Here is a 56,104-nt window from a genome sequence, read left to right as displayed (position 1 = left end):
CGCGACCTGATCCCGGAGGTCAAGCGGGTCAAGTACACCAAGCGCTATCCCTTTGCCTGGTTCGGGATTCTGGCCAAGGCTCCGTTCAGCTCCGACGAGCTGATCTACTGCCGCTCGGACCTGGGCTTTGCCCTGATCAGCCAGCGCACCCCGGAGGTGCAGCGGATGTACTTCCAGTGCTCGCCGGATGAGAATGTGGACGACTGGGACGAGCAGCGGATCTGGGACCACCTGGATGCCATCGTCGCCGGCCCCGACGGCCTCAAGCTCAAGCGTGGCGAGATCTTCGAGAAGGTGATCCTGCCCTTCCGCTCCTTCGTCCAGGAGCCGATGCAGTACGGCAAGCTCTACCTGGCCGGCGACGCCTCGCACACCGTCCCGCCCACCGGCGCCAAGGGCCTCAACCTGGCCTTCGGCGACGTCGCCCTGCTGGCCCCCGCGCTGGTGGAGTGGGCTCGCACCGGCTCCACCGCGCAGCTGGACACCTACTCCGAGCGGGCGCTGAAGCGGGTCTGGAAGTCCCAGAACTTCTCCTACTGGATGACCCAGATGCTGCACACCCAGGCCGACGCCGAACCCTTCGACAACAAGCGCCAGCTGGGCGAGCTGGAATCGGTGATCTCCTCGCCCAAGACCATGAGCTACCTGGCCGAGTGCTACACCGGCTGGCCCTACGACCTGCCTGAACTGATGGAGGACTGACCATGACCCAGCAGCAGAAGCCCACGACGGGCGAGTTCACCAAGACCGACGGCTGGCTGGACTGGTACGAGGGTCCCAGCACGCCCGCCTTCCGGCTGCCGGACGGTGCCGTGGATGCCCACTGCCACGTCTTCGGGCCGGGGGAACAGTTCCCCTATGCGCCCCAGCGCAAGTACACCCCCTGCGATGCCTCGGCCGACCAACTCTTCGCCCTGCGCGACCAGCTGGGCTTCAGTCGCAATGTGATCGTCCAGGCCACCTGCCACGGTGCCGACAACCGCGCCATGGTGGACGCCGTGCGGCGCAGCGAGGGCCGGGCCCGGGGCGTCGCGACGGTGAAGCCCGACGTCACCGCCGAGGAGCTGCAGGAATTGCACGATGCCGGGGTGCGCGGTGTGCGGTTCAACTTCGTCAAGCGCCTGGTCGACGCCGTGCCCACCGACGCGCTGGGCACCATCGTGGAGAAGATCGCCCCGCTGGGGTGGCATGTGGTGATCTACTTCGAGGCCGCCGACCTGCCGGATCTGTACGACTTCTTCAGCTCCATCCCCACCACCGTCGTCGTCGACCACATGGGCCGGCCCGACGTGACCAAGGATGTGGACGGGTCCGAATTCGCACTCTTCCTGAAGCTGCTGCGGGAGAACGGCAACATCTGGTCCAAGGTGAGCTGCCCCGAGCGGCTGTCGGTGACCGGCCCCAAGGCGCTGGACGGTGAGCGGCAGGCCTACACCGACGTCGTGCCCTTTGCCCGTCGGGTGGTGCAGGAATTCCCGGATCGCGTGCTGTGGGGCACCGACTGGCCGCACCCCAACCTGAAGGACCACATGCCCGACGACGGGTTGCTGGTGGACTTCATCCCCCACATCGCCCCCACCGAGGACCTGCAGCGCAGGCTCCTGGTGGACAACCCGATGCGGCTGTACTGGCCCGAGGAGGCGCTGGGAGACCAGTCCGCCGAGCTCGGCAAGCCCACCGCAGAGCACCGTCATGGCGTCGGCGATGACGTCGGCCAGGCCTGACCAACCGAAGGGAAAGACCATGAGCACCAACCCAGATCGTCCCTATCTGGACGTCCCGGGCACGATCATCTTTGACGCGGAGCAGGCCCGCAAGGGATACCACCTGAACCAGTTCTCCATGTCCCTGATGAAGCCGGAGAACCGGGAACGCTTCTTGGCCGACCAGCGGGCCTACCTGGACGAATGGCCGCTGAACGAGAAGCAGAAGCAGGCCGTGCTGGACATGGACCTGAACGCGATGATGGCCGAGGGCGGCAACATCTACTTCCTGAGCAAGATCGGCGCCACCCATGGGCTGAGCTTCCAGCAGATGGCCGGCTCCATGACCGGCATGTCCGAGGCGGCCTATCGGGACATGATGGCCAGCGGTGGCCGTCGCCCCGAAGGGGTCCGGCTGAAGGACCTGGACGGCTGGACCCCGCCGGCGCCCCGGGTCAAGGCGGAGACGCTGAATCCCGATGCCAAGGCCCGGATCACGTCGACCGTCTTCACCTCGCACGTGCCGGCGATCGGCGCGGCGATGGACCTGGGCAAGACCGAGGAGCCCTACTGGAAGAAGGTCTTCGACGGCTATGTCGCCTCCCGGGAGTGGATGAAGGACAACACTCCCGACGTGGTGATCCTGGTCTACAACGACCACGCGACCGCCTTCGACTCGTCGCTGATCCCCACCTTCGTGCTGGGCACCGGCGCGCACTACCCGGTGGCCGACGAGGGCTACGGCCCCCGTCCCGTGCCGGATGTGGAGGGCTACCCCGAGCTGGCCGCGCACCTGGCGCAGTCGATGATCCAGGACGACTTCGATCTCACCCTGGTCAACGAGATGGTGGTGGACCACGGGCTGACCGTGCCGCTCAGCCTGCTCTTCGGCGACGTGGAGAAGTGGCCCTGCAAGGTGATTCCGCTGGCGGTCAACGTGGTGCAGTACCCCGTCCCGTCCGGCCGTCGCTGCTACGAGCTGGGCAAGGCGCTGCGCCGTGCGCTGGACACCTGGCAGGGTGATGAGCTCAATGTGCAGATCTGGGGCACCGGCGGCATGAGCCACCAGTTGCAGGGCCCCCGCGCGGGCCTGATCAACCGGGAATGGGACAACGCCTTCCTGGACATGCTGATCGAGGATCCGATGGGCCTGACCGAATGGCCGCACCTGGACTACGTCGATGAGGCCGGCAGCGAGGGCATCGAGCTGGTGATGTGGCTGATCGCCCGCGGCGCGATGGACGACCAGTTCGGCGGCGAGCACCCGTCGGTGCGGCACCGCTTCTACCACGTGCCCGCCTCCAACACCGCCGTCGGGCACCTGGTGCTGGACAACCCGTCGGGCTCGGCCAGCTGAGTCAGGCTGCTGAGAACGATGCGTGATCCCCGGGCCGAAGCTGGCCCGGGGATTACTGCGTCTCGCCACCCAACACCCAGCCTCGACGGCCGGAATCACCGCAGCGGAGACGAGGAGCGCAACGGTATCCCGTTCATCGGGAAACGCTGCTGTCTCGCTGGTGATGGCAGGGGAGTCTTGTGCACACCCCACCGACCTCATTGAAGGAGACGCCATGACCAGCACCCCGATCCGTACCGACGTCCTGGTGATCGGCTCCGGGGCGGCCGGCATGGGGGCGGCGCTCAAGGCCGCGGAGCAGGGTCACTCCGTGCTCGTGGTGGAACAGGAACGCCATCTGGGTGGGACGACGGCCATCTGCGGTGGTTGGGGATGGGTACCCGGCAACAAGGGGGCCGAGCCGCAGGACAGCCGGGACCAGGCCAAGGCCTACATCAAGGCGCTGGCTGGCCACGGCTACCGAGAGGAGCCGGTGGATGCCTTCCTGGACAGCATTCCGGAGGCCCTGAACTTCTATGAGCGGCAGGGCGTCCGGATTGTCTACGGGGCCATGTCCCCCGACTACCAGATGGACGCACCGGGGGCGATGGAGAAGGGCCGGGCCGTCACCTTTGAGCGAGCCGACGCGCGCATGCTGGGCGAAGATCGGCTGCGGGTGCAGCCCTATCTGATGCCCTACACCGTCTTTGGCTACATGCCTGAGATTGGCACCGACATCGCCCGGATGGTCAAGGCCAACCAGAGCGTCGGCAACTTTGCTTATGCCGCCCGCAATGTGCTCACAGCCTGGGGCCAGACCCTGCTGGCCCGGCGGGCCTGGACGCGCACCAACGGCAATGCGCTGATGACCTGGATCTTCGCGGCGGCCAGGGAAGCAGGCATTCGGATGTGGACCGGTACCCGGGCGGAACGCTTGCTGACTGACGAGCGAGGAGTGGTGGTGGGGGCGGAGCTGTCCGGCGGGCACGCTGGCCGGGTGGGGGCCCGGCTGGGAGTGGTGCTGGCCTGCGGCGGTTTCGGTGGCAATGCGGAGCTGCGGCGGCGCTACTTCCAGCACGATCCGGACGGCGACGACCACGTCACCCCGACGATCGGGCACGATGGCAGCGCCCTGCGTCTGGCCGAACCCTTGGGCGGGTACATCGACGATTCACCGCACCAACCCGCGTCGTGGGGGCCCATCACCCCCTTCCACACCCTGGTGCGGCGCAAGCAGACCTACTTCCCCCATCTGCGGGCCTTCGGGCTGCCCGGACTGATCGCGGTGGACCGCACCGGGCGCCGTTTTGCAAACGAGTCACTGTCCTACCACGACTACGGCATCGAGATGATCAAGAATGACGCGGAGCGGGACCGCACCTATGTCTGGATCATTGCCGACGCCACGGCGATGCGGAAGTACGGCATCGGCTATGCCAAGCCGTGGCCCTTCCCTCCTGCGATCTTCCAGAAGGAGGGCTACTTGCGCCGCGCCACCACAGTGGAGGCCCTGGCAGGGCAGATCGACGTCGATCCGCAGAGCCTGCGCCGGACCATCGAGGAATTCAACCAGGGGGCCGCGCGGGGCGAAGACCCCGCCTTCGGGCGCGGCTCCTTGCAGTACCACAATTTCAAGGGTGACCTGGAGCACCGGCCGAACCCCAACCTGGCCCCGCTGACCAAGGCGCCGTGGTACGCCGTCCGGGTGATGATGGGCGATCTTGGCACCTATGCCGGTCTGGCGGTCAACTCCCGCAGCGAGGTGCTCGACGAGGGAGGCCGGCCGGTTCCCGGTCTGTACGCCGCGGGCAGCGCCGCGGTCAGCGTCTTCGGCGGCGGCTACCCCGGCTACGGGGCGCACGTCGGGCCGGCGCTGGTTTTCGGCTATCGGATTGGCCGCGACATTGCCGCGCACGCCGCGGAGCGCGGCAGGGGAGAATGGTCCGGGCAGCCAATGCCGACATGAGGAGGGCGGGCCATGGCGAACTCATCGTCGGGCGAATCGATGCTGGAACGGATCGTGCGCATCCTGGAGGCCTTCGACGGCAACACCCCGTCCCTGCCCGTGGCGGAGCTGGCGCGGCGCACCAGTCTGCCGTCCAGCACCACCTACCGACTGGTGGATGAACTGGTGGCCTCTGGTCTGCTGGACCGCGTGGGGCGCGAGGTGCAGGTGGGGCTGCGGCTGTGGGAGCTGACCACCCGGAGTTCGTCCGCTCTGGCCCTGCGTGAGGCGGCCCGGCCGCACCTGGATGACCTGCGACGGGTGCTGCGCGCGCACGCCCTGTTGGGGGTGCTGGACCGGCACGACGTGCTCTACGTGGACCGGGCGCTGGCCCGTAGTTCGGCGGTGAACCTGGCCACGGTGGCGGGGCGGCTGCCCGCGCACGCCAGCTCCGCCGGGTTGGTGTTGATGGCCCATCAACCGTCGGCCGTCCAGGAAGCCTGGCTGGGGTCGCGGTTCACCCGCTACACCCCGAAGACGCCCACCGACCCGACGCAGCTTCGTCGGGTGCTGGCCGCGGTGCGCCAGCAGGGGTATGCCGAGGCGGCGGGACTGCTGGTGGGGCCCTCCACCGGGCTGGCGGTTCCAGTGGAGGGCCCCGACGGGCAAGTGATCGCCGGGCTGGGGATCGTCGTGCCGGTGGGGGAGACCGACGCGGCCCGCACCGTTCCGGTGCTGCAGGCCGCGGCCCGGGGGATCACTGAGCGGATGCGGGCCGGCTGAAGGTCTGGTCTCAGACCAGGCCGACGAGTTCGGCGGCCATCGCGTCGGCATCCGGCTCGTGGCCGGTGATCAGACGGAATGCGTCGACGGCCTGACCCACCGCCATCCCGCTGCCCGGCAGCACCCGGCAGCCCGCGGCCTCGGCATCCAGGATCAACTGGGTGCGCAGCGGTCGGTAGACCACGTCGGAGACCCACAGGCCGGGGTGCAGGGCGGCGGTGTCGAAGGGGGTCCCCGGGAGCTTGGCGGAACCGACGGGCGTGCAGTTCACCACACCGCTGGCCCGCGCCAGCAGCTCGGCCACCTCGCCGGGAGCGGCGGCTCGCACATCACCCCCAGCGGTGGCGGCGGTGCGCTCGGCCAGCGCCTGCGCCCGAACCGGGTCCACATCCACGATCACCAGTTGCCGGGCGCCCAGCCCCACGAGGGCATGGGCGACGGCGGAGCCCGCTCCACCAGCCCCCATCTGTACCACCAGATCCATCGGGGCATCGGGCAGGCCGCGTCGGAAACCGGCGGCATAACCCGTCGCGTCGGTGTTGTGCCCGACGGCGCCCTCGGCGGTGAAGACGACGGTGTTCACCGCGCCGATCGCCTCGGCCTCCGGTGACAGGGCGTCCAGCTCGGCCATCACCACCTGCTTCACCGGGTAGGTGATGTTCAGCCCGTCATAGCCCGCCAGCTGGGCGGCACGCACCAGCTCACCCACCCGCTCCGGGGTGATGCCCCGCTCGTCCAGATCGAGCAGCCGGTAGACATAGTGGAAGCCCTGCCGCTCGCCCTCGGACTCATGCAGGTGGGGGGTCATCGACGGGCCGATCCCCAGCCCGATCAGGCCGGCGAGCTTGCTGGTGGTGGTCATGACCTTCCTCCGGTCTGGGATTGCTCAGTTGGGTCGTCGACACCGGCGGCATGCAGCGCGGCAAGCCAGCCGAAGGTGAGCCCGGCGCCCACCTGGGCCCCGGCTCCGGGGTACTCGGAGCCCATCGGGCTGGCGGCGTCATTGCCCGCCGCGTACAGCCCGGGGATTGGCTGGTCCTGCTCGTCGAGCACCTGGGCCCGGCCGTTGGTGCGAATACCGAAGGCCGTCGCCAGCGGCGTGGGCACCACCGCGATGGCGTAGAAGGGTGCCTTGGAGACCGGGCCGATGTTCGGGTTCGGTTCATGCTCCGGGTCCCCGGCCACCCGGCCGAAGAGCAGTTCGCCCTTGCCGAAGTCCTCGTCCTTCCCTGTGGCGGCAAAACCATTCCAGCGTTCGACGGTGGCCTCCAGCCCATCGGCATCCACACCGATGCTCTCCGCCAACTCCCGCAGCGTCCGACCGCGATGCAGGTAGCCCTGCCGGATGTAGCCCTCCAGCAGCTTCTGCGGCAGCCGCGGGGTGACCACCATGCCCAGCCCGTAGCGGGACAGGGCCCGGGAATCCACCACCAACCAGGCCGGGATGGTGGGCGCCGTCTGGTGCGACTCGTACATGGCCCGGACGAAGCGGTGGTAGGAGACGGACTCATCGACGAAGCGTTGCCCGGCGCTGTTGACCGCGATCAGGCCCGGCTTGGCCCGGTCCCAGATGTGCGGGAAGACGGCGGTGGACCCGTCCGCGCGGGTGCCGATCGAGCTGGGGAACCACAGGGCATTCTCGCCATTGTCCGTTCCCGACGAGGCACCGACGGCGGTGGCCAGCTGCAGGGTGTCGCCCGTGGCACCCTCGCAGGCACGGCTGAACTGCGGCGTGGGCTGCGGGAGGTACTGCGCGCGCAGCTCGGGGCTCTGGGCAAAGCCACCCGCGGCCAGCACGACGCCACGTTCGGCGTGGATGCGCAGAACCCGGCCCTGGTGCTCGACCACGGCCCCGGTGACCCGGCCCTGCTCGTCGCGGATCAGCTCGGTGGTGCGGGCATTGCGCCACACCTCACCGTCGCGCTGCAGGAACTCGTGGTACAAACGCGCCACCAGCCCATTGCCCATCACCAGCCGGGTGCCGCGTGGGTAACGGGTCAGGTCGGCCGCCCAGCGCACGCCCAGCCCCAGCGCCGTCGCGGCTCCTCGGGCGGTGCGGCCCGGCTTGCCGGTGAACATGCCCAGCAGCTTCGACACTTCCGGCCGGCGCACCATCAGCGTCCCGCCAAAGAGCGCGAATTCCGGGACGGGGCGGCGGACGTGGCGGAAGTTCACCGGGCCCAGCAGCCGCCCGTCGAAGGGTTCGGGTTCAAGCGCCCGGCCGGTCTGTCCCGTCTCGGGTAGTTCGGAGTGGTAGTCGACGACGGACGGGGACGGCAGGAAGCGCACGCCCAGGCCTGCAAGGTGCTCCAGCATCCGGGGGGCATTGTCCAGATAGGCCTGCCGCAGTTCCCGCGGAGACTTGTCGCCGATCAGGGTGTCCAGGTAGCGGGTGGCGCGTTCGGCATCGTCGGTATTGCCGGCCTCGCGCTGGAAGCGATTGTTCGGCACCCAGCAGGTCCCGGCCGAATAGGCGGTGGTGCCGCCGATCCAGTCGGTCTTCTCCAGTGTCAGCACCCGCAGCCCGGCGGCTGCGGCGGTCAGCGACGCGGACAGCCCGGCGGCGCCGGTGCCCAGCACCAGCAGGTCCACGGTGTGGTCCCAGGCCTGCACCTCGGCAGGGGACGTGGCTGTGATGGGGGTGGAGGTCATCGCGCCAGCACCTCCCGCGCGGCCTGCAGCAGGCGTCGGGCGAAGGGCCCGTCGCCGAGCTCCTCCCGCAGCGGATTGGGCACCTCGACGCTGATCGGCGCGGTGGCGGGGAAGGCGCTCAGGAAGGCCGTGAAGTCGACATCGCCGTCGCCGGGAACCAGCCGCTCGGCCCGGGACTCGTGCAGGCGTCCGGCCAGGTCCTCGGGGGCAGCGGCCCGGGCATCGCAGATCTGGACCAGGGGTGACAGGTCAGCGGCGGTTCGGGCATCGGCCACGGTGCCCTGAACGCGCTGGAAGTGCAGCGCATCGGGCAGCACCCAGCAGCCCGCGGCCCGGGCCAGATCTGTGGCCTGCGGCAGGGTGGAGACGGCCTGATACGAGATGGCCTCCAGGGTCGGGGTGATCCCGAAGGGGCGGGCATCGTCGGTGAAGGCCTGCAGGGTGTGCAGCAGCCGCGGCTGGTCGGTGTCACTGGCGGCGACGGTGAAGGTGCTGGCGCCCAGATTGGCCCCCGCTTCCAGGGCAGGCAGCCAGGTCTCCCGGGTGAGGGTGCCGTCCAGCACCAGGAATTCCACGTCGCGCACCCGCAGGCCGGTGGCTCGCAGTGCGTCCAGCGTGCGTCGGGCATCCGGCGACCCCGGGGTGAGATCGGTGAACTTCTCCGTGGCGGTGACCGGCACCACCCGGATCCCGACGAAGTCGTAGCCGGCGGCCGCGGCGGTCTCCACCAGGTCGGCGGGGTGCGCGCCGAGCAGGGAGAGCGGGGCCAGCCCGATCGGGCGGTTGTGGGCGGGTTCAGTCATGGTTCTTCTCCTGGGTGCGGGCGGCCAGCCGGTGCAGCAGCTGTCCGCGGTAGTCCGGGCCGGGGGCGGGGCTGCCGTCGTCCTCATAGGTGGTGGTGGCGCCGGCGAGCTCACGGCCCACCAGATAGCCAAAGGTCATGGCCGGGCCCAGGTTCACGCCGCCCGACGGGTAGTGGCCGCCCATCACGGACGCCATGTCATTGCCGGCGACGAAGAGCCCGTCGACGGTGCTGCCGTCGCGGCGCAGCACCCGGGCCGCGGCATCCACCGCGATCCCGGCGAAGGTGCCGAAGGATCCGGGCAGCACCTTGACCGCGTAGTAGGGGCCCCTGCCGAGCGGTGCCAGGGTCGGGTTGGGCGTGATCTCGGGGTCCCCGCCGTAGCGGTTGAAGGGGGTCTCGCCGCGGCCGAAGTCGGGGTCGATTCCCTGTCTGGCATTGGCATTGAAGGTCTCGACGGTTTCGACCAGTCCGGCCTCGTCGATGCCGCACTGGCGGGCCAGCTCGGGCAGGGTGGCGGCCTTCTTCAGGTATCCCAACGCGCGGTAGGGGAAGACGGGCAACGGCCGGGGCTTGGCGAAGCCAAGCATGTAGTGCCGCAGTACGTGGTGGTCGCAGATCAGCCAGGACTCCACCGGGTCGCCTTCCGGCACGGCGTCCACCATGCCCTGGACGTAGTCGAAGTAGCCGTTGGCCTCGTTCACGAAGCGCTTGCCATTGGCCAGGACGCCGATCACGCCCGGTTTGGCCCGGTCGGCAATGTGCGGGAAGACTCCCTGGTGCCCGCCCGGGAAGTCCACCAGCGAGACCGGGCACCACGCGGCGGGGCTGTACCCCGAGTCGTCCAGGTAGCCGCCCACCTGCTCCGCCAGCCGCAGCCCGGCGCCATCGCAGGTCTCGGGGGCCAAGGTCCAGTGTTCCCGGCCAGTCGGGGTGCGAGGGAAGGTGCGGCGACGCAGCTCCGGGTTGGCCGGGTAGCCGCCGGTGGCCAGCACCACACCTCGGGAGGCGGTGAGCGTCTCGCGCTTCCCATCATGCTCCACCACGACCCCGGTCACCCGTCCGTCGTGCTCGACGAGCTCGGTGGCGCCGGTGCCGGTGCGCACCTCGACGCCGAGGTCATCGGCGGCCTGCAGCAGCCGTCCGACCAGGGCGACGCCGTTGACCATCTGCATGTTACGGCGGTGCACCACCATGTCGAAGACATGGGTGGCGGTGCGGCGGGCCGCGTGCAGGAAACTGCTGGGCTTCTTCAGGGCGGTCAGGAATTTGCCCAGATCCGGGCCCGCCATGATGCCCATGCCGACGAAGCTGGTCATGTAGAACTGGTGTGCCAGCCGGGCCCGGACCTCTGGTTTGAGGGCGGTGCCGTAGAAGGGCGACGCGGCAACCGAACGGTGGCCGGTGCCGGCGCCGGGCAGCTTGCCGTAGATGTCGTTGATCTTGTTGCCGGGGGTGAACTTCAGCGGCGTGAGGTTGTGGAAGAAACCGACCATGTGACCGGTGTTCTCCAGGAAGGCCTCGACCCTCTCCTCGTCGTAGTCATCGCCCAGCACGCCGCGCAGGTAGGTGCGGAAGTCATCCCTCGGTTCGTCGACGCCGTCAGCCTTGGCCAGCGGGTTGCCGGGGGTCCACATCCAGCCGCCGGAGCGGGCGGTGGCACCGCCGCAGACCTCGGCCTTCTCCACCACCAGGACGGACAAGCCGTGGTGGGCGGCGGTGACGGCGGCGGCCAGGCCGCCTGCCCCGCTGCCGACCACGATCACGTCGTGGTTGCTCATGCTTCCTCCAGTTCCAGGGCGACGGGTGCGCCCGTGCGGTGTGATTCGTAGATGGCCAGCACGATCGCCAGCGAGGGCAGGGCTTGGCGGCCGGTCACCAGGGGCGCCCGACGCTCGCGGATCGCCGCGCAGACATCGGACACCAGTGCCGTGTGATATGGCACCAATGCCCCGTTGATGGCACTCAGATCTACCTCCGGTCCGCGGCCCAGCTCGAGGGCAGCACCCTCAGGCGTCTGGCCGTCCAGCCAGAGGTCATTGATCCCGGGAGTGCCCTCGGGGTACTCCACCACCGAGACGGTGCGCCCGGTGCTGCCGGTGATGCTGACCCGGGCGCCCAGTGACGGCTCGGTGGCGGTGCTGGCGCGCACCGTCGCCAGGGCGCCGGAGGCGAAGCGCAGCGTGGCGACGGCGGTGTCCTCGACCTCGATCTGGTCGCCGTGCTTCATGGTGGCGATGTACCCGTGCACCTCGCGCACATCCCCGAGGAACCACTGCAGCAGGTCCAGGTAATGGATGGCCTGAGTCATCAGCACCCCACCGCCATCGCTGCTCCAGCTTCCCCGCCAGGGAGTCGCCGAGTAGTAGTCGGTGGTGCGGTGCAACTGAACCTGACAGTCACCCAGCATGGGGATCCCGATCAGGCCCTCGTCGATGGCCCGGCGAATCCGCTGGGAGGCTGGCCAGAAGCGACGCTGATAGCAGGTGGCCAGCAGCACACCGGCGTCTTCGCAGGCCTCCACCATGCGGCGGGCCACCTCCAGCTCGATCGCCAGCGGCTTCTCGCAGATCACGTTGACCCCGGCCCGGGCTGCAGCGGTCACGATCTCGGCGTGGGTGGGGTGTGGGGTGGCGACGCTGACCACATCAACGCGGCCGGCATCCAGCACGTCTCCCAAGGCGCTGGTGGCGTTGGGGATGCCGTGCTGCTGGGCGAAGGCCCGGGCCCTCGCCCCGTCGACGTCGCACACGGCCACCAGCTCCACACCGGGCGTTGCGCGGTAGGCCGCGACGTGGTTTCCTGCCACGGCCCCACACCCGATCACGGCGGCGCGCAGGGCGGTCATCAGGCGGCCTTCTGGTGCTTGCCGAGGTGCTCGGTGGGCGTCCGGTAGGTCTCACGGGCGGTGAAGGCGCCGATGGCGGCGATCAGACAGACCACGGTGACGATCCAGGCTGCGGGCTGCCAGTGGGTCTTGTCATTGCCCACCAGGCTGGACGCCAGCGACGGTGCGAAGCCGCTGACCACCAGCGCAAACTGCAGGCCGACGGCCATGCCGGTGTAGCGCACCTTGGTGGAGAACATCTCGGTGAAGAAGGCCGGGTAGATGCCGTTCGGCATCGAGTAGAAGATGCCCACCATCACCACACCGGCCAGGAAGACAAGCGGGATGTTCCCGGTGGAGATGCTCATGAAGTAGAGCCAGATCATCGGGATGATGCCCAAGGCGCCAATGATGAAGATCGGTCGTCGACCCCAGCGGTCGGCGGCCAGGGCGGCGAAGGTCTGGCCGAAGAGCGCCACCACATTCGAGGCAATGGCGATCCACAGCATGGTGGTGCGGTTGATGCCTGCCACCTGCGAACCATAGGCCAAGCCGAAGACCTGCATCATCGTGTTGGTGGTGGTGAACAGGCCGCAGGCGGTCAGCCGCAGGATGTCGCGCCAGTGGTCGCGGAAGGCACCCAGCACGGGAAGGACGTGGTCCGTCTCCTCGCGGACGTCCTCCTCGAAGATCTCCGGCTCCTCCAGGGTGCGTCGCACGAAGAAGGCCACCACCAGGACCAGAACCGAGCTGAGGAAGGGAATTCGCCAGCCCCAGTGCAACAGCTGTTCGTCCGGCATCGCCGCGACCGGGATGAAGACCAAAGAGGCGAGGATGAAACCGAAGGCGATCCCGTTCATGGTCCAGGAGCCTAGGAACGCCCGACGGTGGGCGGGGGCATGCTCGATGGTGAGCGTCGAGGCACCTGCGGTCTCGCCGCCGGCGGAGAAGCCCTGCACCAGGCGGCAGAGCACCAGGATGGTCGGCGCCAGCCAGCCGTGCCCGGTGTGCTGCTCGAACCAGGCGTAGCTGGGGATGAAGCCGATGGCGATGGTGCCGAAACCCATCAGGAGCAGGCAGACCACCAACATGTTCTTGCGGCCGATCTTGTCCCCGAAGTGGCCCAGCACCAGCGCGCCGATCGGGCGGGCGATGTAGGCGACGCCGAAGGTGGCCAGCGAGGCGACCGTGGCCACGGCAGGGTTCCCGGCCGGGAAGAAGATCTTGCTGAAGACCAGGGAAGCGGCCGTCGCGTAGATGAAGAAGTCGTAGTACTCGAGTGTTCCGCCAAGGAAGCTCGCGACCGCGGCCTTGCGGGCCATCGGGGTGATGGTCGCCTCTGGGGCGGCCGGGTGGATTGCTGCGTGGGTCATGGGGACTCGTTCCTCGTTGAATGTCCTTTGGGTTGCTGACCCAGCCATTGTTCGATCGAGGATTACCCCAAGTCCAGCTCTAAATTTCTCTCTCAGTATGTCGCATTTCAACGTAATCTTCGTCGAAGAGCTCCTTGGCGAGCTCGGTGACGGTGCGGGCAGCGGGGCTCAGTCGGTCGGGGGCCCAGGCCAGGGCGCTGCCCAGCAGGATCACCTCTTCGATGGGGCGGTAGTCGACGCCGTAGGGCAGCAGCTCGCTCATGGCGCTGGGAAGCAAGGCCACGCCGACCCCCGCGGCGCACAGGGCCAGCACCACTTGGGTGTCGTTTGCCTCCTGCACCACCCGGGGGCGAAAACCCGCCTGCTGGCAGGCCTGCAGGGTGGCGTCGCGGACGGAGGAGCCGGAGTCCCAACGGGCCATGATGAAGGCCTCGTCGCGCAGTGCGCGTAGGGGGATGACGTCGGGGTGGGCCGTCAACAGGCGGTGGCCCTGGGGCATGACCACCCCCAACGGCTCCTCCATCACGGTCATCACCGTGATGCCGTCCTCGTTGACGGGGAGCCCGACGAAGGCGATGTCGGCCGCTCCCCGGCGCAGCTGTTGCAGGGCACCCACTGTCATGTAGCCGCCGGCCAGATGCAACTTGATGTCCGGATAGCGGTGACGAACTGCTTGGGCCAGGATCGGCAAGGTCCGGTGGTTGACCGCACCTGCAAAGGCCAGGGTGACCGAACCGTAAGTGCCCGGCACGGCCTGGCGTGCAGCAGCTCGCGAGTCCTCCATCTGGTTCAGGATCGCCCGGGCATGCGGCAGGAAGGCACGGCCACTGGCGGTGAGGGTGACCGTGCGGGTGGTGCGCTCGAAGAGTCGGACATCCAGCTCCTTCTCCAGCTTGCGGATCGTCTGACTCAGCGGTGAGGCTGACTGGTGCAGCCGATCGGCCGCCCGCCCGAAGTGCAGTTCCTCCGCGACGACCACGAAGGCTTCCAGTTCTCGCTGGTCCATTGGCCTACCGGGCGGCCGGTCGGTTCCAGCTCGCCTTGGCCGGGGCGAAGGGGCTGCGCATGTGGATCGCCCAGCTGGAATGCGGGTGTATTCGCAGCAACGCCGTCTCCAACCAGGAGCGTTGACGATCCGTGAGTGTGGGCAGGACGGCTGCCAGATCCGCGTCGTCGTGGGGATTGGGGCGCAACGCCTTCCACAGCAACTGCACCTCGGGCGCTCCGGTGGGGATCCCGTCGATGTCGATTATCGCCTTGTCCCATGGCATCTGCAGGCGCGGATCTCGCCGATACAGCCAGGCCTTCGGGGCTCCATCCTCCACATGCAGCTCGGCCACCCAGGCGCCGTTCTCGTGCCACAGGGCTCGCTGCAGGTCGGCGTCGTCAGGCACGTCGGCCAGCGGCAGAAGGGCCCCGTCCAGATCAGCCCAGACGGTCACCCCATCGGGCAGGGAGACGCACAGCGGCCGTAGGTCGCCAGCGGCGGTACTCAGGTCAAGATCCTGGCGATCGGACTCCTGGTGCAGGTGAAGATCCAACGCAGAACCGCCGCTCACCCACCAGCGGGCTTGGCATCCGGCAAGACGCTCCGCGGCCTGGCGCGGAGTCCATGGCCGCCACGGGGTATCGGCGGAGGGTGGCAGGTCGGCTCTCTGGTCCATGGCTGCATCTTGCCACTCGGCTGAAAGCGGGAATGGCGCGACCGCGTAGACGTGACGATTCCCGATCATCGGGAACTGGCCTGTCTCGTTGGGGTGGGAGCCACCTACCGTCGTCGCACTGGTTGGGGCACAGCAAAGGAGCGTCGGCATGGACTGGTTGGGTCTGCAGGGAAGAGTAGTGGTGATCACCGGTGGTGGCAGTGGGATCGGTCGGCAGGTCTGTCTGGAGCTGGCCTCGGTCGGGGCGGTGCCCGTCGCCGTCGACGCCAATGGCGAGGCCGCCACCCAGACCGCGGCATTGGTGGCCGCGGCGGGGGCGGCCGGGAGCGCGCACGCCGTGGACGTGACCGATGCCGACGCCTGTCGACGGGTCTTCGCCCAGGTGGTCGAAGACCACGGATCCTTGCACGGGCTGGTGAACGCGGCGGGAGTGATGCGCGCCGGAAGCCTGGCCGAGCTGGACACCGCCGACTGGGAACTCGTGATGCGGGTGAACGTGACCGGCTGCCTGATTGCTGCTCAGGCGGCCCTGCCGCACCTGGCCGAGGGGGCCGCGCTGGTTCACATCGCGTCGATCTCGGGCAGCAACCCGCAACCGACTTCGGGGGCCTACAGCACCTCCAAGGCGGCGGTGAAGATGCTCAGCCGAGACCTCGCCTTCGAGCTCGGCCCCCGAGGTGTGCGCTCCAACACGGTCAGCCCTGGGCTGGTCCGTACCCCGATGAGCGAAGCCTTCTACCAGGCTCCCGGGGTGTTGGAGAAGCGAGAGGCCTCGGTACCGCTGCGGCGAATCGCGGGCCCACAGGACATGGCCGACGCCGTGCTGTACCTGCTGTCGGCGCGCGCGTCCTATGTCACCGGGCAGGACATCATCGTGGATGGCGGCTTGGGACAGGCATTGATGTCCTTCCTGCCCAGGCCCGGCTACTGAGGAGCTCGACGGATGCGAAAGCACGACAAGGGCGTGACGGCCACCACGGCGGACGTCCTGGTGATCGGCGGCGGCGGATCTGGGCTGGCGGCAGCCATCGAGGCCGCTGAGCAGGGCGCCTCGGTGCTGGTGCTGGAGACAGGCGAGGAGTTGCGGGGCAGCACGGGACGCAGCGTCGGATCCATCGCGGCCAGTTGCACCCCGGACCAGCGCCAGCAGGGAATCCAGGACTCTCCGGAGGAGCATCTGCGCGACTATCGGAAACTGTCCGGTGCACTTGCCGAACAGGAGGATCCGGAACTGGTGGAACTGCTGATCCACAATGTCACCGCCACGCTGGCCTGGCTTCGCGGTATGGGGATGGAGTTCTACGGGCCGGTGGGGGAACCACCGCACAGCGTGCCGCGCCTGCACAACATTCTGCCGGGTTCCCGTGCCTACATTCATCACCTGGCACGACGGGCTCGCTCGGTGGGGGTGCAGGTGCTGCTGGGCACCCCCGTCGAAGCCCTGCTGAGCGACCACGGGCGAATCGTCGGGGTCCGGGCCAGCGGTCGTGAGTACCGGGCGGAGCGCGCCGTGGTCATTGCCTCCGGTGACTTCTCGGCCAGCGAGCAGATGAAGACGGAACGGATCAGCCCGCGAGTCGCTGGCTTCCAGCCCGTGAATCCGTTGGCCAATGGCGACGGCCAGCGGATGGCGGAGGCGGTGGGTGCGACCGTGCTGAATGCGGACCTGTTCGACGTGCCCAGCATGCGACTCTCGCCGCCCGCCTCCGAAGGGCTCTATGGACTGGTGCAGAAGGTTCCCCCGGTTCGTACCTTCACCGGGGTGGTGCGCTGGTCGTTGGCCAACCTGCCCAACCGCTTGGTGCGGTCCCTGATGATGGGCTTCGTCACCACCTTCCTCTCACCCCGGGAGTCGATGTTCACCGACGGCGCGATCCTGGTGGACCGTGCGGGACGGCTGCGCAGCGAGACGGAGGAGAACATCAACCTGAGCGTGGCTGCCCTGGGGGGACAGGGTGGCTTCCTGATCGGCGATGCCACCCTGTACCAGCGCTACGACGCTGCTCCCAACCACGTCGCCACCGCTCCCGGCGTCGCGCATGCCTACATGAGCGACTTCAAGCGGGCCCGGCGCGATGTGTACACCGAGGCCCCGACACTTGACGGCCTTGCCACCAGCCTGGGGCTGCCGCCGCAGGCCGTTGCCCAGGCCGTGGAGGAGGGCAACGAACGAAAGCGGGCCCGTGGGGGGCCCGAGCTGGGGCGGGGGCCGTGGTTTGCACTCGGCCCGCTCCATGCCTTCCTGATCCAGACCAATGGGGGGTTGGCAGTCAATCGTGACCTGGCCGTGCTCGATGCTTCCCATCAGGCCATCCCCGGGCTGTTCGCGGCCGGCAATGCCGGGCAGGGCGGGCTCGCCCTGTTCGGGCACGGACACCATCTTGGGTGGGCCTTCACCTCGGGTCGGCTCGCGGGCCGGTCCGCCGCCCACCAACCACGTCAGCACGAAGACCAATCGACCCAAGGAGAAGACCAATGAGCAAGACCTACCTTCTGCAGTACACCTACGGCGATGGCGACCGAATGGTGGTGCTGGAGGAACACAAGGCCTACATGCGTGAGCTGGTGGAGCGCCGTGTCAATGTGGTGGCCGGTGCCTACGGCCCCGACGAGACTCCCGGCGCCGTGTTCGTGCTCCGGGCGGGAAGCCCCGACGAGGTGGCGGCGCTGAGCGATGCCGACCCCTTCCACAGCGGGGGTTTCGTTGCCGAGCGGTGGATCACCGAGTTCATCCCGATGTCCGGGGAACTGGTGGAGCAGGTCAAGGGCTGAACGCGGGGGCGACAGGCGGGGCCGTCTTGGTTAGCGTCGCAGGTGAAGACCGCGACGAGGGGAGTCACCGTGAATGTCGGACTGATTGGCTATGGCGAGGTGGGCCGGATCCTGGCCGAGGACCTGCGCGAGCGGGGCGTTGCGGTGGCTGCCCACGACCTCAAGCACGAGGACCCGACGCTGCGGGAGCATGCCGAGCGGCTGGGCGTGGTCTGGGCCGCTACGCACGCCGCCGTGGCCGAGCGGGCCGACGTCGTGATCTGCGCCGTCACTGCCAGCCAGACTGGGGCCGCGGCTAGCGCCACCGCTCCCGGCCTGCGCCGCGGCTCCTTCTACCTGGACTTCAACTCCGCCTCGCCGGGCACCAAGAAGGAGGCCTCCTCAGCGGTGGGCGAGGCCGGCGGCCGGTACGTGGAGGGCGCCGTGATGACCTCGGTGCCGCCCTACCGCAGCGCGGTTCCGCTGCTGCTGGGCGGCCCGGATGCGCGGGATCTTGAACCGGTGCTGCATGGGCTGGGCCTGTCCGGTGCTCGTTTCCACGACGAGCGGCTCGGCGTCGCGTCGGCCACCAAGCTCTGCCGGTCGGTGATGATCAAGGGGCTGGAGGCGATGGTGGTGGAGAGCTTCACCGCCGCCCGGGCGCACGGCGTCGAGGACGCGGTGCTGGCTTCGCTGGCCGAGACCTTCCCCGGGATCGACTGGGAGGCGCAGGGGGCCTACTTCTTCCAGCGCACCATCGAGCACGGGCGTCGCCGTTCGGAGGAGATGTTCGAGGCTGCGCTCGCGGTGCGCGAGGCCGGCCTGGAGCCGCTCTCGGCCACCGCGACGGCGCATCGCCAGGCGTGGATGGCTGATCTGGGTGATGAAGGCGTCTTCGGCCAGCGCGGCTCCGAGGGCTTCGCCCGCAGTCAGGACTGGCGCACCGAGGCCGACCGGATCATCCAGCGGCAGCGGACGTCGTCGACGCTGCCCGAACCATCCTGAGCCGTCGGAAATCACACGCTACCCCTTCTGATGAGGGAGAACTGATCCGTGCCCGGTACCCACAGGGGGTGCCGGGCACGGTGCGCCTCGTCAGGCGAATTCGCCCGGGGTTCAACCAAGACGGTGAATCGACTTGAAGCTCAGGTAGGCGTGCAGGCCCTCGATGCCGTACTCGACGCCCAGGCCGGAATCGTGCCGGCCGCCGAAGGGCGCGTTGTGGTTGGACTGGAAGAAGTTCAGGCCCACCGATCCGGTGTCCATCCGCTCCGCCACCTCCTGCGCCTTCTGCTGGTCTGCGGAGAAGACCAAACCGCCCAGTCCGAAGCCCGTCGAGTTGGCAATCCGGATGGCCTCGTTCACGTTTTCGTAACGCAGGATGGTGATCACCGGGCCGAAGATCTCCTCGCGCGCCACCCGCATCTCGGGCGTGACGTCGGCCAGCACGGTCGGCTGGACGAAGAAGCCGGTGCCATCACGGGCCGCACCACCCGTCGTCACCCGGGCGCCTTCGTCACGGGCGGAGTTCAGGAAGCCCAGCACCACGTCGCGCTGGGAGCGAGTGGCCGACGGCCCCACCACGATGCCCGGCTCGAGGGGGTCGCCCTGAGCCCAGCCGGCCACGGTACTGGTCACCATCTCCACCACCTCGTCGTAGCGCTCGGCGGGAGCCAGGATCCGGGTGGAGATGTAACAGGTCTGGCCGCCATTGCGCATACAGGAGCGCAGCAGAACCGACGACATGTCCTCCAGATTGGCGTCCGGCAACACGATAGCCGAGGACTTGCCACCCAACTCCAGCGTGACCGGCCGCAGCAGTTCGCCGCAGGCGGCGGCAATCTTGCGGCCCACGCCGGTGGAGCCGGTGAAGGCCACCTTGGCGATGCCGGGGTGGCGCACGAGCGCGTCGCCCGTCGCCCCAGCGCCGGTGACCAGGTTGATCACCCCGGCGGGCACCCCGGCCGCCTCCGCCGCCTCGACGACGAAGCGGATCGACAGGGGAGTGGATTCGGCCGGCTTGATCACCATGGTGCAGCCCGCCAGCAGTGCTGGGGCCATCTTGATCACCATCAGGTTGATCGGGAAGTTCCACGGGGCGATCAGCGCGCACGGCCCAATCGGGTCCCGCCGCACCACGGTCTCCGCCGAGCCATTAGGGAAGGGGCGCACGTCTTCGCGCTCCAGCAGCTCGGCATAGCCGGCAAAGTGCCGCAGGATGCCGGCCGCGTTGGCCGCGGCGCCATTGGTCTCGGCCAGCGGGCTGCCGTTCTCCCGGGTATTGGTCCACGCCATCAGCTCGGCGCGCTGCTGCACCTCGTCGGCCATCCGACGGATGATCTCGGCCCGTTCCGACGGCGCCATCCGAGGCCACGGACCCTCCTGGAAGGCCCGCACCGCCGCACTGACGGCCAGGTCCACGTCCTCGCGGTCGGCCTCGGGCACCGAGGCCCAGATCTCCTCGGTGGTGGGATCCACCACGTCGATCCGCTCGGTGCCCTGCGCGCTCACCCAGTCGCCCTCGATGTACAGGTCGTCGACGTGGGCGTACGGCAGGTGCAGCGCCGCCCGGAGTTCCTTGGACGAGCTGGTCATCGCAGCACCGCCGTCTTCAGCATGGCGGTGGCGCGCTCCAGCTCGGCGGTGGCCATTTCAATGGCGGGCTGGGTCTTCAGCTCCGGAATGATCTCGCGCACCAGGCGGTCGGTGTACGGCGAGGGCGCCATGTCGAACCAGCCGCTGGCCAAGGCAATTCCCGTCGTGGTGAAACGCCACAGGCGGTCGGCATCACGCACCAGGGCATCCTCCAGACTGAGGGCGTCGGGCCGGGTGTCATGCCCGTCGATGATCTTGTTCACTTCGGCGATGAAGTCCGCCGAGTACCCCAGATCAGGCAGCACCTCCTCGGCGATCAGGCAGCTCTGACGCTCGTGCTCGAAGCGGATGTCGGCCTTGCGCCAGTCGCCGCGGAAGCCCTCGGAGATGATCCGGGTCTCGTCCACTCGACCCCAACCGGTGTCGTGCAGCAGCAGAGCCACCCGCACCATCAGCGCGTCGGCCTCGGGAAAGCAGTCGCACAGCCGCTCGGCGTAGGCCAGCGAGATGGGCAGGTGGATGTCATTGGCCCGCGATCGGGTCTCGGGCACCACTCGCTCCCAGATCGGATCTAGATCGGTGCCGCGCGGCGGGGTGGTGATGATCGGCGACGTGTCGGGGGCCACCGGGCTGGTGACCGGCAGCGGGGGCAAGGGCTGGGTGGGCATGGTTCTCCCTAGGGATGGCGTGCCTGAAACGACGTCAGGATGGAAGGACGGTGATGGTCTTGAGCGGAACGGACGGGTCGCCCGCCTGGTCGTAGGGCACATTGCCCCGCTTGAGCAGGGCATTCTTGGCGGCCATGAAGTCGACGGGGGAGTTCACACAGTCGGCCGCGATCAGCTGCTCACCGCGGTAGTAGAGCACCGTGAACCGGCCCCTCGCCTCGTCGTGGCGCACCAGGGTGCGCTCGGCTCCGGTGGAGAGTCCGGCGATCTGCAGTTTCAGCTCGCCCTGGTTGGACCAGAACCACGGGATGCTGACGTATTCCTCGCTGCGGCCGGTGATCGAGTAGGCGGCAACCTTGGCCTGCTCGACGGCATTGTTGACGCTCTCGAAGCGCACCCGGTCGCCCTCTGGCGCGCCGGGAACCGGGTTGGGAAGGTTGGCCACGTCACCGACGGCGACGGTGACGCCGTCGGAGGCCACCGAGTAGGCGTCCACCCGAATGCCGTTGTCACAGTCCAGACCGATCGACTCGGCCAGTTCTGTGTTGGGCAGAACGCCGACGCCCACCAGCACCAGGTCGGCCGGGATGACGCTGCCGTCGGCCAGCTTCACGCCACCGACGTGGTCGCCGCGGGCGGTCAGCTCGCTGACCTGGGCATTCAGCCGGATGTCGATGCCCTGGTCGCGGTGATGCTCCAGCAGGTACTGCGATGTCTCTTCGCCCACCGCGCGGCCCACCAGCCGCGGGCCGGCCTCCAGCAGGGTCACCTTGCGACCCATCGAGTGCAGGCTGGCGGCGGCCTCGATGCCGATGAAACCGCCACCGATCACCACCACGTCCTGCACATTGGGCACCCGGGCCTTCAACTCCAGCGCATCGTCCGCATTGCGCAGGTAGAGCACACCCGGCAAATCAATGCCGGGCAGCAGCAGCTTGCGGGCCCGGGCACCGACGGCCAACGCCAGACGGCTGAACGGGAACTCGGCACCAGACATGGAGTAGGCGACGCCGGAACCGTCGTCGGCCTTCTCGATCCGCAGGATGCGCTCGTTCTTCACCACGGTGATCTCGTTCTCGTCCCAGTAGCTCTCGGCGCGGTAGATCAGGGATTCCTTGGTGATCTTGCCCTGCAGGTACTCCTTGGACAGGGCGGGGCGCTGGTAGGGACGATGGTTCTCATCACCCAGCATGGTGATCGGTTCCTCGTAACCGAGCGCCCGCAGGCAGCAGGCCAACTGCACGCCCGCCTGCGAGGAACCGATGATCAGCAGTCCGTCGTTGGTCATCTCACACCTGCGTAGCCGGGGTGGTGACGTGCAGGTCCATGCCCTCGCACACCTTCAGCTGGCAGGACAGCCGCGAGTTGTCCTCGCGGTCCTCGGCGGTGCCGTAGAGCATCTCGTCCTCCATCTCCTCCATCTCGGGCAGGCTGGACAGGTCTGCCTCGTCGACATAGACATGGCAGGTGGCGCAGGAGAGCGAGCCGCCGCATTCGGCGACGATGCCGGGCACGCCATTGCGGACGGCGGTCTCCATCACGGAATCGCCAACATTGGCCTCGATGGTGCGGGTCTCGCCGGCGGCGTCGGTGTAGCTGACGGTGGGCATGGTGTACTCCTTCATTGCTGGTCGTTGGCGACGGCTGTTGGCCGGGCCGGTGCGGATCAGAGGAACTGACGACCTCCGTCGACGATCACAGTCTGCCCCGTGACGAAGTCCGAATCAGGACCTGCGAGGAAGAGCGCGGCGCCGACGATGTCGGAGGGCTGGATGGGACGTTTCAGGGAGCCGCGGTCAACCCCATAGCTGGCCGCATCCTCCATCAGCCCCAGGCTGGCCTCGGTGAGGGTGAAGCCCGGCGCGATGGTGTTCACGCCGATGCCCCGCGCCCCCAGTTCTTTGGCCATGACCCGGCTGAGCGCAATCACCCCACCCTTGGACGCCACATAGTGCGCCCACTGGGCGGAGCCGCTGAAGACGGTGGCCGAGGCCAGGTTCACGATCCGGGAACCCTCGCGCAGGTAGGGGCTGGCGCCCCGCACCACCAGCCACGGGCCCTTCAGGTTGACCGCCATCACCCGGTCCCACTCGGCGGGATCGAGGTCTTCCAGTGGCGCGCGAGTGATGCCCGCGTACAGCGCCGCATTGTTGATGATCGCGTCAATGTGGCCCTGCCCGAAGGCGGCGATCTGTGTCATCGTCGCCTCGATCGAGGCCGGGTCGGTGACGTCCATCCGGCCGTGCCACGCCTCGACGCCTTCGGCCTCAACCAGCCGGGCGGTCTCGGCGACGCCCGCCTCGTCCACGTCCACGACGGCTACCCGGTGGCCGCCCCGCCGGGCGAACCCGAGCGCGAATTCGCGCCCGAGCCCGCCCGCGGCGCCCGTCACGACGACGGTGCGCAGTTCCTGCTGGTTTGCCCCGGTCATGAGAGCACCTCCACCCGGCCGGTGTTGCCGTCAACCCGCACCTTGTCGCCGGTCTTGATCACGGTGGTGCCGGTGCCGGTGCCGGTGCCGGTGACGGCCGGCAGGCCGTACTCCCGGCAGACGATGGCGGCGTGGCTCATCATGCCGCCGATGTCGGTGACGGTGGCGCGGATCTTGCCGAAGATCGGGCCCCAGGACGGTGCCGTGATGGTGGCAATCAGGATGTCACCGGGCTGCACCTGGTCAAGATCATCCGAGTCGTGCACCACGCGGGCGATGCCCTCGACACAGCCGGGGGAGGCGGCCATGCCGGTGACCACACCCTCCTCGTGGTTCTCGTCGTCATTGCCCAGCCACTGCTCCACCTGCTCGGTGGTGATGCCGTAGAGCATCATGGTGAACGGCTCGGTGATCTCGGCCGGCGGCGTGTTCAGCGCCGGTTGCGGACGAGCGGTCTTGAGCGCGTCAATGATCTTGCGGCGACGCTCGATCTCGGCCGGCCAGTAGTGCGGGCCGGTGGCGACGGCACCCACGCCCCAGGCGGTGGTCAGGTCATAGAGCGCGTCGCGCACCTCATTGCGGTTGAGGTACAGGATGTCGGCCGGATCTGACCAGAACTCGGCCCGGACGAAGACCCGCGACAGCTCGCGCACCTTGCGCCAGAAGACGCCCATCGTCCAGTGCTCAATGTAGAAGTTGTGGTTCTCGACGTAGGGGTAGGCGGTGGCCGCCAGACCACGCTTCTGGTCGAAGGTGGCCAGGGTGTCGCCGTTGAGCGTGGACCGGTAGCCGTCCACCACCTGGTCGCGTTCGGCCAGCAGGTGCTCCATCGGGCGGGCAATGTCCTGCCCGTCGCGCAGCCGCCGGATGTAGTCGGCAATGTAGCCCAGCGGGATCTCCTGGTGCTCCAGCCAGTACTTGTCGTGGCCGTAGAAGCCATTGCCAACGGTGAAGTTGAACCAGGGTTCCTTGGCCTGCTCCCACCGGTCCAGCCAGCCCTGACCACCGTCGGCCGCGGCGATGGCAGCCAGCACCTTCTCCGGGAAGCGGGTGTCCGCAAAGGCAGCATCCAGGTTCTTCTCGACAGCCAGACCAGCCAGTTCCTTCAACTCGTCGTCGGGCTTGAACAGCTCCATGTCCACGCCCTGGACCATCTTGGCGATGGCTTGGTCCGGGATGCCGGGGAAGGTCTCCTTGCAGAAGCCGAAGAAGTCCAGGTAGGCGATGTAGCCCAGGTTCAGGAACTCGAAGTGGTACTGCCAGTTCTGATAGCAGAGCTGGATCAGTCGGTCGAAGTTGTCCAGCAGCACCTCGGTGCCGTCGGTGGCGCGGCCGGCGATGTGGTCCTCCCAGCTGACCGCGTCGGGCAGGTTCTCGAAGGTCAGTGACTCCATCTCCTGGATGGTGCCCTTCACCTTGACGTGCCACTTCCCCAGCAGCTCATTCCAGTTCTGGAAGTAGTGGCCGGCACGACGCTCGAATTCCGGTAGGCGGCTGGCGATCTGGTCTTCGGGGACGCCGATCGGTGACATGTAGAGGTAGCCCAGGTGCATCTTGAACTCGATGCCATTGGCATTGGGGATCAGCAGGTGCCGGGCGTTGTACTGGCCCAGGCACTTCACTGCGAATTCGCCACCGATGGTTTCGAAGGGCTTGAAGACCGTAGGCCAGTGCGAGCTGTCGCAGAACCAGAACTTGTCGTCGTCGGCACCGCTCAGGTTGGAGAAGCGCAGGTGGTAGGGATACAGCTCCTCCCAGCCCTCGGCCCCGGCCGGGACGGGGATCTCGGAGGGCTTCGGGAAGCTCTTCAGCCTGCCGTCGTGACCCTTCAGCGAGCGGACCGACGAGCCGGTGCGCGCCGCTCCGTCCACATCCTGCTCATCCTCCACATTGGCGTGGACGGTTTCCGGGCGGGCCTGCAGCAGCAGCAGGTTCTCGCCGTCGGGCAGGTCCGCGTCCAGCGCCCACTCGATGTCCTGCGGGCACTCGTAGTGCTTCTCCGCGGCAATCGCCATTTCGGTGATCGCCAGGATCTGCTCGGGCGTCAGGCTGCATACCTCGCGCCGCTCGGGAGAGACGTCCAGGTGCACCAGCCGGCCCAGCGTGGGATCGCTGACCAGCTCGGCGTGCTTGTCCCCGATGTGGGTGGAGACGATGGTGCGCATCACCTTGTCCACCAAGATGTTGTCCGGCGTGACCTCGCCCGAGACCACCATCTCACCGACGCCGTAGGAGGAGTCGATGGCCACCTTGGAACGGTCGCCATTGGTCGGATTCAGGGTCATGGCGACGCCGGAGACCTTGGAGTTGACCATCTTCATCACGGCTACGGCCATGCTCAGGCCCTCATGCGGGATGTTGTTCTTCTCGCGGTAGATCAGCGAGCGGGCGGTGTAGAGCGAGGCCCAGCAGCGACGGATGTGGCTGAGGGTGCTCGCTTCACCGTTGACCCACAGGTAGGTGTCCTGCTGGCCGGCGAAGCTCGCGCCCGGCAGGTCCTCCGCGGTGGCCGAGGAGCGCACGGCCACAGGGACCGGGGCGTCGAAGCGGGACTGCAGCTCGCGGTAGGCCTGGACATGTTCCTGACGGATCTCCTCGGGCACCGGCAGGTACATGATCCGGTCACGAATGGCAGCTGAGACGACGTCCACCTGGCCGAGGTTCTCGATGTTCAGCCGCTCGAGGCGGGCGAGGATCTCGTCCTCGATCCCCGACTGGCGCAGGAACTCGTCGAAGGCATCGGTGGTGACGGCGAAGCCGGGCGGGACGGGCATGCCGGCCTCGGTCATCGATACCAGGGAGGCGCACTTGCCGCCGAGACGTTCGATGGTGGCCGGGGCGCCCTCGTCGAAGAACTGGTAGAAGCGGTGTTGGGACATGAATCAGGCCTCCCAAGTGACGGGGACGGAAGTGGGGACGCGGAACGAGATGTTCTCGCGGAAGTTGATCTGCTCAGGCGCGACGATGCGCAGCGACGGCACCAGACGCACCGCCTCCTCGAGGGCGATCTTGGCCTGCAACTTGGCGAGCATGTTTCCCAGACAGAAATGGATACCGAAGCCGAAGGCGAGGTGCTCGCGGGCATTGGGTCGGGCGATGTCGAAGCTCTCCGCGTCCTGGAAGCGATCCTCGTCGCGATTCGCGGAGCCCATCACCAGCAGCAGCTCGGCACCCTTGGGGATCTCCACGCCGCCGACGGTGGTGTCCTTCAGGGCCTTGCGCCGCCAAGCGGTGATCGAGGGGCTGAAGCGCAAAACCTCGTCGATGGCGGCGGGGATCTTCTTGGGATCGTCGACCAGCGCCTGCCACTGCTCGGGGTGGGCCAGCAGCACCCGGAAGGCGTTGGAGATCAGCGTCGTGGTGGTCTCGTGGCCGGCGAAGAGCAGGCTGTAGCACAGCGACGCGATCTCGTGGTCGGTGATCTCCTCGCCGCTCTCCTGCGCCTTGACCAGGTCACCCACCAGCGAGTCCGGATGGTTCTCATGCGCCTCGCGCACCAGCCGCAGACAGTCCTGCCAGTAGTCCACCAGCTCGTGGGCGTAGGGGATCTGCTCCTCGTCGGACAGGTCCCCCCATGTCATCGCGGCGCGTGCATCCGACCAGCGCTTGTACTGGTCCACCTCATTGGTGTCGGCGCCCAGCAGGGTAAGGATGGTGATGGTCGGCACGTCGTAGGCCAGATCCTGGAAGATGTCGCCGGCCCGCTCCGGCTTGGCGAGCATCTTGGACAGCTGGTCGTCGACATTCTGGCGGATGGCTGGCTCCAGAACCTTGTAGCGGCGCGGGGTGAAGGCCTTCTGCGCAATCTTGCGGATCCTGGTGTGCTCCGGTGGTACGCGCGCCGACAGACCGGAGTAGGCGGTGAAGCCGCCGTCGGCCATGATCTGCTTGGCCTGCGGGCCACGCTGGCGCACCGGCGCCTGCGCATTCTCGCTGCTGAAGCTGTCCCAGTCGTCGAAGACCGCCTTGATGTCGTCGTAGCGGGTCACGACCCAATAGCCGACCCGCTCGTCGAACATGACAGGTTCTTCCCTGCGGAGTTCGGCGTACGAGGGAAAGGGATCCTTCTGGTCGAAAGGCTTGAAACCGTGGTGCATCGGGCAGCCGGAGACGGTAGGCGTGGAATCCGTCGAGTTGCTCATGAACGCTCCTTTGCGTGAGGTGTGTCAAGAGTCACCGGTGGAGGGCGGACGCGACAATGCCGAACTTCCGTTCAGCGGAAGTCTTGGTGGTTACCCTAGACGTGCGCCGTCAGAGTTCGGTGAGATTCCCGAGTTGCTCGGCCACCCCGCGCAGGGCAGGAAGATGCGTCCGCATGGAGCTCGCCTGGGTGACGTTCATCACCAGCCCGACGGCCGCCGGCATCAGCCCGTGGCGCGGAGTGACAGCCACGGCGATCGAGCAGGAGCCCAGCCGCACCTCCTCCTGCGTCGTGGCGAAGCCGCGCTCCTTGGCCTTCGCCAGTTCCATTCGCAGTTGCTCCGGATCGGTGCGGGAGTGCCTGGTTCGGCCCTCCAGCTCCAGACCCAGGTAGTGCTCGATGAATGCTGGGCTCTCGTAAGCCAGCAAGACCTTCCCGACGGCGGTCAGGTGCAGCGGCAGCCGTCCGCCGACGCGGGAGGCGCGTGGCACCCGCTTGGAGCTGTACACGCGCTCCAGATACAACGCATCGTCGCCTGCCCGGATCGCCATCTGGGAGGTCTCCTGAGTGAGAGCGAAGAGATCCTGCAAATGCAGTCGCGCGGCGCCCCGGGCCCGACGCAGGCTGTTCTCGCCGATGGTCCACAGCCGCAGGCTGACGGAGTAGTTGCCGTTTGGCAGGCGCAGCAGCGCGCCGCCAGTGACCAGCTCGCCCACCAATCGGTGTGCCGTCGGCAACGGCAGGTCGCAGGCTTGGGCGATCTCCGTCAGGGACAGGCTGGGGCGAGCTGTCTCGAAGGCACCCAGAATGTCCAGCACCTTGCTGGCCACCGATCGCGGTGGATGAGCCTCGGGGGCCGGGGTGTCAGCGCTCACCGGGGTCCCGTCGGAGCTCCTGCTCGGCCTCCAGCTCGACGAGCTGTGGGCTCGCGTCGATCCCCGCGATGGCGGCGAAGGCCTGCGCCATGGTGCGGGCGGTGTCGGCAAACAGGTGGTCGTGCACGCGGCTGCGGATCAGCTGGGTGGCCTGGCGGCGGTCCAGTCCGAACCAGTCCATCACCGTGTCGACACCGTGCGGGGTGATCCGCCACAGCTTGTCCGCATCCTTCACCAGCGAGTCGTTCAGGGAGAGCGCTTCCTTGCGAGTGTCGTGTCCGTCGATGATCTCCGCGATCTCTTCGATGACGCTGGGGTCGTGCTCCACCTGGTGCAGGATCTCCCGCGCCAGCCGGGCGCCTTCTCGCTCGTGCAGCAACACCAGATCCGGTCGATTACTCCCCGGGGCGATGCCCAGCAGGATCTCATCGCGCGGGACTTGGGACCAGCCGACGTCGTGCAAAAGGATCGCGGGCAGCACCACCTCCGGATCCGCGTCGGGATGACACGCGACCAGCGCCCGCGCCAGGCCGTAGGCGTACAGGGTGTGGCTGTCGTTGTTCCGCACCGTGAGGTAACCCTTGGCCAGTGCCCAGATCCGGGCGTGCGGCTCGGTCAGTTCGATCGGCGTCAGTTCCGGTCCGTCGGGCAGGTTCTGGACGATGTCGCTGCCCAGGGCATTGCCGGTGGCGGCTCTCTTTACGGTCATGGCTTCATCTAACGGCCCCGTCGGGTTGCGGGCAACCGGGAAGCTCCCGGTGCGGACCGTGGGACGGCGTCGGCAAGGTCGGCCATCGGGGTTGCCTCGGCAGGGAGGACACCACGGTCCCCGAGCCTGGCGAGGGGTGGGTGTACGACGGGTCACAAGCCGATGAAGGCGTAGAAGCGTCGGCCCCCTCCACCTCCAGCGGATACGGCGCGCGGACGAAGTTCTCGGGCAGCAGCAGTACCCGCTGTCCCATTACTTGCTCCAGTCGAACTGGTTGAGATCGGTCGGCAGCTCATCGGCGGGGGCCTCGGCCCAGCGGCTCCGGAAGGGCAGCGGTCCGTCGTAGATCCCGCTCGCAACCAGCTCGGCGACCTGGGATGGGTTGTCCTCACGCACACTGGCCAGTTCGACGGGTCCGCAGCGCACCCGGAGGGCAAAGGGCGGGAAGATCTCCTCGATGCTGGTCACCGGTCAGACAAGCGCAGCGGCCCGCTGGAAGGCACCCGCCATCGTGTGGATCAGCCGATCACCGCGGGATTGCGCTGGCCGTCCTCCAGGTAGACGCACGAGCGCGCATTCAGCCCGACGGCCACCCGGCGTGAAATCGCGGGGCGCAGTAGTTCCAGCGCTTCCCCAACCGGAGCGAAGCGGTATTCACCAATCTCGTGCCGGTCGATTCGGATCCGAGCGGCATCGGCGGGTGCGACCGTGCCGCAGTGGAAGAGGAAACGCAGCCCCAGCTGCCGGCCCTCATGCGGCCGGGTGTCGATCACCACCAGCCGACCCCGGCGAATGCGCAGCGCGGTCTCCTCGAAGACCTCCCGCTGGCAGGCCTCCCACGGGGACTCCCCGTCGGACTGCATCTGGCCACCGGGAATGCTCCACCCCGACTTGTAGGTGGGCTTGACGATCAGCAGTTTTCCCTGGCCGTCGAGCAGGATCGCGCCGCAGGAGATGGGTACCGTCGGCGGCTGGGCGGGGAGGGAGGTTCGATGCTGGGCCACGCGCACAAGCATGCTCTCCCGCGGGGGTCCCGCGCACATTCGCCGAGCCGCGTGGACTCGGGCTCCCTGCCGTGACTCATCTGGAGATGCGGGCTGTCTCCAGATCCTGCCGGAGGCGCGAGCGTCGCCACTGTGTCACCTGCCGTGCCCAGGACTTCCACGGATAGGACAGGCGGATCCAGAAGTAGTTGACGTACTCGATCGCTCCGAAGACGACGCAAGCCACGGCCAGGGCCGCTGCGGACCCGGCTGGCCGTTGCCAGGCAAGCATGCCGACGGCCGCCAGCAGGAGCAGCGGATTGGCCCACGTCAGGACCGCGAACGAGCCTGCCAGCAGGGGCGGCATGCATGATCGCTTCACCCAGTCCCTGGCGGCCAGCCAGTAGATCCCGCCCTGGGTGAGGATGAACTCAAGCGGGAGGATGGACAGCCAGAGGATCGGGGCTGCGGGCCGCAGCGAGCTGCTCGTGGAGGTGTAGAGCCCGAAGACACCCGCGAAGGTAACTGCAGCCACCAGTTCCCCGGTGCCCAGGCTCAAGTACCGACGGCGAAGGTATTCCCTTCGGGTGAGCGCGGCCTCGACGCCTGTGGGAGAGACTGTTTCGGTCGCGTCCATGGTCTTGATCCTAGAGGGGGCACCGCGGGCCTCGAGCTTCCTCGACATGCCGCGGCGCAGGCGGGTACGTCCCGGGGGATTGTTCCTCTTTGGAAGGGGAGGCTAGCCTCGCCCCGAACCCCTTCCCCAGCCTTCGGGCGAGGCCTGCTCAGGAGAGCCATGAACCACTCCCGTCCCCACGTCGTCATCATCGGATCCGGCTTCGGCGGGCTGTTCGCCGCCAAGCGGCTGGCCGGAGCCGATGTCGAAATCACCCTGGTGGCCAAGACCACCCACCACCTCTTCCAGCCGCTGCTTTACCAGGTGGCCACCGGCATCCTCTCGCCCGGCGAGATCGCGCCGGCCACTCGCGAGATCCTCAAGGACCAGGACAACGTCCGGGTGCTGCTCAGTGAGGTGACCGACATCAACCTCGACGCCCGCACCGTCCACGCGGAGGCGCTGGGCACCACCACCGAGCTCAGCTATGACCACCTGATCGTCGCCGCCGGTGCTGGCCAGAGCTACTTCGGCAATGACCACTTCGCGGTCTATGCGCCCGGCATGAAGAGCATCGACGACGCACTGGAGCTGCGCGCCCGGATCTTTGGCTCCCTGGAGGTCGCCGAACTCACCGAGGACGAGCAGGAGCGCGAGCGTCTGCTGACCTTCGTGGTGGTGGGTGCCGGGCCGACCGGCGTCGAGATGGCCGGCCAGATCCGGGAGCTCACCAGCCAGACGGTGAAGGGGGAGTATCGCCGAATCGACCCCTCCAAGGCCCGGGTCCTGCTGCTGGATGCCGCGGACCGGGTGCTGCCGCCCTTCGGTGAGCGCCTGTCCGGCAAGGCGAAGGAGAAGCTGGAGGAGATTGGCGTCGAGGTGAAGCTGGGTGCGATGGTCACCGGCGTCGACGAGAATGGGCTGGACCTCAAGTACTCCGACGAGCGCACTGAGCGCCTGGAGGCGGGGTGCAAGGTGTGGGCCGCCGGCGTGCAGGCGAGCCCCTTGGGGCGGATGCTTGCGGAGCAGTCCGAGGCGGAGGTGGACCGGGCCGGGCGGTTGCAGGTCAACCGGGACTGCACCGTCCCCGGGCATCCGGAGGTCTACGTCGTGGGGGACATGATGAGCCTGGACAAGCTGCCCGGGGTCGCGCAGGTGGCCATCCAGGCCGGCCAGTATGCCGCGGACCGGATCATCGGTGAGGTGACGGGCAAGCCGGTCACCCGTCCCTTCCGCTACCGCGACAAGGGATCCATGGCGGTGATCAGCAAGTTCGGTGCCGTGATGAAGGCGGGCAAGGTGGAACTCACCGGTTTCCCCGCCTGGGTGGCGTGGTTGGCGCTGCACCTGCTCTACATCGTGGGCTTCAAGGCGCAGTTCACGACGCTGGTCCATTGGGCGATCGCCTTCGTGGGCGGCGCCCGTTCGGAGCGGATCACGACGCGTCAACAGTTGGTGGCACGCCTGGCGGTCCAGCAGCTGGGCGACGACTTCCACCCCACCGTCACCGGCACCCAGCAGCCGGGCAAGGTGGAGGACAAGGTGGAACCCACCATCGGCTGACGCCGGGCACCGGGCCAACAAAGGATCGAACCCCACGGGCAGCAGCCCGTGGGGTCCGATCGGTCGTCCGGGTCGGTCGTCCGGCTCAGTCGGCCAGGCCGTAGAGCCGGTCGCCCGCGTCGCCCAGCCCGGGCACGATGTAGCCGTGCTCGTTCAGCTTCTCGTCGACGCCGGCGATCACCAGGGTGCAGGGCACCTCCAGGTGCTCCACCAGCTTGCGGAAGTTCTCGATGCCTTCCGGAGCGGCCAGGATGCAGATGCAGGTGATGTGGTCGGCGCCCCGGTTGACCAGGAATTCCACGCAGCCGCCCAGGGAACCGCCGGTGGCCAACATCGGGTCCAGGACGTAGCACTGCCGGGCGGAGAGATCCTGCGGGAGCCGCTCCGCATAGGTCATCGGCTCGAAGGTCTCCTCATTGCGCACCATTCCGACGAAGCCCACCTCGGCGGTGGGCATCATCCGCATCATGCCCTCCAGCATCCCCAGGCCGGCGCGCAGGATCGGCACCACCAGCGGCTTGGGATTGCTCAGTTCCAGCCCGCGGGTCTTCGCAACGGGGGTCTCGACGTCGACGGGGGTCACCCGCACCTCGCGCGTCGCCTCATAGCTGAGCAGGGTCACCAATTCCTCCACCAGGTGGCGGAAGGTCGGTGAATCGGTCTTCTTGTCCCGCAGCAGGGTGAGCTTGTGGGTCACCAGGGGATGGTCGAGTACGCGCAGTTCCACGCCCCCACTGTCCCACATCCGGCAGGTGCGCGCAGTGCGGGGGGTCGGCTCGACGGCGGCTTGAGGCTGGGCTGCAAAGTCCGGGGAATTGGGGTTGACTGGTCTGCGAGGATGGAAGCGCAGCCCACGGCCAAGGAGGAACCATGACCACGTTCGACGATGAGGTGGACCCCTTCGAGGCTGGCGAGAAGACACCGTCCCCCTATCTGGATGAGGACGTCGACGACTTCGATGAGTCCTCCGCCGAGGATCTCGACGACGACGAGGATGACGATGACCTCGACGACGACGAGGACGAGGACGATCTCGACGAGGACGAGGACGATCTCGACGAGGATGACGGCGACGACGAGGACGATGATGACGACCTCGACGATGACCTGGATGATGCCACCGAGGAGGAGATCGACCTGGTGGTGGCTCTCTACCGGGAGGACTCCCAGGCCGTCGCGCTGCCGATGGCCAGCGACCTGGCCAATGACCTCGACGAGTTCATGACCCAGCTCCGCCGGATCCCCGGCGACGCGGGTGCGGTGGGCATGGTGTCCATCGCCGGCGAGTTCTTTGTGCTTTGCCGGGTGCGCGGCCGCACCGTCCAGGTGCTGCTCAGCGATGCGGTGGCGGCCAACGACTGGCCGATCGCCCGCGACGTCGCCGACTACCTGGGTGAGGACATTCCGGATCCCGATGACGACTCCGAGGCGATGGGCGACCTGGGGATCCTGGCCGACCAGGGCGTCAGTGAGTTCGACATGGAGGCGATCGCGGAGAACCTCGACGAGGACTCCGACGAGCTGCTGCGCCAGATCGCCAACAAGATGAAGTTCTTGCCCCAGTTCGATCGGGCCATCAAGGGCCAGCGCTGAGTGGCGAGCCGATGGGACGCGGCGATGGACGTCGCGTTGGCCCAGGCCCGGTTGGCGGCGACGCACGGTGATGTGCCGATCGGAGCCGTGCTGCTGGGCCCCGACGGTGAAGTGCTGGCGCAGGCCGGCAATGAGCGCGAGCTGACCGGCGACCCCACCGGCCATGCCGAGGTGCTGGCCCTGCGCCGTGCCGCCGAGCAGCGGGGGGAGTGGCGGCTGGAGGGCTGCACCCTGGTGGTCACCCTGGAGCCTTGCACCATGTGCGCCGGCGCCATCGTGCTCTCCCGGGTCCAGACCCTGGTCTTCGGGGCATACGACGAGAAGGCGGGCGCGGTGGCCTCCCTGTTCGACGTCGTCCGCGATCCGCGTCTCAACCATCGCCCCGAGGTGCGGGGCGGAATCCGTGCCGACGAGTGCGGCGCCCTCCTGCGGGACTTCTTCGGCCGCACGGGGGCTCCGCCCCGGTGAATACCCGAAGTCGTTGAGGCCGCTCCGCCCAGCCTGTTCCGACGCGCGGGCGGGGCCCGCCCCCGCGGTGCGGTGAGCGCGCACCCACAGCGTTGACTCTCCCGGTTTGGGGAGCCGGCCTCCCCGCCGCGGCCGTGGATGGGACTGGCCCCGGGCGAGGGAAGGATGGTTGGCCGCGGTGGGAGGTCGGGCCCGGGCCGGTACCCACACCCATTCGATTGGCGAACGAGCGGTGAACTGTGGCAAACTTTTCGGCGGTGACGTGTCTGAGCGGCCGAAAGAGCTCGCCTCGAAAGCGAGTGTGGTGCAAGCCACCGAGGGTTCAAATCCCTCCGTCACCGCCAGAACAGAAGGGCCCCGGGAATCCCGGGGCCCTTCTTGCGTTGCCTGCGCGGTCTGCCTGCCGCCAACCCGCTCAGGACTCCTCGGCCGGGGCGGGGGTACGCATCGCCGCGATGCTGGCGCGGACCCGCTTGTAGACCAGGGGCAGGTAGATCGCCAGGAAGCTCAGGCCGCCGACGGCCAGGCCGATCATCGAGTCGATCCGCAGGTTTCCGGTCAGGGTGAAGGTGTCCACCCAGCGGGAGAGTGCGACGCTGACCACCGCGGCCGGGATCGACGCCAGGGTGGCGGGCAGCAGGCTCTTGAAGATGTCCCGCACGCTGCCACCGGCCTTGTGCACGGACCACAGGAAGATGGGCAGGGCCACGGCGACGACGGTGAAGATCTGGGCCATCGCGGCCCCCTCGGTGCCCCAGGTGCGGGCGGCAATCCACGTCGACGCGAACAGCACCACCACCCAGCCGATGCTGGCGTGCAGCACGGCGCGGGAGTTTCCGCGAGCGTACAGGTAGCCGGTCCAGGTGTCGAACATCACCCGGAGCGCGCCGTACAGACCCAGCAGGGCCAGCAGCGGAATCGACCTGGCGAAGTCCGGGTTGTAGAAGAAGAGGATCACGTCGTGGGAGAACAGCGCCAGCATCAGCCCGACGGGGAAAGCGATCAACCAGGTCAGCTGCGAACCCAGGGTGAGGATCGGCTCCCGGGCAGCGGGCTTGGTGTGGGCGAAGGCGGGCAGCGCCACCGAGCGCACCACCAGGCCGAAGACCGAGACCGGCCAGTTGGCGACATTCGAGGCCATCGTGTAATGACCCAGCCGGACGGGACCCAGAACGGGCGCCACCACCAGCTTGTCCACATTGCTCAGCATCACCTGCAGCAGGTTGGAGCCGGCCACCGGCAGACCGAAGCCCAGGGCCGGGCGGAGCACCTCGCGGTCCCAGCCGAAGCGCAGGCCGCGTCCGGAGAAGACGTAGAACAGGAAGACCTCCACCGCCATCCCGGCCACGGCACCAATCGGCAGGGCCAGCACGCCGACGTCGCTGGCCAGCAGCAGGGACAGGATGATGGCATTGCTGACCACGAAGTTGGAGATCAGGGCGAAGGCCAGGTGGCGCTGGTCCAGCCGTCGGACCAGCAGGGCCTGCGGCACGATTGCCAACCCACCGATGAAAACCATCAGCGAGTAGACCTGCAGTAGACGGGTGGCATCGGGGGTGCCCAGTGCCCGGGCGATCAGTTCGCCGCCCACCACCAGCACCAGCGCGCCCATGCTGCACAGGATCATCCCCAGGGTGGCGACGGTGGGCGCCTTGCGCTCCATCTCCTCGTCGCTGCCCCGGACCAGATCGGTGCCCAGGCCCATGTCGATGAAGGTGAGCAGCATCTGCCCCACGGTCATGGCGACGGCGAAGACACCCACCCCGGCGGAGCCGATCAGGTTGGCCACCACGATGCCCACCACCAGCGAGCCGGCGCGGGTGATGATGTTGCCCAGCATGCTCCACTTGGCGCCCTGGGCCACCTTGCTGCCCAGGTTCTGGGCGACGTCGTCGGAGGTGGCGGCAGTGGGGTCGGTCAGCACGCCGTCGTCGGGATCACCGTCCGCGCGTCGCGGCAGCACGCCGACGGTGCTGGTGCCCGTTGCCGCCTCCGACGGCAGGTCCAGCGCGTCCGGATCCGGCAGTGCGCGTCGTGCGGCCGGTCTCTCGACCGGACCTCCGGCGTCCACCATGTTCTTCCTCTCCCCCGAGAATGTTGACTGTCAGGCAGGTGCAAGGTCGGCCGTCGGGGGACACGGCTTCCCAAGCTCGTGCGCAGTCCCCGTCTGCCGTGACGCCTGGCCCCGCTTCCGCTGGAAACGGGCAACGCCTCCCAGTATGGCCGACGATCGGTGCCGGACAGAAGTTTGTGATGAATTCGCGGCCAACGGCCAGCGAATGTCCAGCATGGCCAGCGGCTTGCCCGGGTCTGGAAGAATGACGCCATGCCGACGATCGACCTCGCCCTGCTGATTGGCGCGGTCGTCTCCCTGGTGGCCATCTTCGCCGCCCGGCTGGGTTCCCGGCTGGGCCTGCCCGCCCTGCTGCTCTTCCTCTTTTTGGGGATGGCGATGGGCAACAGCGGGCTGGGCTTTGCCTTCAACGACGCGGACCTGGCTCATGGCCTGGGCTTCGCCGCCCTGGTGCTCATCCTGGCCGAGGGCGGCTTCACCACCAAATGGGCCAACATCCGCCCCGCCATCGGCGCCGCCGGCCTGCTGGCCACCCTGGGGATCGGGGTGAGCATCGGCCTGATGACGCTGTTCGGCCACTTTGTGCTGGCCCTGCCCTGGGCCGTCGCGCTGCTGCTGGGGGCGGTCACCGCACCCACCGATTCGGCCGCGGTCTTCGCGGTGCTGCGCGGGGTTCCCCTGCCCAGCCGGGTTCGGGCGGTGCTGGAGGCCGAATCCGGGCTCAACGACGCCCCGACGGTGCTCCTGGTGGCCGCGGCCTCGGAGCTGGCGCTGGGGAAGTCACCGCCCGGCGGCGCGGCGGGTCTGCTGGCCCTGGTGGTCGGGGAACTGGCCGGCGGTGTGCTGCTGGGGGTTCTGCTGGGGCTGCTGGGCGTCGCGGTGCTGCGCCGGATCGCCCTGCCGTCGTCGGGTCTCTACCCGCTGGCGGCGATGGCCTGGGCGGTGGCCACCTACGGCACCGGGGTGGCGCTGCATGTCTCCGGCTTCGCCGCGGTCTATGTGTGTGCCGTCGTGCTGGGCAACGGAAAATTGCCGCACCGGCATGCCACTCGTTCCTTCGCGGAGGGGGTCGGCTGGATCGCCCAGATCGGGCTGTTCGTGATGCTCGGTCTGCTGGCCAACCCCGGCCGGATCAGCCTGCACGCGGTGTGGGCCGGGGTCATGGCCGGCCTCTTCCTCACCGTCGTGGTGCGCCCGGTGTCGGTCTTCAGCTCGCTGAGCTGGTTCCGGATCCCCCTGCGGGAACAGCTGTTCGTCTCCTGGGCCGGCCTGCGCGGAGCGGTGCCGATCATCCTGGCCACGGTGCCGATGTCGGCCCGGGTGCCCGATGCGGACCTGCTCTTCGACATCGTGCTGGTCTTCGTGATCGTCTTCACCAGCCTGCAGGGGCCCACCCTGCCCTGGGCCGGACGCAAGCTGGGCCTGGCCGATCCGAATGCCGCCCACGACGTGGACATCGAGGCGGCCCCGCTGGACAAGATCGCGGCGGACCTGTTGCAGATCAGGATTCCCGAGGGCTCGATGCTGTCCGGGGTGCAGATCCGGGAATTGCGGCTGCCGCGCAATGCGGTGGTCTCGCTGATCATCCGCGGTCCGCGTTCCTTTGCCCCGCACGGCGACACCCGGCTCTACTTCGGCGACGAGCTGCTGATTGTCACGCCCGAGAAGCACCGGCGTGAGGTGGAGCGACGGCTGACCGAGATTGGCCGCGGTGGCCGCCTGGCCCGTTGGCACGACATCCGGGTGTGATCCGACGGGGCCATACGCCCCCGCCCAATCTGGACGCTTGGCCAGTTTTCCCGGAAGAGTGCTGGCCGCACCCCGGTGCCTCAGAGGCACTGGACCCCGCTCAGCGCTCTATCGGGATGACGGGACGGATGACCAATGCGGCTGGGATCGGGGAGTGCGCACCGCCCCTCGACAGGCTCGGGGCCGTGGTTGGGTCGCTGGACGGGCTCGGGGGCCGTGGCTGGGGCCCCTCGGCAGGCTTGGGGCGGATCCCTTCGACAGTCTCGGGGGCCGTGGTTGGGACTCCTCGACAGGCTCGGGACCCCCTCGACGGGATTGGGGACCGTGCAGTGGATCCGCGTTACGGGGTGGGGGTGGCGATCGGGGCCGGGAGGCAGACCGTCGGCGTGGTGACGGCGATCGACGCCGGGGCCTTGGGGTTGAAGTTGGTCTTCTGGTTGCCCACCAGCACCTCGACGGTGTGGTCGGCCCGCCCGTCGGCCTTGATCTGGGCGCCCGGGAAGAAGCCGGCCACCAGCTTGACCTCGGGATTGTCCACGGCCGCACCAATGATCTGGGGGGCGCTCACCTCGACGTCGGTGTTGCCGGTCTTGACCACCTTGAAGCCGACGCCCTTGAGCTGGGTGCCGACGGTACTGGCCAGCCCGGAGCGGCTGCCGCCATTGAAGACCTTGACGCTGACGTGCTGGGCCGTGAGCGCCTTGCCGACGTTCTGCTCGGTGCACGGGATCAGCGGTGCCGGCGGCGCGGGGGCAATGACATTCTTCCAACCCCAGCGCGCCCCGAAGACCAGGATGCCGAGCAGCACCAGCAGGGTGATGGGCGTGCCGAACAGGCGCACATACCGCTGCACTGTCTCTCCTGTCGTCGAAGCTGCGGGGAATTACAGGTGAATGTTACTCGAGTTCCAGCACTCGGGCGTGCATGGTCTGACGCTGCTGCAGCGCGGCGCGCAGGGCACGGTGCAGCCCGTCCTCCAGGTAGAGCTCCCCGCGGTAGCTCACGACGTGGGCAAACAGGTCCCCGTAGAAGGTGGAATCCTCCTCCAGCAGGGCTTCCAGGTCCAGCGTGCGCTTGGTGGTGACTAACTCATCCAGGCGCACCTGGTGGGGGGCGATGGCAGCCCACTGCTTCTGCACATAGCCATGGTCCGGATAGGGACGGGACTCGCCAACTCGCTTGAAGATCACGCTTCGAGCTTATCCGCCCGGGGCTTTGGCGGGCGGGCGACCACGCCATTGGGGGCGCCAGGGCTGGGGTTGCGCGGGATTTGTCGGTGGCTTGTGCCACGCTTGGACCATGACTGATGCAGCAGCAACGACGCCCGTCGAGACCATCACCCAGGGCTACACCTTCGACGAGCCGGCCATCGAGCTGGGCGTGCTGGCCGACGGCGGCCAGCCGGTCCCCGAGGCCAAGATCCGGATCCCGCTAGGGATGCTGAACCGGCACGGCCTGGTGGCCGGCGCGACGGGTACCGGCAAGACCAAGACCCTGCAGCTGATGGCCGAGCAGATCAGCAATGCCGGCGTCCCCGTCTTCGCCGCGGACATCAAGGGTGACCTGTCGGGTCTGGCCAGCGCCGGTCAGAGCTCGGACAAGCTGCTGCAGCGCACCCAGGCGATCGGGCAGGACTGGCAGGGGGTGGCAAATCCCGTCGAGTTCTACGCCCTGGGTGGGCAGGGGCACGGCGTGCCGCTGCGCGCCACCGTGAACAGTTTCGGCCCTGTGCTGCTGAGCAAGGTGCTGGGTCTGAACGACACCCAGGAGAGTTCGCTGGGGCTGGTCTTCCACTACGCCGACACCAAGGGCCTCGGCCTGCTGGACCTGGAGGACCTGCAGACCCTGCTCACCTGGCTGACCAGCGACGAGGGCAAGGCGGAGCTGAAGGGGATCGGCGGCCTGTCCGCGGCCACGGTCGGCGTCATCCTGCGCGAGATCGTCACGCTGTCCAGCCAGGGCGCCGACGCCTTCTTCGGGGAGCCGGAGTTCGACTCCAATGACCTGCTGCGCACCGCGCCGGACGGCCGCGGGATCATCTCGCTGCTGGAGCTGCCCAACCTCGTCGACCGCCCGGCCCTGTTCAGCACCTTCCTGATGTGGCTGCTGGCGGACCTCTTCCACGACCTGCCCGAGGTGGGCGACGTGGACAAGCCCAAGCTGGTCTTCTTCTTCGACGAGGCGCACCTGCTGTTCGACGGCGCCAGCGACGCCTTCCTGGATGCGATTGCCCAGACCGTGCGGTTGATCCGGTCCAAGGGGGTCGGTGTCTTCTTCGTCACCCAGACCCCCAAGGACGTGCCCGAGGAGGTGCTGGCCCAGCTGGGCTCCCGGGTGCAGCACCAGCTGCGTGCCCACACCCCCAATGACGCCAAGGCGCTGAAGCAGACCGTCGCCACCTTCCCCAAGAGCCACTATGACCTGGCCGAGACCCTGCAGCAGCTGGGGATCGGCGAGGCGATCGTCACCGTGATGGACCCCGACGGCGCCCCGACGCCGGTGGCCTGGACCCGGATGCGCGCGCCGCAGACCCTGATGGCGCCCACCCCGGAGGCGGAGTTGGCGGCCGCGGTGGCGGCCAGCCCGCTGCAGGCCAAGTACGGCACCGCGGTCAACCGGGAATCGGCCACCGAGATCCTGTCCGCCAAGATCACGGCCGCCGCGGACGCCGCCGCCGCGGAGGCCGCGGCCAAGGAGCAGGCCAAGCTGGACAAGGCGCAGGCCGCTGCCGAGCGCGCCGCCGCCCCGCGCGGCCGGGCCCGGGAGGAGAAGGGCATCGTGGAGCAGGTGGTCGGCTCCAGCGTGTTCAAGCAGTTCGCCCGCTCGGCGGGGCGGGAGATCGTCCGAGGTCTGTTCAAGACCGGGCGCCGCTGAGGCACGGCCCGCACGAGGAGGCCTCGGCCGGTTCGGCCGCCGGTGTGTCGACATGACACGGCCACGGCGGCCGAGCCGGTCGAGGCTTCCTTCCATCACGGCGACGGAGCCGGTCGAGGCTTCCTTCCATCACGGCGGCCGAGCCCGTCAGGCCTCCTTCGGCAGGCTCACATTCCGCCAGCCGACCGCCTACTGGTGGGCCAGCAGCTTCTGCGCCGGGATCACCAGCACCGGGCAGATCGACGCCCGGGCCACGTGGGCTGCCGTCGAGCCGAGCAGGAGCCCGCCCAGCCCGCTGCGGCCGCGGGAGCCAACCACCAACAGCTCCGCCTCGTGCGAGGCATTGACCAGCACCTCCCCGGCATTGCCCAGGGTGACCCGGACCTCCACGTCGAAGGACGGGTGATCGCCCACCTGCTCCCGAACCAGGGCGGCCAGATCCTCCTCGTAGGTGTGCTGCACCGTCTCGAACAGTTCGGTGTCCATGGCGGGCATGCCCTCCACCACGCTGGGGCTGTACTCCCAGGAGTGGATCGCCAACAGCCGCCCGCCCAGCCGCTCGGCCTCCTCGATGGCGGCATGCAGGGTGGCGGTGGAGTGGCTGGCGTCGTCGACGCCGACCGCCACCGTCCCGACGGCTCGCTCGTCCCGGGCCGTGCCGGTCTCCGGGACCACGACGATGGGCCCGTGCCCGTGGGTGATCAGGTGGCGGGAGACCGAGCCCAGCGCCATCGCCTTGATCGCTCCCAGCCCACGGGTGCCGACCACCGTCAGCGCGGCGGTGCTGCTGGCCTGCACCATCGCCAGGGCCGGCTCCGAATCCTCCAGCAGCTGGGCAGTGATCTGCAGTTCCGGATGGGCGGCGCTGGCCTCGCTGGCGGCGACGTCCAGCCGTTCCCGCGCGGCGGTGATGATCCGCTCACCGAAGTGGTTGGCGCTCTGCCGCATCATCCGGCCGCGGGAGGTGGGAATCTGCAGCGGCGGGGTGGCCAGCACCATGGTCAGGCCCAGCCCCAGTTGCTCGGCGCGTTGGGCTGCCCATTCGGTGGCGACGGCCGACTGGCCGGACCCGTCGACCCCCACCACGATCTGGCCGGTGTAGTCAACAGCGCTCATGGCGCACGCTCCTTTGCGTCGGTGGGGCGTGCTCGGGGCCTCGCCCTCACCTGCCATTCTACCTAGTCCGTAGGCGAATGCGTCGTTCGGGCGGGAGCTTCTCGCGGCCCGACGGGCTCAGGAGACCGGATAGCGGGCCTGGGTCGGATCGGCGGCCACCAGGTCGGAGATCCGCTGGGACTCCCGGGTCAGCGTCGCCACGTCCAGGTCACCCTCCAGGAAGGTGTTCCACAGGGCCTGGTGGTCATGGTTGGTGCCGTGCTGCCGGATGAAGCGCCAACTGAACACGTGCTCGCCGGCGGCCTTGACCAGCTCCAGTTGGCGGGCCAGCACCCGTTCCGGGCGGGCCGGGAGGGCGTCGGTGCGGGTGGGGATCACGTGGTTGGCCTCGGCGAAGGCGGTGGCCGCGGCGCGTCCCAGCGCCACCCGGAGCAGGGCCTGGCCGGCTTCCGGGTTCTTTGCCGCACGCGGCACCAGCAGGTCTTCCTCCGGCCCGGCGTGCAGGGCCGTGGCGGGGAGTTTGGCCTGACTGCCCAGCGTCGGATCGGGGACCAGGCTGAGCTCGAAGCCAGCGCCGGGCGCGAGCTGCGCGGGCATCCAGGAGCCGCACGGCACCAGCAGCGCGGTGCGGTCACTGGCCCAGGCCGCCATCGCACTGCGCCAGGACCGCTGGGAACCGCCGGGTTTCACGTAGCCGGCCCGCACGGCGTCGTGCACGGCGGTCAGGGCCTGCTGCACCTCCGGCTGGCTCCAGGCCTTGGCCTCCAGCGAGTCGAGGGCGCGCAGCACGCCCAGGCCCCCCTGCTTGGTGGCCATGGCCAGCGCCATCCGCAGGTAGGCGGTGGCGCCGTCGCGGCCCCAGCAGAAGAGGTACTTGTCCTCGGCCTTGGCCTGCTTGCCCAGCGCCATCACCGACGGCCAGCTGGTGGGCGGCTGCCAGTCCTGTTCGCGGAAGAGTGCTGCGGAGTACCACAGCCCGTGCACCGTGTAGACATAGGGGATGGCCCGGATCTTGCCGGCGGTGGTGCCGGCGGCCAGGGTGCCCGGACGCAGCCGGGTCTGCAGGGCAGCCGTGCCGTCGCCGCTGGCGGGAGCCGCGGCCACCGCCCCCAGGTCGCTCAGGTCGTCCGAGAGCTCCCCCACCCCCAACTCGTCGGAGCCGCCGTTGAGCACCAGGGCGGGGGCCTCCCGCGTGAACCGGCCGCGCAGGGTGGCAGCCAGCTCGCTGGTGGCATTGGTCTGCACCCGCAGGGGGGTGGGCTGCTGGGCGGCCAGCCGGGCCAGCTCGTCCGCCCAGGCGGTGGGGTAGCGGCTGTCGTCGGCCCAGAATTCGACGTCGGCACCGCTGGGCACCCCTTGGGGGCTGCGGCTGGCGGCGCTGGCGCTGGGCTCCGGGCTGGCGCTGGGGGAGGGGCCGGGCGTCGGCGACGGTTCTGGCGAGCAGCCGGCCAGCGCACCGCCCACCGTGGCCAGACCGGCGCAGCGCAGCAGGTCTCGACGGGTCACCATCGCCAGGCAATCCCGAAGTCCCGGCCCAGTTCCGGGTCCTGGATCCGCATGGCAAAGGTGCCCGTGGGCGTGGGGTGCAGGAGGTCGCTCGGCCGGGCCGGGGCCTCGGGGGTGGGGTCCTCCCGGTGCTCCTTGGTAAAGGTCCACGCCTGTTTCGGGTGCGGGCCCAGGAAGTTGAGGGAGAGGTAGACCTCCCGGGTGGGGCGGGTGAAGCGCACCGTCGCGGCCGTCTCCGGATCGTCCTCCCGGACCCAACTGCGGATCGCGAACTCGTGCTCCTCGCCCTGGCGCAGCACCCGGTCGAAGTGGAAGCGGGTCAGCAGGGTGTTGATCCCGTCCTCCTGGTGACGCTGGCGCTGCTGGATCCAGCCGCCCCACAGTGCCTCACTGTCCAGGTCGAAATTGCCCGAGGCATTGCCCAGCTGCAGGCCGTAGCCATTGTTGCCGTCGCTCAGTGAGCGCACATGGCGCACCTGGATCATCTCCTCCGGGGCGCGATGGTCCCGGAAGGTGTAGGCATAGGTGGCCTTGAGGATCTCGTAGTTGCCGGAGAGCTCGAAGGGCGGCTCCCCGTCGGGGCTGTGCACCGCCGCGAACCACGGTTCCAGGGGCGCGACCCAGTCCGGCAGGTGGGTCTGGATGGCGCGCCAGAAGCGGGCCGAGGGATTCTCGCGGCCCACCTCCACATTCGCCAGGGTGGAGCGGGCGATCACCCGGTCCAGGGCATCCACCAAGTCCTGCTGGCGCATTCCGGCAGCCTGCCGCTGACGACGCAGTGCCTGTCCGAAACCCTCCACCGCTCCATCGTGGCACGGTTCGCGTCGACGACGCGGTCAAGCCCCGGGGCGGTTTGCGCAATTCACGGTCCCGATGCGGCCGCGGGCCGGCCCTGCCCGTAGGGTCGGGGATGAGCCTTCCGAGCCGCGGATGGGCTACGATTTTTCGGCTGTCTGCTGTTGTGCCCCTGATTTGGCGTTAATCCAACCCGTCGTCCGTAGATTGTGTGGAGGTGTCGGCCGTGAGCATGATGCAGGCAATCACGCTGCTCTTCCTGGTGATGGACCCGCTGGGCAACATCCCCTTCTTCATGACGTCGTTGAAGAAGGTGGCACCGGAGCGCCGCCAGTGGGTGATTGCCCGCGAGCTGCTGATTGCGCTGGCCATCATGGTCGCCTTCCTCTTTGCCGGCCAGGGGCTGCTGACCCTGCTCCAGGTCTCCAAGGAGGCGCTCACCGCGGCCGGTGGGATCATCCTGATGCTGATTGCGGTGCGGATGGTCTTTCCGACGCCGGAGACCACGCTGGAGGAGGTGAGCCTGGCCCAGGAGCCATTCATCGTGCCGCTGGCCGTCCCGTACACCGCCGGGCCCAGTCTGCTGGCCACCGAGGTGCTGCTGATGAGTCAGGAGCCCAGCCGGTGGATGACCTGGTTGGGCGCCGTGCTGGCCGCCTGGGGGATGTCCTCGGTGATCCTGTTCCTGTCGGGCTATCTGGAGCGCATCCTGGGTGAGCGGGTGCTGCTGGCCCTGGAGCGCCTGATGGGGATGATCCTGGTCTTGATCAGTACCCAGATGATCTTCACCGGCATCCGGGAGTTCTTCGAACTCGGCTGATTCTGGACAACTGCCCAAAAAACTGTCGGGAATCTGAGAAACACCCGCCAGCATGCGTCGGACTAGGGGCGACGGGTGCAGAATGATCGCGGCAGCAGCGCGTCGGTGCAGCTCGGTCTGGGTGGGAATGGGGCCGGGCGGAACGGACGTGGATCAGGGGATGATCCCAACCGGGTAGGTGTCACCCACACCGCAACCCGGACGAGCGCGCACGCCGGAGGTGTCTGCGGATGGCAGCACATCCGGGAGGGCTGCCCAGCCCGGGGAGGGTTGGCCGGTTGGGACGGGAGCCCCTCGGGGGAGCCGGAACCCTCTCGCCACTCAGTGTGGGCCACACTTGAGGCGTGAACACCCGCCCGCCCCAGCCCAGGAGCCGATTCCGCCGTGCCGGCGAGCGGCTGGCCGGCCGTGGTCGGCGCACCTGGGTGGCCGACGCCGCGCGTCGCTCCGACGAGATCGGGCTGGCAACCCACACCCTGGCCCTGGCCGCCCAGCAGGTGATGTGCACGGTCCCGCTGCTGCTGGCCGTCTCGGCCCTGCTGCGTCGCTTCCACGCCGGGGGAGTGGTGGGGCTGGTCTCCGACCTGCTGCAACTGGACGAGCCCAGCCGCCAGGCCCTGATGAGTCTGTTCCTGACCCGAGAACACACCAGCGTGGGCGCGCTGCTGCTGGAACTGGCCTGGGGGACGATCTTCCTGATGGGCCTGGCAGCCACGACGCAGGACATGCTGGAGGCGGTCTGGGGCGTGCAGCAGGATCGGCGCGGCCGGTGGGTGCGGCAGGGCATCTGGGTACTGGCGGCCGTTCCCTGCCTGGCCGTCGCGATGGTCACCGGACGCTACATGCACCGCTGGCTGGGCGGCCCACCCACCTCCTGGTTCTTCGCCGCCCTGGTGGAGGGCCTGGCCGCGTTGGTCTTCTACTGGTGGACGCAACACCTCCTGCTGGGCGGCGCCATCTCCTGGCGGCGGCTGGCCCCCGGCTCGGTCATGAGCGGCTTGGGGATGGCGGGTGCGACGCTGGCGTCGGCCTGGCTGGTGCCGGGTCAGATCGTCGAGCAGGTGGGCTACTACGGGCCGATCGGTGCCGCGGTGGTGCTTTCCCTGTGGTTGATGGGAGTCACGACGGTGGTGGTGCTGGCCGTCCTGGCCGGGGCGGTTCTGGATGAGCGCCGCAGGGCGCGGGAAGGTGTGGTGGCCGATGTCTGAACTCATGCCGGGGGCACGTGCCCGGCTGGCGCAATTCCTGCGGGACAAGGTGGCTGGCCCCGATGCCGCCGAGCGGGCCTGGCAGATCTGGGGTGTCGAGGGGGAGCGGTGGTTCAGCCCGGACGACGTGATCTGGCGGGTCAACCAGGACCCGGCGATGTATGCCGGCGGGGTGTGCGCCCTGTTCCTGCAATCGCTGCATCCGGGGCCCATGGCCGCCGTCGCCCAGCACGACAACTACCAGTCCGACCCGTGGGGCCGGCTGCAACGGATCAGCAACCACATTGCCGTCACCACCTACGCGCCCATCCCGGCGGCCGAGCGGCAGTTCGCCCTGGTACGAGCGGTGCATGAGCACGTCCGGGGCACCGACGAGCGGGGAAATTCCTACTGGGCTGGGGATCCCGAGCTGCTGCGCTGGGTGCACGATGCCGAGACCTGGAGCTTCCTGACCGCCTACCGCCGCTGGGGGCGAGGCACGCTGACCAATACGGAGGCCGACCAGTACGTCGCCCAGGCCGCCCAGGGTGGCGAACGGCTTGGGGCCACCGGCCTGCCCCTGACCGTCGCCGAGCTGGAGGCCCAGCTGGCGGCCTACCGGCCGGACCTGGCCTGCACCCCGGATGCGCTGGAGGTGGTGGACTACCTCACCCACCGGGCGCCGCTGCCGCTGGTGGCCAAACCCGGCTACCGGATGGTGATTGCCGGGGGCAAGGCGCTGTTGCCCGGCTGGGCCCGCCAGATGCTCCAGCTGCCCACCGGCGCCGCGACGGTGCGCCGCCAGGCCCTGTTGGGAGCTGGCGCCACCCGGCTGGTGGGCTGGGCTCTGGTCAACCCCGACGGTGAGCACAACCGCCCGATGAAGGGCAGCTGACCCAGCCACGATCCCCGGGCCTGTGGAGGGGGACCCGGGCATGGTGGCCAGGTTGGAAAAAGAAGTGTGGATGGTACCCACCGACTGCGGTGGGTACCATCCACACAGCACGATCGCCGAGCATTACGATTCCCGAGCCTGTCGAGGCCTCGGGTGCTGTTGCCCGGTCGGTTCGTCGTCGGGCCGGCAGCCTCTGGCGCTGCGTCTCGTCGATGCTCGCTCGCTCGCGTCTCCTCGCGGAATCGCGCTGCCAGGCTCCGGACCCGACGACGTGCCTCCCCGCTTGTCCCACCACGTTCCCCGAGCTTGTCGAGGGGCCGGGGATGCGCTCGTCGGGCTCAGCCCACCTCCACCAGGTCGGCCGAGGGGGTGGCCGGGGCCGGCCTGGTGCCGCGCTCCCGGGAGAGATACAGCGTGGCCAGCCCGATGGCGATGGCGCCCAGCCCGCAGGCCAGGAAGTAGCGGTGCTCGGCCGTCGCGTTGTCCGGGTTGTACCAGCGGCTGAGCACGCCGGCCAGCGACGTGCCCAGTGCCATGGAGAGGAAGTAGAGCGCGGAGAAGCGGGTGCGGAAGGCGGCCGGGGCGTGCGCCGTCGTCGCGGACATCCCCACCGGGCCCACCAGCAGTTCCCCGAGGGTGATGACCAGCACCGCCAGGGCCAGCGCGAGCACCGGCGTCGAGGCGGCGCCCTGGCCGGCGAACGGCAGCAGCACCAGCATCCCGAAGCCGGAGATCACCACGCCCAGGCTCATCTTGGTGGCGGAGCTGGGGCCGCGCGACCCCAGCTTGGCCCACAGCAGCGCCATCGGGAGGCTGAGCAGCAGGATGTAGGCCGGGTTGAAGGACTGCGTCCAGGCGGCGGGCATCTCGAAGGAGCCCAGATGGCGGTCCAGCCGAACGTCGGAATAGACCGCGAACACGCCATAGGTCTGGTTCAGCACTGACCAGAAGGCGCTGGAGGCGACGAACAGCGGGATGAAGGCGATCACGCGACGCCGCTCGTCGTGGCTGACCAGGTGCGAGCCGAGCATCTGGCCGAACAAGCCGACGGCGGCGGCCAGGGTGGCCAGCAACAGCAGGGTGGCCAGGCTGGCCAGGGCCATCCGGCCACTGATCACCAGCGACGCGATTCCGGCGCAGCCCAGCAGCGCCCCGCCGATGGGTGCAACGGCCCGGCTCGGCGGCAGGGGGTTGCCCGGCTGTTGCAGGGCGTTGGCCGCCTGATTGCCCAGCTGCGCCAAGTAGCGACTTCGCAGGGCCCAGTAGTCGACCAGACCGACGATCATCAGTGCGGCCGCGGCCCCGAAGCCCACCGGGAAGCCATAGCGGGCGGAGAGCCAACCGGTCAGCAGCGGGCCGAACAGGGCACCCACATTGATGCCCAGGTAGAACAGCTGGAAGCCCGCGTCACGCCGGGCCTGCTCGCCGTAGGCGTGGCCCAGCACCGTGATGGCGGCCGTCTTCAGGGAGCCGGATCCGATGGCCACCAGACTCAACCCGACGGCCACGCCCCATCCGCCGGGCAGCAGGCTCAGCGCCAGGTGCCCGGCCACCAGGGTGAGCGCCCCGGTGAACAGGGTGCGCTCGGCGCCGAGCAGCCGATCGGCCAGCCAGCCGCCGGCCAGGGTGCACAGGTAGACCGCGGCGCCATAGGCGCCCATCAGGGCGGTGGCCTGCCCGCGATCGATGCCCAGGCCGCCGTCGCTGGCCTGGTGGTACAGGTAATAGGCCATGATCGCCTGCATGCCGTAGAAGCTGAACCGCTCCCACATCTCCACGCCGACGGCGGCGGGCATGGCAAGCGGATGGGACCCGGACTCCCCGTTCGCACTTGAACGGTGTTCAATTGAGCTCATGGGCACATGGTGCCCGAAGCATTGGCGTCGCGGAGGCTTTTCGCGCGTGGTATTGAACACTGTTCAATCGGGCTGGTCGGATGGCCCTGATTGTGACGACGGAAATGAGGGGAGCGGGACATGGGGGCCATGGCCGCAGTGGCGGAGGCGCAGCGTCTGGTGGGGCTGGACCGGGAGCACGTGTGGCACCCGTACAGCCCGTCACCGGCCGGAATGGATCCGCTGCCGATCGCAGCGGCCAATGGGGTGTGGCTGCACACCGTCGACGGCCGGGGCCTGATCGACGCCATGAGCTCCTGGTGGGCCGCCTGTCATGGTCACTCCCACCCGCGGCTGGTGGCGGCCGCCACCCAGCAGATCGGCCGGATGAGTCACGTCATGTTCGGTGGCCTGACCCACGAGCCGGCCGTCGAGCTGGCGCGGGAACTGGTGGCGCTCACCGACGAGCCGCTGACCAGAGTCTTCTTCTCCGACTCCGGCTCGATCAGCGTCGAGGTGGCCATCAAGATGGCTCTGCAGTACCAGCGCGGGCTGGGTCACCCCGAGCGACGTCGGCTGCTGACCTGGCGCTCCGGCTACCACGGCGACACCTTCGCGGCGATGAGCGTCTGTGACCCTGACGGCGGGATGCACTCCCTGTGGGCCGGAACCCTGGCCGAGCAGGTCTTCGCGCCGCCGCCGCCCGTTCGCGGCTCCGACGACAGCACCCGTCGGGCCTACCTGGAGCAGCTGGAATCCCTGGTGGGGCCGCAGATCGCCGGGATCATCATCGAACCCGGGGTGCAGGGCGCCGGCGGAATGCGCTTCCACGACGCCGAACTGGTGGCCGGCGTGCGCCGGATCTGTGACCGCCATGGCCTGGTGATGATTGCCGACGAGATTGCCACCGGCTTCGGCCGCACCGGCGAGCTGTTCGTCACCTCTGCCGCCGGGGTCACGCCAGACATCCTGTGCGTGGGGAAGGCTCTGACTGGGGGCTTCATGACCTTGGCCGCCACCCTGACCACCGATCGAGTGGCCGCGGTGATCGGCACGCCGGCCGGTGGTGGGGCGCTGATGCATGGCCCCACCTTCATGGCCAATCCGCTGGCCTGCGCGGTGGCGCGGGCCTCGCTCCAGCTGGTCAGGGAGGGCGGGTGGCGTCACACCGTGCCGCGGATCGAGACGGAACTCCGGGATGGGCTGCAGCCCCTGGCCGGGCTCGACGGGGTGGCCGACGTCCGGGTGCTGGGGGCGATCGGCGTCGTGGAGCTGGCCGAGGACTGCGCCATGCAGCCGGCCACCGATGCCGCCGTGGCCGAGGGAGTGTGGCTGCGCCCCTTCGGCCGGCTGGTCTACTGCATGCCGCCCTTCACCTGCACCACCGCGGAGGTGGCCCAGATCACCCGGGGTGTCCGGGCCGCCGTCCAGGCCAGCCTGGCCGCTCGACCGGTTCGGTCTGTCAGCGGCGGAGAGAGCGCCCGTCCACCCATCCCAGAAGGAGTTCTTGCATGATCCTCGTCATCACTGGCACCAATACCGACGTCGGCAAGACCATCGCCACCGCGGCGCTGGCCGTCGTGCTGGAGGCGGCGGGCTGGGAGGTGCTGCCGGTCAAGCCGGTGCAGACCGGCGAACCCGACGGTCACGGCGACGCGCCCACCGTGACCCGGCTCACCGGCCTGACCGCGATCGATCGGCACCGCTATCCGGAGCCGCTGGCCCCCAATCTCTCGGCCCGGCGGGCCGGGATGGCGCAACCCGTGCTGGCCGACGTGGTCCGGTGGCTGCGCGGGCTGGACGCCCCGGGGCGGGCGGTGCTGGTGGAGGGCGCCGGTGGGCTGCTGGTGCGGATTGCCGACGACTGGACCCTCGCCGACCTGGCGCGGGAGCTGGGCGCACCGCTGGTGCTGGTCACCTCCACGGGGCTCGGTTCGTTGAACCTGGCGGAGTTGACCGTCGAGGCGGCCCGGCGTCGGGGTCTGGACGTGCTCGGGGTGGTGGGCGGCTCACTGCCGTCGGAGCCGGACCTGGCCACGCGGCTGAACCTCGCCGAGCTGCCCGACATCACGGGGGTTCCGCTGTGGGGTTCGCTGCCCGAGGGTGCCGGTGGCCTGGCTCGCGAAGAGTTTGCCGCGATGGCCCGGGGGTGTCTGTCTCCCGGGATTGCGGCCCCGCCCGCCTGACCCCCGGCCACGCCCGTCGCGCCCGCCACGCCGTGATCGGTCGGGACGGTTGGACCCTGCCCTCCCGTTTCGCCGCTCGGGTTTCGTCTTCCCGCGATGGATCCATCCGACGCGGGAAGACGAAACCCGAGCGGCAACGGCGTTGCCGGTGTCGGTGGCATGCCTCCTTGCCGCGCCAGCCCGAGGGGAGGCGCTGTCGGTTCAGAGGCTGGGCTGTGGCTTGGGCGGGAGGAGCTCCCGCATCGCATCCAGATTGAAGAAGTCGACGATCTGCCACGCGTGCATGTGGCCGACGGCGGGGTCGGCGCCGGCGCTCAGCAGCGCCCGCACCGAGGCCGCATCCTGCACGAACAGCGCACAGGCCAGTGCGGTCTGGCCGCGCTCATTGATCCGGTCGGGGTCGGCTCCGCGGTCCAGTAGCGCCTGGACCAGGGTGGCGTGCTGGTGGTAGGCGGCCAGTGCCAGCAGGCAGTCACCCTTGTGGTCGGTCAGGTTCACCGGGATTCCGGCGTCGATCAGGGGCAGCAGCCGGGCTTCATCGCCGCGGCGGGCCAGGTCAAAGCAGTCGTTGAGCAGGTCGAGCTGCTCGTCGGTCAGGGCGTGGTCGTCGGCCATGGGCCAACGCTACCCGGCCACCCTGGCGCTCCACCCCGGCGGCCTCGGGGGCGTGCGGGTGGAGCGGCGGCCGGTTGGTCAGCCGGCGATCTTGCGGGCCAGGCTGGTGACGCTCTTGGCGAGCGTGGGAGTGCGGCGCAGCGGCTGGACGGGGCTGGTGCGCACCGTGGGGCGCTTGATCTCGCGCGGGCGGACGAGCAGTGCATTGCGGATCTGCGGGTTGTTCAGAGGGGTCACGATTGCGATGGCTGAGCTCCTTGTGGTTCTGGTCAAGGAGCACTCCAGCGGAGCATCCTCGACGCTGGGGTGTTTCGTTGAAGATTCTACACCCCACGAAAAGGGAGGCATTGTGACACACGGCGCCCGTCGTCGCGACCTGAGCATGGAACTGGCTCTGGTGAGGGGCTTCGCCGATCGTGAGGCGCTGGTACGTCCAGTGCTTCTTCAGTTGCCTGGCCCGCCGATCGGAAATCACTGTCCGGCTCGTCAGTGGAATCGCCGTCCGGGGTGCTCGGAGTGGATGGCTGGGTCTGGGTGGAGGAGTATTGAAGCTTCCAATTTTCGTCCCGATGTTTCGCATCGTGGAACGGCTTGGGCTGGCTGGCGTACGCCCGTCGCGAGCGCATTACGACGTCGCCATGATGCCCGTAGTCAGGGCCCTCTTTGTTGGTCAAGAGCGGGTTGGCGCGGGCGATTCATTGAACGCCAAAATTCTCAACTGCAGAGCATGTCCCTGATTCAGGGGACATTTCGTGGATTTGTTCGGCCGCTAACCTCGACCGCAGGCCGACGCGGTCTGGGGCGCAGGTGAGGGACCCTTCGGGGGTGGTCACGGTGGAATTCGGGGGAGTTCGCCCGTGACGTGAGAACCTCACCATGAGCGCCGACGTTCATTGCACACAGGTCGATCGCCGGTCAGGGTAGTCTACGCGGTCGGCCTTCGTGGGCGACTCGGGGGAGTCGCCGAACACCATGCCGCGTCGGTCCTGAACTGCCCCGCGAGGACGGCCCGTATCCGGCTTGCCTGCCGGGAAGTGACGCGGCCCGGGAGACTCTCAGACCTCGAAGTAGCCGTCGCGCTCCGCGTGGCTGAGGGCATCCGGCACGCCATTCACGGTCCGCCCCAGCATCCGGTACTTGCCGGAGACCCGTCGCAGATAGGTGTCGACGGTGGAATCCGAGGCCGGCGGGCTCATCAGGCGGCCCACCGACTTGCGCGGGATCCCTTGGTGCAGCAGCTCCAGCGCCTCGATCTCCCGCGGGGCCAGCCGGGGGGTGAGCGTCGGGTCCTTGATCAACACGTCGGCCAGCTGGCTGCTCACCGCGAACTCGTGCGCGGCGGCACCCTGGATAGTACGGATCAGGCCGTCCAGCGGATCATTCTTCAGTGCCAGGCCCAGGGCGCCGGCGGCCATCGCGCGTCGGATCGGCAGTGGCCGCAACTCGGCGGTGTAGACCACGCTGGGGATGCCCATCGAATCCAGCGTGGCCACCACCTCCGGACCTTTCAGCCCGTCCTTGAGCTGCAGGTCAACCAACGCCACGTCAACGGGTTCCAAGGCGACCAGACGGTACAGGTCCTCTGGCTCGGTGACCGAGTGCACCAGCTTCAGTTCCCCGGAACTGGCCTGTTCGATCGCCTGCAGCCCCGCCAGGACCACCGGGTGGTCATCAAGCGCGGCCAGCCGCAGGGGTCCGTCTTCATTCATGGAAATCCTCGTGGGGTGAAGGGTCTGGGGGCCATTCGGGCGGCCAGGCAACCCAAAAACACCATCATTCTCGCAGGTCTTGGTCAGTTAACCAATACTTGGGACTTGACGAATCCAAAAGTCCATGGTGCGAGGAGCACTCGGGCGGGCGCGGGCGGCTGCGGCATAGGCTGAGGGCGTGGACATGGCAAGGGTGCTGGACCGGCTGTACTCGGGTGACCCATCGCGTTTCGTCGCGACGCGGACCACGCTCGCGCGCCAGGCGCGGGCGGAGGGAGACCGGGAGTTGGCCCGCCAGATCGATGCCCTGCGGCGCCCCACCCGGGCCGCCTGGCTGGTCAACCTGCTGGCCCGCTCCGCCCGCAAGGAGCTGACCGACGTCTTCGAGCTGGGGGCCGTGCTGGCCGCCCTCCACCTGGCCGGCACCCCGCAGGAGATCCAGGCGGTGAACGGACGCCGCCGTCGCCAGATCGCGATGCTGATGGTCAAGGTGCTCTCCCTGGCCATGGCGGAGGGCTATGAACCGTCGAACAAGACCCTGGACGATGTGGAGTTGTGCCTGCAGGCGGGCCTGGCACATCCGCAGGCGGCCGCCGAGATCCTCAAGGGCTGTCTGGTGAAGACCCCGGCCACGGCTGCCGACTTCCCGCTGGAGCTGTTCGAGGCCGCGGCGCTGGGGCTGGCTCCGCAGGAGCTGGGGCGCCCGCAGATTCCGCTTTCTACGGCAGGTCAGCCGGGTGCCGTCGATCCCGGCAGTGAGGCAGGCGACCAGCGCGCCGCCGCGACGACGGCGGGTCGGCTGGCGCCGGTGATCAGTCTGGCCGAGGCGCGTCGACGGCACGCGCCCAGTCCGGCGCCCCCCTTGCCCGTCAGCCCGGAGGAGAGCCCGGAGTCCGAGGTGGAGAGCCTGGCGATGGCGTCGGTGGAGGCCGGCGTGGAGGACGTCGCCGCGACGCTGCGCGCCGAACGGGAGCGGGAAGCGGCCCTGGCCCAGCGTCTCGCGGAGACGGAGCGGGAGGCCGCCGCTGCGGCGGAGGCGGCCACCAGCGTGGGCCGACGGGTGGAGCAACTGGCCGCGGAGTTGGCCGTCGCCCAGGCGGAGCGCGACGCCGCGGCACAGGCCTCGCGGCAGGCGCAGCAGCGCCGGGACACGGCGCGGCAGGAGCACGAGATGGCCCAGCGCCGGGCCCAGCAGACCGAGGCGGAGCTGCACGAGGCGCGCCAGGAGAAGGCATCCCTGGAGGCGGTGCAGGCGATGCTGCTGGGGCGGGAACAGTCCGACTCCTGACCAGGGTTCACCGGATCGGGCCTAGGATCTGCTGATGCCAGATCGTGCGCAGTACGTCCAGTGCGGGCACAGGTCCGCGAAGCACCAACTCATGGGTCCGACACGCGTCGTTGGTCCAACACAGGCTCGCTCGGAACCACATTGGTCAATGCTTGCCTAGGCTGGGGTCAACCGTCTTGACAGGAGTAGTCATGCCCAAGCTCATCCACACCGTCCAGCGCGTCGTCAATGCCCGGCCCGAGGTGGTCTTCGATCTGCTGGTGCACCCGGCCCGGCACTGCGAGTTCGACGGCAGCGACACGGTCCGGACCGCAGTCACCGGCCCGGAGCGGCTGGCGCTGGGCGACGACTTCGGGATGGGCATGTCCAACAAGGTCAACTACACCTCCAGCAACCGGGTGGTGGAGTTCGAGGAGGGCCGACGGATCGCCTGGCAGACCGGCCTCTTCCGCGGTGACAAGCGGATCTTCGGCGGCCAGATCTGGCGTTATGAGCTGGAGGGCCGGGGCGACGGCAGCACCCTGGTCAAGGAGACCTTCGACCTCACCCATGCCCGGCCCGCCGCTCTGCTGAGCCGGTTTGTGGCGCCGGCCACCGAGAGCAACATGCGCAAGACCCTGGCCCGGCTGGCCTCACTCTTCGAGCGCTGAGCTCCGGGTTGGACTGGGGGCCAGGGCGCGGGATGCGGTCCTGGTGTTGCTGGCTGGGTTCACTGCGCAGCCGTTGTTGCTCGGTGCAGCTGCTAGAACGGCTGCCCCGACAATCAAGTGCTGCGCAGTGGGCTCCCAGGGTTGGTTCCCGGGGGGGCACTGGGCTACCCGGGGCAGTGGGGCTCCCAGGGTGGGTTCCCGGGGGGTGTCCCTATGTTCCTCGTCAAGCGGCGAGGGGCATGAGTGGGGGTTCCGGTGCCGGGGCGGGTGCCCGGTAGGGCTCCCGGTTCTTGAGCATGGCGAACAGGACATCACAGCGGCGGCGGG

The 56,104-nt window shown here is 68.8% G+C and carries 52 protein-coding genes and 1 tRNA gene (1 of these 53 cut by a window edge); 22 read left to right on the top strand and 31 right to left on the bottom strand.

The annotated features are described in order from the left end of the window. The 5 genes from AAEX60_RS14810 to AAEX60_RS14790 form a co-directional block, all read left to right on the top strand. Positions 1–702 carry the 3' portion of a 4-hydroxybenzoate 3-monooxygenase gene (locus tag AAEX60_RS14810; RefSeq protein ID WP_342104439.1) on the top strand. The gene continues 510 nt to the left of window position 1, outside the view, so the window shows 702 of its 1,212 coding nt (coding positions 511–1,212); its start codon lies beyond the left edge, outside the window; its stop codon occupies positions 700–702. A 2-nt stretch (positions 703–704) separates the two neighbouring features. Next, positions 705–1,724, top strand: coding sequence for an amidohydrolase family protein (locus AAEX60_RS14805; protein ID WP_342104437.1), 1,020 nt, complete (start codon positions 705–707; stop codon positions 1,722–1,724). A 19-nt stretch (positions 1,725–1,743) separates the two neighbouring features. Further along, positions 1,744–3,060 (top strand): protocatechuate 4,5-dioxygenase subunit alpha/beta, encoded by a 1,317-nt coding sequence (locus tag AAEX60_RS14800; protein WP_342104435.1) that lies wholly within the window; start codon positions 1,744–1,746, stop codon positions 3,058–3,060. A 214-nt stretch (positions 3,061–3,274) separates the two neighbouring features. Continuing rightward, positions 3,275–5,005, top strand: a complete 1,731-nt coding sequence (locus tag AAEX60_RS14795; protein WP_342104433.1) for an FAD-dependent oxidoreductase — start codon at positions 3,275–3,277, stop codon at positions 5,003–5,005. Between the two features lie 12 nt (positions 5,006–5,017). Beyond that, positions 5,018–5,767, top strand: a complete 750-nt coding sequence (locus tag AAEX60_RS14790) for an IclR family transcriptional regulator (RefSeq protein ID WP_342104431.1) — start codon at positions 5,018–5,020, stop codon at positions 5,765–5,767. Positions 5,768–5,777: 10 nt separating this feature from the next. Here AAEX60_RS14790 and AAEX60_RS14785 read toward each other — a convergent pair whose 3' ends face one another. From AAEX60_RS14785 to AAEX60_RS14750, 8 genes are all read right to left on the bottom strand, one after another. Continuing rightward, entirely contained in the window at positions 5,778–6,629 is an 852-nt protein-coding gene (locus tag AAEX60_RS14785) for a shikimate dehydrogenase (RefSeq protein WP_342104429.1), read from the bottom strand. Then, entirely contained in the window at positions 6,626–8,419 is a 1,794-nt protein-coding gene (locus AAEX60_RS14780; RefSeq protein ID WP_342104427.1) for an FAD-binding protein, read from the bottom strand. The genes AAEX60_RS14785 and AAEX60_RS14780 overlap by 4 nt, the downstream gene beginning before the upstream one ends. Further along, positions 8,416–9,222, bottom strand: a complete 807-nt coding sequence (locus AAEX60_RS14775; protein ID WP_342104425.1) for a sugar phosphate isomerase/epimerase family protein — start codon at positions 9,220–9,222, stop codon at positions 8,416–8,418. The genes AAEX60_RS14780 and AAEX60_RS14775 overlap by 4 nt, the downstream gene beginning before the upstream one ends. Next, a complete protein-coding gene (locus AAEX60_RS14770; protein ID WP_342104422.1) occupies positions 9,215–11,002 on the bottom strand; it encodes an FAD-dependent oxidoreductase in 1,788 nt (595 codons plus the stop codon). Before AAEX60_RS14770 ends, AAEX60_RS14775 begins: the two co-directional genes overlap by 8 nt. Further along, positions 10,999–12,069: a Gfo/Idh/MocA family protein gene (locus tag AAEX60_RS14765; protein ID WP_342104420.1), complete on the bottom strand. Its 1,071-nt coding sequence runs from the start codon at positions 12,067–12,069 to the stop codon at positions 10,999–11,001. Before AAEX60_RS14765 ends, AAEX60_RS14770 begins: the two co-directional genes overlap by 4 nt. Then, positions 12,069–13,421 carry an MFS transporter gene (locus AAEX60_RS14760; protein ID WP_342104418.1) on the bottom strand — a complete coding sequence of 451 codons (1,353 nt, stop codon included), beginning with the start codon at positions 13,419–13,421 and terminating at the stop codon, positions 12,069–12,071. Before AAEX60_RS14760 ends, AAEX60_RS14765 begins: the two co-directional genes overlap by 1 nt. Positions 13,422–13,500: 79 nt before the next feature. Then, positions 13,501–14,427: a LysR substrate-binding domain-containing protein gene (locus tag AAEX60_RS14755; RefSeq protein WP_342104416.1), complete on the bottom strand. Its 927-nt coding sequence runs from the start codon at positions 14,425–14,427 to the stop codon at positions 13,501–13,503. Between the two features lie 4 nt (positions 14,428–14,431). Continuing rightward, the gene (locus tag AAEX60_RS14750) at positions 14,432–15,085 is read right to left on the bottom strand and encodes a hypothetical protein (RefSeq protein WP_342104414.1); all 654 of its coding nucleotides are present in this window, start codon (positions 15,083–15,085) and stop codon (positions 14,432–14,434) included. A gap of 148 nt (positions 15,086–15,233) precedes the next feature. On the opposite strand from AAEX60_RS14750, the gene AAEX60_RS14745 reads away from it, so the two are divergent. The 4 genes from AAEX60_RS14745 to AAEX60_RS14730 are packed head-to-tail and all read left to right on the top strand — an operon-like array spanning position 15,234 to position 18,841. Then, positions 15,234–16,016: an SDR family NAD(P)-dependent oxidoreductase gene (locus AAEX60_RS14745; protein WP_342104412.1), complete on the top strand. Its 783-nt coding sequence runs from the start codon at positions 15,234–15,236 to the stop codon at positions 16,014–16,016. 12 nt (positions 16,017–16,028) lie between these two features. After that, entirely contained in the window at positions 16,029–17,564 is a 1,536-nt protein-coding gene (locus AAEX60_RS14740) for an FAD-dependent oxidoreductase (protein WP_342104410.1), read from the top strand. Next, a complete protein-coding gene (locus AAEX60_RS14735; RefSeq protein ID WP_342104408.1) occupies positions 17,561–17,857 on the top strand; it encodes a YciI family protein in 297 nt (98 codons plus the stop codon). Before AAEX60_RS14740 ends, AAEX60_RS14735 begins: the two co-directional genes overlap by 4 nt. Positions 17,858–17,899: 42 nt before the next feature. Next, positions 17,900–18,841 (top strand): NAD(P)-dependent oxidoreductase, encoded by a 942-nt coding sequence (locus AAEX60_RS14730; RefSeq protein ID WP_342104406.1) that lies wholly within the window; start codon positions 17,900–17,902, stop codon positions 18,839–18,841. 111 nt (positions 18,842–18,952) lie between these two features. Here AAEX60_RS14730 and AAEX60_RS14725 read toward each other — a convergent pair whose 3' ends face one another. The 12 genes from AAEX60_RS14725 to AAEX60_RS14670 form a co-directional block, all read right to left on the bottom strand. Continuing rightward, positions 18,953–20,431 carry an aldehyde dehydrogenase family protein gene (locus AAEX60_RS14725; protein WP_342104404.1) on the bottom strand — a complete coding sequence of 493 codons (1,479 nt, stop codon included), beginning with the start codon at positions 20,429–20,431 and terminating at the stop codon, positions 18,953–18,955. After that, positions 20,428–21,099: an HD domain-containing protein gene (locus AAEX60_RS14720; protein ID WP_342104401.1), complete on the bottom strand. Its 672-nt coding sequence runs from the start codon at positions 21,097–21,099 to the stop codon at positions 20,428–20,430. Before AAEX60_RS14720 ends, AAEX60_RS14725 begins: the two co-directional genes overlap by 4 nt. 34 nt (positions 21,100–21,133) lie before the next feature. Then, positions 21,134–22,387, bottom strand: a complete 1,254-nt coding sequence (locus AAEX60_RS14715; RefSeq protein WP_342104399.1) for an NAD(P)/FAD-dependent oxidoreductase — start codon at positions 22,385–22,387, stop codon at positions 21,134–21,136. Between the two features lies 1 nt (position 22,388). Then, entirely contained in the window at positions 22,389–22,709 is a 321-nt protein-coding gene (locus AAEX60_RS14710) for a 2Fe-2S iron-sulfur cluster-binding protein (RefSeq protein ID WP_342104397.1), read from the bottom strand. 56 nt (positions 22,710–22,765) lie between these two features. Then, on the bottom strand, positions 22,766–23,530 hold the full coding sequence (locus tag AAEX60_RS14705) for an SDR family NAD(P)-dependent oxidoreductase (RefSeq protein ID WP_342104396.1): 765 nt from the start codon (positions 23,528–23,530) through the stop codon (positions 22,766–22,768). After that, the gene (locus AAEX60_RS14700) at positions 23,527–26,409 is read right to left on the bottom strand and encodes a PEP/pyruvate-binding domain-containing protein (RefSeq protein WP_342104394.1); all 2,883 of its coding nucleotides are present in this window, start codon (positions 26,407–26,409) and stop codon (positions 23,527–23,529) included. Before AAEX60_RS14700 ends, AAEX60_RS14705 begins: the two co-directional genes overlap by 4 nt. Positions 26,410–26,412: 3 nt before the next feature. Continuing rightward, positions 26,413–27,672 (bottom strand): cytochrome P450, encoded by a 1,260-nt coding sequence (locus tag AAEX60_RS14695; RefSeq protein ID WP_342104392.1) that lies wholly within the window; start codon positions 27,670–27,672, stop codon positions 26,413–26,415. 109 nt (positions 27,673–27,781) lie between these two features. Then, the gene (locus AAEX60_RS14690) at positions 27,782–28,546 is read right to left on the bottom strand and encodes an IclR family transcriptional regulator (RefSeq protein ID WP_342104390.1); all 765 of its coding nucleotides are present in this window, start codon (positions 28,544–28,546) and stop codon (positions 27,782–27,784) included. After that, entirely contained in the window at positions 28,536–29,255 is a 720-nt protein-coding gene (locus AAEX60_RS14685; protein ID WP_342104388.1) for an HD domain-containing protein, read from the bottom strand. Before AAEX60_RS14685 ends, AAEX60_RS14690 begins: the two co-directional genes overlap by 11 nt. Positions 29,256–29,507: 252 nt before the next feature. Continuing rightward, entirely contained in the window at positions 29,508–29,723 is a 216-nt protein-coding gene (locus AAEX60_RS14680; protein WP_342104386.1) for a hypothetical protein, read from the bottom strand. Between the two features lie 50 nt (positions 29,724–29,773). Then, positions 29,774–30,259, bottom strand: a complete 486-nt coding sequence (locus AAEX60_RS14675; RefSeq protein ID WP_342104384.1) for an NUDIX hydrolase — start codon at positions 30,257–30,259, stop codon at positions 29,774–29,776. Positions 30,260–30,335: 76 nt separating this feature from the next. Continuing rightward, the gene (locus AAEX60_RS14670; protein WP_342104382.1) at positions 30,336–30,875 is read right to left on the bottom strand and encodes a hypothetical protein; all 540 of its coding nucleotides are present in this window, start codon (positions 30,873–30,875) and stop codon (positions 30,336–30,338) included. A gap of 159 nt (positions 30,876–31,034) precedes the next feature. Between AAEX60_RS14670 and AAEX60_RS14665 the strand changes: the two genes are divergently transcribed. Next, complete coding sequence (locus AAEX60_RS14665) at positions 31,035–32,417, top strand: NAD(P)/FAD-dependent oxidoreductase (RefSeq protein WP_342104380.1); 1,383 nt, start codon at positions 31,035–31,037, stop codon at positions 32,415–32,417. 85 nt (positions 32,418–32,502) lie between these two features. On the opposite strand, the gene upp is transcribed toward AAEX60_RS14665, so the two are convergent. Then, positions 32,503–33,162 carry a uracil phosphoribosyltransferase gene (upp, locus tag AAEX60_RS14660; protein WP_342104378.1) on the bottom strand — a complete coding sequence of 220 codons (660 nt, stop codon included), beginning with the start codon at positions 33,160–33,162 and terminating at the stop codon, positions 32,503–32,505. A 125-nt stretch (positions 33,163–33,287) separates the two neighbouring features. On the opposite strand from upp, the gene AAEX60_RS14655 reads away from it, so the two are divergent. The 3 genes from AAEX60_RS14655 (at position 33,288) to AAEX60_RS14645 (ending at position 34,822) form a co-directional block, all read left to right on the top strand. Beyond that, entirely contained in the window at positions 33,288–34,010 is a 723-nt protein-coding gene (locus tag AAEX60_RS14655; RefSeq protein WP_342104376.1) for a tRNA adenosine deaminase-associated protein, read from the top strand. A 24-nt stretch (positions 34,011–34,034) separates the two neighbouring features. Then, a complete protein-coding gene (locus AAEX60_RS14650) occupies positions 34,035–34,478 on the top strand; it encodes a nucleoside deaminase (RefSeq protein WP_342104374.1) in 444 nt (147 codons plus the stop codon). A 256-nt stretch (positions 34,479–34,734) separates the two neighbouring features. After that, positions 34,735–34,822, top strand: a tRNA-Ser gene (locus tag AAEX60_RS14645). 71 nt (positions 34,823–34,893) lie between these two features. Here AAEX60_RS14645 and AAEX60_RS14640 read toward each other — a convergent pair. After that, positions 34,894–36,552, bottom strand: coding sequence for an oligosaccharide flippase family protein (locus AAEX60_RS14640; protein ID WP_342104373.1), 1,659 nt, complete (start codon positions 36,550–36,552; stop codon positions 34,894–34,896). Positions 36,553–36,804: 252 nt separating this feature from the next. Here AAEX60_RS14640 and AAEX60_RS14635 point away from each other — a divergent pair, with 252 nt between their 5' ends. Beyond that, entirely contained in the window at positions 36,805–38,301 is a 1,497-nt protein-coding gene (locus AAEX60_RS14635; RefSeq protein ID WP_342104371.1) for a potassium/proton antiporter, read from the top strand. 340 nt (positions 38,302–38,641) lie between these two features. Here the strand turns inward: AAEX60_RS14635 and AAEX60_RS14630 are convergent, their stop codons facing one another. Beyond that, entirely contained in the window at positions 38,642–39,154 is a 513-nt protein-coding gene (locus AAEX60_RS14630) for a LytR C-terminal domain-containing protein (RefSeq protein WP_342104369.1), read from the bottom strand. 43 nt (positions 39,155–39,197) lie between these two features. Then, positions 39,198–39,491, bottom strand: a complete 294-nt coding sequence (locus tag AAEX60_RS14625; RefSeq protein WP_342104367.1) for a type II toxin-antitoxin system VapB family antitoxin — start codon at positions 39,489–39,491, stop codon at positions 39,198–39,200. A gap of 109 nt (positions 39,492–39,600) precedes the next feature. Here AAEX60_RS14625 and AAEX60_RS14620 point away from each other — a divergent pair, with 109 nt between their 5' ends. Continuing rightward, positions 39,601–41,175, top strand: a complete 1,575-nt coding sequence (locus AAEX60_RS14620; protein ID WP_342104365.1) for a helicase HerA-like domain-containing protein — start codon at positions 39,601–39,603, stop codon at positions 41,173–41,175. A gap of 189 nt (positions 41,176–41,364) precedes the next feature. Here the strand turns inward: AAEX60_RS14620 and AAEX60_RS14615 are convergent, their stop codons facing one another. The 3 genes from AAEX60_RS14615 to AAEX60_RS14605 all read right to left on the bottom strand — a co-directional run bounded on the left by AAEX60_RS14615 (position 41,365) and on the right by AAEX60_RS14605 (position 44,597). Further along, the gene (locus AAEX60_RS14615) at positions 41,365–42,291 is read right to left on the bottom strand and encodes a universal stress protein (protein ID WP_342104363.1); all 927 of its coding nucleotides are present in this window, start codon (positions 42,289–42,291) and stop codon (positions 41,365–41,367) included. 117 nt (positions 42,292–42,408) lie between these two features. Continuing rightward, on the bottom strand, positions 42,409–43,797 hold the full coding sequence (locus tag AAEX60_RS14610) for an extracellular solute-binding protein (RefSeq protein ID WP_342104361.1): 1,389 nt from the start codon (positions 43,795–43,797) through the stop codon (positions 42,409–42,411). Then, entirely contained in the window at positions 43,794–44,597 is an 804-nt protein-coding gene (locus tag AAEX60_RS14605; RefSeq protein ID WP_342104359.1) for a helix-turn-helix transcriptional regulator, read from the bottom strand. The genes AAEX60_RS14610 and AAEX60_RS14605 overlap by 4 nt, the downstream gene beginning before the upstream one ends. A gap of 227 nt (positions 44,598–44,824) precedes the next feature. On the opposite strand from AAEX60_RS14605, the gene AAEX60_RS14600 reads away from it, so the two are divergent. The 3 genes from AAEX60_RS14600 (at position 44,825) to AAEX60_RS14590 (ending at position 47,494) form a co-directional block, all read left to right on the top strand. Then, positions 44,825–45,412 carry a MarC family protein gene (locus tag AAEX60_RS14600; RefSeq protein WP_342104471.1) on the top strand — a complete coding sequence of 196 codons (588 nt, stop codon included), beginning with the start codon at positions 44,825–44,827 and terminating at the stop codon, positions 45,410–45,412. Between the two features lie 344 nt (positions 45,413–45,756). After that, positions 45,757–46,620: a hypothetical protein gene (locus AAEX60_RS14595; RefSeq protein ID WP_342104357.1), complete on the top strand. Its 864-nt coding sequence runs from the start codon at positions 45,757–45,759 to the stop codon at positions 46,618–46,620. Beyond that, entirely contained in the window at positions 46,613–47,494 is an 882-nt protein-coding gene (locus tag AAEX60_RS14590; protein WP_342104355.1) for an oxygenase MpaB family protein, read from the top strand. The genes AAEX60_RS14595 and AAEX60_RS14590 overlap by 8 nt, the downstream gene beginning before the upstream one ends. Before the next feature lie 338 nt (positions 47,495–47,832). Here the strand turns inward: AAEX60_RS14590 and AAEX60_RS14585 are convergent, their stop codons facing one another. Continuing rightward, complete coding sequence (locus AAEX60_RS14585; protein ID WP_342104354.1) at positions 47,833–49,350, bottom strand: peptide MFS transporter; 1,518 nt, start codon at positions 49,348–49,350, stop codon at positions 47,833–47,835. A gap of 120 nt (positions 49,351–49,470) precedes the next feature. Between AAEX60_RS14585 and AAEX60_RS14580 the strand changes: the two genes are divergently transcribed. Beyond that, positions 49,471–50,844: an adenosylmethionine--8-amino-7-oxononanoate transaminase gene (locus AAEX60_RS14580; protein ID WP_342104353.1), complete on the top strand. Its 1,374-nt coding sequence runs from the start codon at positions 49,471–49,473 to the stop codon at positions 50,842–50,844. Next, a complete protein-coding gene (gene bioD / locus AAEX60_RS14575; protein ID WP_342104351.1) occupies positions 50,841–51,515 on the top strand; it encodes a dethiobiotin synthase in 675 nt (224 codons plus the stop codon). Before AAEX60_RS14580 ends, bioD begins: the two co-directional genes overlap by 4 nt. A 201-nt stretch (positions 51,516–51,716) precedes the next feature. Here bioD and AAEX60_RS14570 read toward each other — a convergent pair whose 3' ends face one another. From AAEX60_RS14570 to AAEX60_RS14560, 3 genes are all read right to left on the bottom strand, one after another. Then, entirely contained in the window at positions 51,717–52,130 is a 414-nt protein-coding gene (locus AAEX60_RS14570; protein WP_342104349.1) for an ankyrin repeat domain-containing protein, read from the bottom strand. Between the two features lie 78 nt (positions 52,131–52,208). Beyond that, positions 52,209–52,367 carry a hypothetical protein gene (locus tag AAEX60_RS14565; protein ID WP_342104347.1) on the bottom strand — a complete coding sequence of 53 codons (159 nt, stop codon included), beginning with the start codon at positions 52,365–52,367 and terminating at the stop codon, positions 52,209–52,211. 818 nt (positions 52,368–53,185) lie between these two features. After that, a complete protein-coding gene (locus AAEX60_RS14560; RefSeq protein ID WP_342104345.1) occupies positions 53,186–53,839 on the bottom strand; it encodes a response regulator in 654 nt (217 codons plus the stop codon). Between the two features lie 178 nt (positions 53,840–54,017). On the opposite strand from AAEX60_RS14560, the gene AAEX60_RS14555 reads away from it, so the two are divergent. Together AAEX60_RS14555 and AAEX60_RS14550 are read left to right on the top strand one after the other, a co-directional pair. Next, positions 54,018–55,127, top strand: coding sequence for a hypothetical protein (locus AAEX60_RS14555; protein ID WP_342104343.1), 1,110 nt, complete (start codon positions 54,018–54,020; stop codon positions 55,125–55,127). 191 nt (positions 55,128–55,318) lie between these two features. Continuing rightward, entirely contained in the window at positions 55,319–55,777 is a 459-nt protein-coding gene (locus tag AAEX60_RS14550) for an SRPBCC family protein (protein ID WP_342104341.1), read from the top strand. Positions 55,778–56,104: the final 327 nt, after the last annotated feature.

This window comes from Luteococcus sp. H101 (assembly GCF_038433155.1).
Taxonomy (GTDB): domain Bacteria; phylum Actinomycetota; class Actinomycetes; order Propionibacteriales; family Propionibacteriaceae; genus Luteococcus.
This window is presented reverse-complemented; position numbering and strand designations above follow the sequence as displayed.

What these genes read in the sequence shown, in the direction of transcription:
- AAEX60_RS14805 (WP_342104437.1), top strand. Translation starts at nt 705, where the DNA reads ATGACCCAGCAGCAGAAGCCCACGACGGGCGAGTTCACCAAGACCGAC.
- AAEX60_RS14800 (WP_342104435.1), top strand. Translation starts at nt 1,744, where the DNA reads ATGAGCACCAACCCAGATCGTCCCTATCTGGACGTCCCGGGCACGATC.
- AAEX60_RS14795 (WP_342104433.1), top strand. Translation starts at nt 3,275, where the DNA reads ATGACCAGCACCCCGATCCGTACCGACGTCCTGGTGATCGGCTCCGGG.
- AAEX60_RS14790 (WP_342104431.1), top strand. Translation starts at nt 5,018, where the DNA reads ATGGCGAACTCATCGTCGGGCGAATCGATGCTGGAACGGATCGTGCGC.
- AAEX60_RS14785 (WP_342104429.1), bottom strand. Translation starts at nt 6,629, where the DNA reads ATGACCACCACCAGCAAGCTCGCCGGCCTGATCGGGCTGGGGATCGGC.
- AAEX60_RS14780 (WP_342104427.1), bottom strand. Translation starts at nt 8,419, where the DNA reads ATGACCTCCACCCCCATCACAGCCACGTCCCCTGCCGAGGTGCAGGCC.
- AAEX60_RS14775 (WP_342104425.1), bottom strand. Translation starts at nt 9,222, where the DNA reads ATGACTGAACCCGCCCACAACCGCCCGATCGGGCTGGCCCCGCTCTCC.
- AAEX60_RS14770 (WP_342104422.1), bottom strand. Translation starts at nt 11,002, where the DNA reads ATGAGCAACCACGACGTGATCGTGGTCGGCAGCGGGGCAGGCGGCCTG.
- AAEX60_RS14765 (WP_342104420.1), bottom strand. Translation starts at nt 12,069, where the DNA reads ATGACCGCCCTGCGCGCCGCCGTGATCGGGTGTGGGGCCGTGGCAGGA.
- AAEX60_RS14760 (WP_342104418.1), bottom strand. Translation starts at nt 13,421, where the DNA reads ATGACCCACGCAGCAATCCACCCGGCCGCCCCAGAGGCGACCATCACC.
- AAEX60_RS14755 (WP_342104416.1), bottom strand. Translation starts at nt 14,427, where the DNA reads ATGGACCAGCGAGAACTGGAAGCCTTCGTGGTCGTCGCGGAGGAACTG.
- AAEX60_RS14750 (WP_342104414.1), bottom strand. Translation starts at nt 15,085, where the DNA reads ATGGACCAGAGAGCCGACCTGCCACCCTCCGCCGATACCCCGTGGCGG.
- AAEX60_RS14745 (WP_342104412.1), top strand. Translation starts at nt 15,234, where the DNA reads ATGGACTGGTTGGGTCTGCAGGGAAGAGTAGTGGTGATCACCGGTGGT.
- AAEX60_RS14740 (WP_342104410.1), top strand. Translation starts at nt 16,029, where the DNA reads ATGCGAAAGCACGACAAGGGCGTGACGGCCACCACGGCGGACGTCCTG.
- AAEX60_RS14735 (WP_342104408.1), top strand. Translation starts at nt 17,561, where the DNA reads ATGAGCAAGACCTACCTTCTGCAGTACACCTACGGCGATGGCGACCGA.
- AAEX60_RS14725 (WP_342104404.1), bottom strand. Translation starts at nt 20,431, where the DNA reads ATGACCAGCTCGTCCAAGGAACTCCGGGCGGCGCTGCACCTGCCGTAC.
- AAEX60_RS14720 (WP_342104401.1), bottom strand. Translation starts at nt 21,099, where the DNA reads ATGCCCACCCAGCCCTTGCCCCCGCTGCCGGTCACCAGCCCGGTGGCC.
- AAEX60_RS14715 (WP_342104399.1), bottom strand. Translation starts at nt 22,387, where the DNA reads ATGACCAACGACGGACTGCTGATCATCGGTTCCTCGCAGGCGGGCGTG.
- AAEX60_RS14710 (WP_342104397.1), bottom strand. Translation starts at nt 22,709, where the DNA reads ATGCCCACCGTCAGCTACACCGACGCCGCCGGCGAGACCCGCACCATC.
- AAEX60_RS14705 (WP_342104396.1), bottom strand. Translation starts at nt 23,530, where the DNA reads ATGACCGGGGCAAACCAGCAGGAACTGCGCACCGTCGTCGTGACGGGC.
- AAEX60_RS14700 (WP_342104394.1), bottom strand. Translation starts at nt 26,409, where the DNA reads ATGTCCCAACACCGCTTCTACCAGTTCTTCGACGAGGGCGCCCCGGCC.
- AAEX60_RS14695 (WP_342104392.1), bottom strand. Translation starts at nt 27,672, where the DNA reads ATGAGCAACTCGACGGATTCCACGCCTACCGTCTCCGGCTGCCCGATG.
- AAEX60_RS14685 (WP_342104388.1), bottom strand. Translation starts at nt 29,255, where the DNA reads ATGACCGTAAAGAGAGCCGCCACCGGCAATGCCCTGGGCAGCGACATC.
- AAEX60_RS14670 (WP_342104382.1), bottom strand. Translation starts at nt 30,875, where the DNA reads ATGGACGCGACCGAAACAGTCTCTCCCACAGGCGTCGAGGCCGCGCTC.
- AAEX60_RS14665 (WP_342104380.1), top strand. Translation starts at nt 31,035, where the DNA reads ATGAACCACTCCCGTCCCCACGTCGTCATCATCGGATCCGGCTTCGGC.
- upp (WP_342104378.1), bottom strand. Translation starts at nt 33,162, where the DNA reads ATGTGGGACAGTGGGGGCGTGGAACTGCGCGTACTCGACCATCCCCTG.
- AAEX60_RS14655 (WP_342104376.1), top strand. Translation starts at nt 33,288, where the DNA reads ATGACCACGTTCGACGATGAGGTGGACCCCTTCGAGGCTGGCGAGAAG.
- AAEX60_RS14650 (WP_342104374.1), top strand. Translation starts at nt 34,035, where the DNA reads ATGGACGTCGCGTTGGCCCAGGCCCGGTTGGCGGCGACGCACGGTGAT.
- AAEX60_RS14640 (WP_342104373.1), bottom strand. Translation starts at nt 36,552, where the DNA reads ATGGTGGACGCCGGAGGTCCGGTCGAGAGACCGGCCGCACGACGCGCA.
- AAEX60_RS14635 (WP_342104371.1), top strand. Translation starts at nt 36,805, where the DNA reads ATGCCGACGATCGACCTCGCCCTGCTGATTGGCGCGGTCGTCTCCCTG.
- AAEX60_RS14620 (WP_342104365.1), top strand. Translation starts at nt 39,601, where the DNA reads ATGACTGATGCAGCAGCAACGACGCCCGTCGAGACCATCACCCAGGGC.
- AAEX60_RS14615 (WP_342104363.1), bottom strand. Translation starts at nt 42,291, where the DNA reads ATGAGCGCTGTTGACTACACCGGCCAGATCGTGGTGGGGGTCGACGGG.
- AAEX60_RS14600 (WP_342104471.1), top strand. Translation starts at nt 44,825, where the DNA reads ATGATGCAGGCAATCACGCTGCTCTTCCTGGTGATGGACCCGCTGGGC.
- AAEX60_RS14590 (WP_342104355.1), top strand. Translation starts at nt 46,613, where the DNA reads ATGTCTGAACTCATGCCGGGGGCACGTGCCCGGCTGGCGCAATTCCTG.
- AAEX60_RS14585 (WP_342104354.1), bottom strand. Translation starts at nt 49,350, where the DNA reads ATGAGCTCAATTGAACACCGTTCAAGTGCGAACGGGGAGTCCGGGTCC.
- AAEX60_RS14580 (WP_342104353.1), top strand. Translation starts at nt 49,471, where the DNA reads ATGGGGGCCATGGCCGCAGTGGCGGAGGCGCAGCGTCTGGTGGGGCTG.
- bioD (WP_342104351.1), top strand. Translation starts at nt 50,841, where the DNA reads ATGATCCTCGTCATCACTGGCACCAATACCGACGTCGGCAAGACCATC.
- AAEX60_RS14570 (WP_342104349.1), bottom strand. Translation starts at nt 52,130, where the DNA reads ATGGCCGACGACCACGCCCTGACCGACGAGCAGCTCGACCTGCTCAAC.
- AAEX60_RS14560 (WP_342104345.1), bottom strand. Translation starts at nt 53,839, where the DNA reads ATGAATGAAGACGGACCCCTGCGGCTGGCCGCGCTTGATGACCACCCG.
- AAEX60_RS14550 (WP_342104341.1), top strand. Translation starts at nt 55,319, where the DNA reads ATGCCCAAGCTCATCCACACCGTCCAGCGCGTCGTCAATGCCCGGCCC.